This is a genomic window from Thalassolituus sp. UBA675, assembly GCF_002297765.1.
GTDB lineage: Bacteria > Pseudomonadota > Gammaproteobacteria > Pseudomonadales > Oceanobacteraceae > Thalassolituus.
In genome coordinates, this window is sequence record NZ_DBNJ01000028.1 from 1 (window position 1) to 57,097 (window position 57,097).

At 51.7% G+C, this 57,097-nt stretch carries 57 protein-coding genes, 4 tRNA genes and 1 riboswitch (1 of these 62 cut by a window edge); of the genes, 26 read left to right on the plus strand and 35 right to left on the minus strand.

What is annotated here, in order from left to right; all coding sequences use genetic code 11:
• Nucleotides 1–109: 109 nt before the first annotated feature.
• The 6 genes from B3007_RS12525 to birA form a co-directional block, all read right to left on the minus strand.
• Nucleotides 110–185: transfer RNA gene (locus tag B3007_RS12525), tRNA-Thr, on the minus strand.
• Nucleotides 186–192: 7 nt separating this feature from the next.
• Nucleotides 193–266: transfer RNA gene (locus tag B3007_RS12530), tRNA-Gly, on the minus strand.
• Between the two features lie 64 nt (nucleotides 267–330).
• Nucleotides 331–414: transfer RNA gene (locus B3007_RS12535), tRNA-Tyr, on the minus strand.
• Between the two features lie 75 nt (nucleotides 415–489).
• Nucleotides 490–1,170 carry a hypothetical protein gene (locus tag B3007_RS12540; protein WP_273092271.1) on the minus strand — a complete coding sequence of 227 codons (681 nt, stop codon included), beginning with the start codon at nucleotides 1,168–1,170 and terminating at the stop codon, nucleotides 490–492.
• The gene (locus tag B3007_RS12545; RefSeq protein WP_301377921.1) at nucleotides 1,158–1,859 is read right to left on the minus strand and encodes a type III pantothenate kinase; all 702 of its coding nucleotides are present in this window, start codon (nucleotides 1,857–1,859) and stop codon (nucleotides 1,158–1,160) included. Before B3007_RS12545 ends, B3007_RS12540 begins: the two co-directional genes overlap by 13 nt.
• Entirely contained in the window at nucleotides 1,840–2,796 is a 957-nt protein-coding gene (gene birA / locus B3007_RS12550) for a bifunctional biotin--[acetyl-CoA-carboxylase] ligase/biotin operon repressor BirA (protein WP_068444558.1), read from the minus strand. Before birA ends, B3007_RS12545 begins: the two co-directional genes overlap by 20 nt.
• A gap of 141 nt (nucleotides 2,797–2,937) precedes the next feature.
• Here birA and B3007_RS12555 point away from each other — a divergent pair, with 141 nt between their 5' ends.
• Nucleotides 2,938–3,834, plus strand: a complete 897-nt coding sequence (locus tag B3007_RS12555; RefSeq protein ID WP_301377920.1) for a hypothetical protein — start codon at nucleotides 2,938–2,940, stop codon at nucleotides 3,832–3,834.
• A gap of 3 nt (nucleotides 3,835–3,837) precedes the next feature.
• On the opposite strand, the gene B3007_RS12560 is transcribed toward B3007_RS12555, so the two are convergent.
• On the minus strand, nucleotides 3,838–4,968 hold the full coding sequence (locus B3007_RS12560) for a potassium channel family protein (RefSeq protein ID WP_301377919.1): 1,131 nt from the start codon (nucleotides 4,966–4,968) through the stop codon (nucleotides 3,838–3,840).
• 102 nt (nucleotides 4,969–5,070) lie between these two features.
• Here B3007_RS12560 and B3007_RS12565 point away from each other — a divergent pair, with 102 nt between their 5' ends.
• The 3 genes from B3007_RS12565 to B3007_RS12575 all read left to right on the plus strand — a co-directional run bounded on the left by B3007_RS12565 (nucleotide 5,071) and on the right by B3007_RS12575 (nucleotide 7,787).
• Nucleotides 5,071–6,060, plus strand: a complete 990-nt coding sequence (locus B3007_RS12565; protein ID WP_301377918.1) for an adenosine kinase — start codon at nucleotides 5,071–5,073, stop codon at nucleotides 6,058–6,060.
• 177 nt (nucleotides 6,061–6,237) lie between these two features.
• Entirely contained in the window at nucleotides 6,238–7,017 is a 780-nt protein-coding gene (locus B3007_RS12570) for a phenylacetate--CoA ligase family protein (protein WP_301377917.1), read from the plus strand.
• A 2-nt stretch (nucleotides 7,018–7,019) separates the two neighbouring features.
• Nucleotides 7,020–7,787 carry a class I SAM-dependent methyltransferase gene (locus B3007_RS12575; RefSeq protein ID WP_301377916.1) on the plus strand — a complete coding sequence of 256 codons (768 nt, stop codon included), beginning with the start codon at nucleotides 7,020–7,022 and terminating at the stop codon, nucleotides 7,785–7,787.
• A 227-nt stretch (nucleotides 7,788–8,014) separates the two neighbouring features.
• On the opposite strand, the gene B3007_RS12580 is transcribed toward B3007_RS12575, so the two are convergent.
• Nucleotides 8,015–8,590 (minus strand): methylated-DNA--[protein]-cysteine S-methyltransferase, encoded by a 576-nt coding sequence (locus B3007_RS12580; protein WP_297533380.1) that lies wholly within the window; start codon nucleotides 8,588–8,590, stop codon nucleotides 8,015–8,017.
• A 219-nt stretch (nucleotides 8,591–8,809) separates the two neighbouring features.
• Entirely contained in the window at nucleotides 8,810–9,256 is a 447-nt protein-coding gene (locus B3007_RS12585) for a YtoQ family protein (RefSeq protein WP_068444538.1), read from the minus strand.
• Between the two features lie 75 nt (nucleotides 9,257–9,331).
• On the opposite strand from B3007_RS12585, the gene modA reads away from it, so the two are divergent.
• From modA to B3007_RS12605, 4 genes are all read left to right on the plus strand, one after another.
• Complete coding sequence (modA, locus tag B3007_RS12590) at nucleotides 9,332–10,108, plus strand: molybdate ABC transporter substrate-binding protein (protein ID WP_068444535.1); 777 nt, start codon at nucleotides 9,332–9,334, stop codon at nucleotides 10,106–10,108.
• On the plus strand, nucleotides 10,101–10,820 hold the full coding sequence (gene modB / locus B3007_RS12595; RefSeq protein ID WP_068444534.1) for a molybdate ABC transporter permease subunit: 720 nt from the start codon (nucleotides 10,101–10,103) through the stop codon (nucleotides 10,818–10,820). The genes modA and modB overlap by 8 nt, the downstream gene beginning before the upstream one ends.
• Nucleotides 10,811–11,887, plus strand: a complete 1,077-nt coding sequence (gene modC, locus B3007_RS12600) for a molybdenum ABC transporter ATP-binding protein (RefSeq protein WP_068444531.1) — start codon at nucleotides 10,811–10,813, stop codon at nucleotides 11,885–11,887. The genes modB and modC overlap by 10 nt, the downstream gene beginning before the upstream one ends.
• A gap of 88 nt (nucleotides 11,888–11,975) precedes the next feature.
• Nucleotides 11,976–12,052, plus strand: a tRNA-Arg gene (locus B3007_RS12605).
• 745 nt (nucleotides 12,053–12,797) lie between these two features.
• Here B3007_RS12605 and B3007_RS12610 read toward each other — a convergent pair.
• The 4 genes from B3007_RS12610 to B3007_RS12625 all read right to left on the minus strand — a co-directional run bounded on the left by B3007_RS12610 (nucleotide 12,798) and on the right by B3007_RS12625 (nucleotide 17,424).
• Nucleotides 12,798–13,721, minus strand: a complete 924-nt coding sequence (locus tag B3007_RS12610) for a sugar kinase (protein ID WP_297533376.1) — start codon at nucleotides 13,719–13,721, stop codon at nucleotides 12,798–12,800.
• A gap of 34 nt (nucleotides 13,722–13,755) precedes the next feature.
• Nucleotides 13,756–14,775, minus strand: coding sequence for an SPFH domain-containing protein (locus B3007_RS12615; RefSeq protein ID WP_301377915.1), 1,020 nt, complete (start codon nucleotides 14,773–14,775; stop codon nucleotides 13,756–13,758).
• A 20-nt stretch (nucleotides 14,776–14,795) separates the two neighbouring features.
• The gene (locus tag B3007_RS12620; RefSeq protein ID WP_301377914.1) at nucleotides 14,796–16,172 is read right to left on the minus strand and encodes a nicotinate phosphoribosyltransferase; all 1,377 of its coding nucleotides are present in this window, start codon (nucleotides 16,170–16,172) and stop codon (nucleotides 14,796–14,798) included.
• A 187-nt stretch (nucleotides 16,173–16,359) separates the two neighbouring features.
• Complete coding sequence (locus B3007_RS12625) at nucleotides 16,360–17,424, minus strand: bifunctional nicotinamide-nucleotide adenylyltransferase/Nudix hydroxylase (protein WP_301377913.1); 1,065 nt, start codon at nucleotides 17,422–17,424, stop codon at nucleotides 16,360–16,362.
• Nucleotides 17,425–17,553: 129 nt separating this feature from the next.
• Here B3007_RS12625 and B3007_RS12630 point away from each other — a divergent pair, with 129 nt between their 5' ends.
• Nucleotides 17,554–18,282, plus strand: a complete 729-nt coding sequence (locus B3007_RS12630; protein WP_301377912.1) for an NUDIX hydrolase — start codon at nucleotides 17,554–17,556, stop codon at nucleotides 18,280–18,282.
• Between the two features lie 6 nt (nucleotides 18,283–18,288).
• Here B3007_RS12630 and ureG read toward each other — a convergent pair whose 3' ends face one another.
• From ureG to B3007_RS12685, 11 genes are all read right to left on the minus strand, one after another.
• Nucleotides 18,289–18,930 carry an urease accessory protein UreG gene (gene ureG / locus B3007_RS12635; protein WP_068437049.1) on the minus strand — a complete coding sequence of 214 codons (642 nt, stop codon included), beginning with the start codon at nucleotides 18,928–18,930 and terminating at the stop codon, nucleotides 18,289–18,291.
• 50 nt (nucleotides 18,931–18,980) lie between these two features.
• Nucleotides 18,981–19,667, minus strand: coding sequence for an urease accessory protein UreF (locus tag B3007_RS12640; protein WP_068437051.1), 687 nt, complete (start codon nucleotides 19,665–19,667; stop codon nucleotides 18,981–18,983).
• A gap of 6 nt (nucleotides 19,668–19,673) precedes the next feature.
• Entirely contained in the window at nucleotides 19,674–19,901 is a 228-nt protein-coding gene (locus B3007_RS12645; RefSeq protein ID WP_068437053.1) for a hypothetical protein, read from the minus strand.
• A gap of 35 nt (nucleotides 19,902–19,936) precedes the next feature.
• A complete protein-coding gene (ureE, locus tag B3007_RS12650; RefSeq protein ID WP_068437055.1) occupies nucleotides 19,937–20,458 on the minus strand; it encodes an urease accessory protein UreE in 522 nt (173 codons plus the stop codon).
• Between the two features lie 37 nt (nucleotides 20,459–20,495).
• Nucleotides 20,496–22,211, minus strand: a complete 1,716-nt coding sequence (gene ureC, locus B3007_RS12655; RefSeq protein ID WP_297533371.1) for an urease subunit alpha — start codon at nucleotides 22,209–22,211, stop codon at nucleotides 20,496–20,498.
• Complete coding sequence (locus tag B3007_RS12660) at nucleotides 22,211–22,516, minus strand: urease subunit beta (protein ID WP_068437061.1); 306 nt, start codon at nucleotides 22,514–22,516, stop codon at nucleotides 22,211–22,213. The genes ureC and B3007_RS12660 overlap by 1 nt, the downstream gene beginning before the upstream one ends.
• A gap of 32 nt (nucleotides 22,517–22,548) precedes the next feature.
• Nucleotides 22,549–22,851, minus strand: coding sequence for an urease subunit gamma (ureA, locus tag B3007_RS12665; RefSeq protein ID WP_068437063.1), 303 nt, complete (start codon nucleotides 22,849–22,851; stop codon nucleotides 22,549–22,551).
• Between the two features lie 11 nt (nucleotides 22,852–22,862).
• A complete protein-coding gene (locus B3007_RS12670; protein WP_301388708.1) occupies nucleotides 22,863–23,669 on the minus strand; it encodes an urease accessory protein UreD in 807 nt (268 codons plus the stop codon).
• A 166-nt stretch (nucleotides 23,670–23,835) separates the two neighbouring features.
• Complete coding sequence (locus B3007_RS12675) at nucleotides 23,836–24,669, minus strand: TlpA family protein disulfide reductase (RefSeq protein ID WP_301377910.1); 834 nt, start codon at nucleotides 24,667–24,669, stop codon at nucleotides 23,836–23,838.
• A gap of 27 nt (nucleotides 24,670–24,696) precedes the next feature.
• Nucleotides 24,697–24,963 carry a TIGR03643 family protein gene (locus B3007_RS12680; RefSeq protein WP_301377909.1) on the minus strand — a complete coding sequence of 89 codons (267 nt, stop codon included), beginning with the start codon at nucleotides 24,961–24,963 and terminating at the stop codon, nucleotides 24,697–24,699.
• A 12-nt stretch (nucleotides 24,964–24,975) separates the two neighbouring features.
• Entirely contained in the window at nucleotides 24,976–25,392 is a 417-nt protein-coding gene (locus B3007_RS12685) for a response regulator (protein WP_301377908.1), read from the minus strand.
• Between the two features lie 135 nt (nucleotides 25,393–25,527).
• Between B3007_RS12685 and B3007_RS12690 the strand changes: the two genes are divergently transcribed.
• Nucleotides 25,528–27,084, plus strand: coding sequence for a PAS domain-containing sensor histidine kinase (locus B3007_RS12690; protein WP_301377907.1), 1,557 nt, complete (start codon nucleotides 25,528–25,530; stop codon nucleotides 27,082–27,084).
• Between the two features lie 8 nt (nucleotides 27,085–27,092).
• On the opposite strand, the gene B3007_RS12695 is transcribed toward B3007_RS12690, so the two are convergent.
• Together B3007_RS12695 and B3007_RS12700 are read right to left on the minus strand one after the other, a co-directional pair.
• Complete coding sequence (locus tag B3007_RS12695; RefSeq protein WP_301377906.1) at nucleotides 27,093–30,146, minus strand: chemotaxis protein CheB; 3,054 nt, start codon at nucleotides 30,144–30,146, stop codon at nucleotides 27,093–27,095.
• 32 nt (nucleotides 30,147–30,178) lie between these two features.
• On the minus strand, nucleotides 30,179–32,773 hold the full coding sequence (locus B3007_RS12700) for a bifunctional diguanylate cyclase/phosphodiesterase (protein ID WP_301377905.1): 2,595 nt from the start codon (nucleotides 32,771–32,773) through the stop codon (nucleotides 30,179–30,181).
• Between the two features lie 193 nt (nucleotides 32,774–32,966).
• Between B3007_RS12700 and B3007_RS12705 the strand changes: the two genes are divergently transcribed.
• Nucleotides 32,967–33,740 (plus strand): CLCA_X family protein, encoded by a 774-nt coding sequence (locus B3007_RS12705; RefSeq protein WP_301377904.1) that lies wholly within the window; start codon nucleotides 32,967–32,969, stop codon nucleotides 33,738–33,740.
• A 2-nt stretch (nucleotides 33,741–33,742) separates the two neighbouring features.
• Here B3007_RS12705 and B3007_RS12710 read toward each other — a convergent pair whose 3' ends face one another.
• The 6 genes from B3007_RS12710 to B3007_RS12735 all read right to left on the minus strand — a co-directional run bounded on the left by B3007_RS12710 (nucleotide 33,743) and on the right by B3007_RS12735 (nucleotide 44,575).
• Nucleotides 33,743–40,402 carry an Ig-like domain-containing protein gene (locus B3007_RS12710; protein WP_301377903.1) on the minus strand — a complete coding sequence of 2,220 codons (6,660 nt, stop codon included), beginning with the start codon at nucleotides 40,400–40,402 and terminating at the stop codon, nucleotides 33,743–33,745.
• Between the two features lie 10 nt (nucleotides 40,403–40,412).
• The gene (locus B3007_RS12715) at nucleotides 40,413–41,645 is read right to left on the minus strand and encodes a TIGR03032 family protein (RefSeq protein ID WP_301377902.1); all 1,233 of its coding nucleotides are present in this window, start codon (nucleotides 41,643–41,645) and stop codon (nucleotides 40,413–40,415) included.
• Nucleotides 41,642–42,853 carry a S8 family peptidase gene (locus B3007_RS12720; protein ID WP_301377901.1) on the minus strand — a complete coding sequence of 404 codons (1,212 nt, stop codon included), beginning with the start codon at nucleotides 42,851–42,853 and terminating at the stop codon, nucleotides 41,642–41,644. Before B3007_RS12720 ends, B3007_RS12715 begins: the two co-directional genes overlap by 4 nt.
• 111 nt (nucleotides 42,854–42,964) lie before the next feature.
• Nucleotides 42,965–43,504: a phage tail protein gene (locus B3007_RS12725; protein ID WP_301377900.1), complete on the minus strand. Its 540-nt coding sequence runs from the start codon at nucleotides 43,502–43,504 to the stop codon at nucleotides 42,965–42,967.
• Nucleotides 43,505–43,518: 14 nt separating this feature from the next.
• Nucleotides 43,519–44,049 (minus strand): phage tail protein, encoded by a 531-nt coding sequence (locus tag B3007_RS12730; RefSeq protein WP_068436346.1) that lies wholly within the window; start codon nucleotides 44,047–44,049, stop codon nucleotides 43,519–43,521.
• A 10-nt stretch (nucleotides 44,050–44,059) separates the two neighbouring features.
• The gene (locus tag B3007_RS12735; protein ID WP_301377899.1) at nucleotides 44,060–44,575 is read right to left on the minus strand and encodes a phage tail protein; all 516 of its coding nucleotides are present in this window, start codon (nucleotides 44,573–44,575) and stop codon (nucleotides 44,060–44,062) included.
• Nucleotides 44,576–44,658: 83 nt separating this feature from the next.
• Here B3007_RS12735 and B3007_RS12740 point away from each other — a divergent pair, with 83 nt between their 5' ends.
• Nucleotides 44,659–45,162, plus strand: coding sequence for a GNAT family N-acetyltransferase (locus B3007_RS12740; protein WP_301377898.1), 504 nt, complete (start codon nucleotides 44,659–44,661; stop codon nucleotides 45,160–45,162).
• A 24-nt stretch (nucleotides 45,163–45,186) separates the two neighbouring features.
• Here the strand turns inward: B3007_RS12740 and B3007_RS12745 are convergent, their stop codons facing one another.
• Nucleotides 45,187–45,471, minus strand: coding sequence for a DUF6916 family protein (locus tag B3007_RS12745; protein ID WP_301377897.1), 285 nt, complete (start codon nucleotides 45,469–45,471; stop codon nucleotides 45,187–45,189).
• A 251-nt stretch (nucleotides 45,472–45,722) separates the two neighbouring features.
• Nucleotides 45,723–45,885: riboswitch (molybdenum cofactor riboswitch) on the plus strand.
• On the opposite strand from B3007_RS12745, the gene moaA reads away from it, so the two are divergent.
• The 6 genes from moaA to moaE all read left to right on the plus strand — a co-directional run bounded on the left by moaA (nucleotide 45,875) and on the right by moaE (nucleotide 49,241).
• Nucleotides 45,875–46,852 (plus strand): GTP 3',8-cyclase MoaA, encoded by a 978-nt coding sequence (gene moaA / locus B3007_RS12750; RefSeq protein WP_301377896.1) that lies wholly within the window; start codon nucleotides 45,875–45,877, stop codon nucleotides 46,850–46,852. Its footprint overlaps the riboswitch before it by 11 nt.
• Nucleotides 46,853–46,915: 63 nt before the next feature.
• Nucleotides 46,916–47,503: a molybdenum cofactor guanylyltransferase gene (gene mobA / locus B3007_RS12755; RefSeq protein WP_068436336.1), complete on the plus strand. Its 588-nt coding sequence runs from the start codon at nucleotides 46,916–46,918 to the stop codon at nucleotides 47,501–47,503.
• Nucleotides 47,504–47,506: 3 nt separating this feature from the next.
• Nucleotides 47,507–48,037, plus strand: a complete 531-nt coding sequence (gene moaB / locus B3007_RS12760) for a molybdenum cofactor biosynthesis protein B (protein ID WP_301377924.1) — start codon at nucleotides 47,507–47,509, stop codon at nucleotides 48,035–48,037.
• Nucleotides 48,030–48,506, plus strand: a complete 477-nt coding sequence (moaC, locus tag B3007_RS12765) for a cyclic pyranopterin monophosphate synthase MoaC (RefSeq protein ID WP_297533357.1) — start codon at nucleotides 48,030–48,032, stop codon at nucleotides 48,504–48,506. Before moaB ends, moaC begins: the two co-directional genes overlap by 8 nt.
• Nucleotides 48,506–48,754 (plus strand): MoaD/ThiS family protein, encoded by a 249-nt coding sequence (locus B3007_RS12770; protein ID WP_297533356.1) that lies wholly within the window; start codon nucleotides 48,506–48,508, stop codon nucleotides 48,752–48,754. Before moaC ends, B3007_RS12770 begins: the two co-directional genes overlap by 1 nt.
• Nucleotide 48,755: 1 nt before the next feature.
• A complete protein-coding gene (gene moaE, locus B3007_RS12775; protein ID WP_301377895.1) occupies nucleotides 48,756–49,241 on the plus strand; it encodes a molybdopterin synthase catalytic subunit MoaE in 486 nt (161 codons plus the stop codon).
• A gap of 14 nt (nucleotides 49,242–49,255) precedes the next feature.
• Here moaE and B3007_RS12780 read toward each other — a convergent pair whose 3' ends face one another.
• Both B3007_RS12780 and B3007_RS12785 read right to left on the minus strand, forming a co-directional pair.
• Complete coding sequence (locus tag B3007_RS12780) at nucleotides 49,256–50,371, minus strand: PilT/PilU family type 4a pilus ATPase (RefSeq protein ID WP_139325744.1); 1,116 nt, start codon at nucleotides 50,369–50,371, stop codon at nucleotides 49,256–49,258.
• A gap of 11 nt (nucleotides 50,372–50,382) precedes the next feature.
• Complete coding sequence (locus B3007_RS12785; protein ID WP_068436327.1) at nucleotides 50,383–51,417, minus strand: type IV pilus twitching motility protein PilT; 1,035 nt, start codon at nucleotides 51,415–51,417, stop codon at nucleotides 50,383–50,385.
• 204 nt (nucleotides 51,418–51,621) lie between these two features.
• On the opposite strand from B3007_RS12785, the gene B3007_RS12790 reads away from it, so the two are divergent.
• The 8 genes from B3007_RS12790 to B3007_RS12825 form a co-directional block, all read left to right on the plus strand.
• Nucleotides 51,622–52,323 carry a YggS family pyridoxal phosphate-dependent enzyme gene (locus B3007_RS12790; protein WP_068436325.1) on the plus strand — a complete coding sequence of 234 codons (702 nt, stop codon included), beginning with the start codon at nucleotides 51,622–51,624 and terminating at the stop codon, nucleotides 52,321–52,323.
• Between the two features lie 25 nt (nucleotides 52,324–52,348).
• Nucleotides 52,349–53,170 (plus strand): pyrroline-5-carboxylate reductase, encoded by an 822-nt coding sequence (proC, locus tag B3007_RS12795; protein ID WP_301377894.1) that lies wholly within the window; start codon nucleotides 52,349–52,351, stop codon nucleotides 53,168–53,170.
• Between the two features lie 148 nt (nucleotides 53,171–53,318).
• Nucleotides 53,319–53,915, plus strand: a complete 597-nt coding sequence (locus B3007_RS12800) for a YggT family protein (RefSeq protein ID WP_076514503.1) — start codon at nucleotides 53,319–53,321, stop codon at nucleotides 53,913–53,915.
• A gap of 199 nt (nucleotides 53,916–54,114) precedes the next feature.
• On the plus strand, nucleotides 54,115–55,272 hold the full coding sequence (metX, locus tag B3007_RS12805; RefSeq protein ID WP_273086889.1) for a homoserine O-succinyltransferase MetX: 1,158 nt from the start codon (nucleotides 54,115–54,117) through the stop codon (nucleotides 55,270–55,272).
• A gap of 5 nt (nucleotides 55,273–55,277) precedes the next feature.
• Nucleotides 55,278–55,871: a methionine biosynthesis protein MetW gene (gene metW / locus B3007_RS12810; RefSeq protein WP_076514567.1), complete on the plus strand. Its 594-nt coding sequence runs from the start codon at nucleotides 55,278–55,280 to the stop codon at nucleotides 55,869–55,871.
• Nucleotides 55,872–55,873: 2 nt separating this feature from the next.
• Complete coding sequence (locus tag B3007_RS12815; protein WP_301377893.1) at nucleotides 55,874–56,332, plus strand: DUF4426 domain-containing protein; 459 nt, start codon at nucleotides 55,874–55,876, stop codon at nucleotides 56,330–56,332.
• Between the two features lie 2 nt (nucleotides 56,333–56,334).
• Complete coding sequence (rdgB, locus tag B3007_RS12820) at nucleotides 56,335–56,931, plus strand: RdgB/HAM1 family non-canonical purine NTP pyrophosphatase (RefSeq protein WP_301377892.1); 597 nt, start codon at nucleotides 56,335–56,337, stop codon at nucleotides 56,929–56,931.
• A 46-nt stretch (nucleotides 56,932–56,977) separates the two neighbouring features.
• A protein-coding gene (locus B3007_RS12825) for a hypothetical protein (RefSeq protein WP_301377891.1) crosses the window boundary here: on the plus strand, nucleotides 56,978–57,097 show its start. The gene runs 225 nt beyond the window's last position; 120 of the gene's 345 nt are visible here — the first part of the coding sequence; the start codon lies at nucleotides 56,978–56,980; its stop codon lies beyond the right edge, outside the window.

Consider the following 57,097-nt stretch of genomic DNA (forward strand, 5'->3'; position numbering starts at 1 on the left):
ACGTTCAAACGTTTCCTTAGCCATAACCTTGTCTCTCTCGTTTCTGTGGGTACAGGTTTTTTTCGTCGTATACACAAAAAGGCAGACCTAGGGTCTACCTTTTTGATTATGGTGCTGATAGGCAGATTCGAACTGCCGACCTCATCCTTACCAAGGATGCGCTCTACCGACTGAGCTATATCAGCGAATTATTGGAGCGGGTAGCGGGAATCGAACCCGCATCATCAGCTTGGAAGGCTGAGGTTCTACCATTGAACTATACCCGCGTCGCAATCAGCCCAGGCAGTTCAGCGTTCCAGGCTGTTTCGACAGTGATTCACTGTCTGAAAATGGTGGTGGGGGCTGGATTCGAACCAGCGAAGCTTTCGCGTCAGATTTACAGTCTGATCCCTTTGGCCGCTCGGGAACCCCACCAAAGTGGCGCGTATTATCAGTACGTGGCCGGGGTCTGTCAACAACTTTTTTGCTTATTTATTATTAACTTATGGATTATCCGTCAGCGGGCTGATGACGACAGCTCACCATTTGCCATTGAACATCTTGGTCTTCCGCTTTAACACGACGGCGCATCGTTTCATCCAGTTTAGAAATTTCCCGGATCTCAACCCAGAACTCTGTCGTGGTACTTCCGACTTCTCTGATCGCGACGTCCTCAAAACCCAAGCCTGTCACTTTCTTTTGCAGAGCATCGGCCGAGCTTTTCTGCCGGAACAACCCGAGCGAGATCCCGTCAGCCAGGTCTCCCTGGGTAATGATGTAGCTATCGACCGACCGCGCCTGAAGCTTACGCAGTAGCGTCATGGCCTCACCGCGACTCGGCAGCGGCCGAACATGCACCCAGAACTCGGCGTCTTTGAGGTTCGGCACTTTATGCTGACTGATTAAGCCTGTAAGACCCAGCTCAAGTGAGCGTGCCTGAGCAACACGAGCACTGAGATCATCAAGATAGGGGCCGAGTGCATAGCACAGCTTTTTGCCGGGGTCCGGGCGGACAGGTTGCTGACTCACTGGCAGATTGCCGGATTGTTTTTCAGACAGTAAGACGAGCGTTTTGCCTTGTCCGAGGTTACCGTCCTGAGTGCGGGCAATGCTGTCTTCTGTAGGGCGCGTAATAAAATACCCGGCGATTCCCAGATTAATTACGATCAGGCTGTAAACTATCCAGCGCATAACAATTCCATGCCATCAAATATAAGGTTTGGATAATATCCACTATCCAGCCAATCAGCCAGCTGAGCGCCATCTCCCCCCGTAACCACCAGCCTGAAGTCTTTATGATTCTCAGCGACTGACTTCACCAGAGCAGCCTGCTGATGCAGGACACCAGCTTTAACGCAGGCAACTGTACTTTTACCAGGGGCCAGATTCGTATCGTGCTGTTCGTCACTGAATGGCCGGACCCGATCAGTACCGCCAAATAAAGCACGCTGAGCCATCTGGATTCCGGGCACTATATAGCCGCCCAGATGCTGATTATTTTCGTCGAGTAAGTCGAGCGTAAGTGCTGTCCCTGCATCGACCACCAGCAGATCATCATTGAATATGGCTCTGGCTCCCAGCATCGCCAGCCAGCGGTCAACACCGAGACGCTTTGGATCAGCATAGCAATGATGAAATCCGGTATGCCCTTCTACCGGATGTGCAATCCAGCGCAAACGGTTGCCATAGCGCGCACTGAAGAGTTCGCGCAGTTCTTCATTGGTGCTAACACTGGACACCGCGACTTCGTCGATGCTGTCTGGCCAGGCGTAGTGTGGCGCCTTGTTTTTATCGACATGCCCTTCCGCGAGGATCTCCCCCCGCTGACGGGTTTGCCACTTTATCCGGGTATTCCCGATATCAATCAGCAGGACGGACACTGAGTTCTCCTGCGCTGATAATTTCCATACCCCGTTCAGTTCTCAGCATCAATTCGCCTTTGCGGTTTACGCCTTTTACGGTGCCACTGATCTGCTGTGTTGGTGAACTGATAACAACGTCTTTATCATGGTAAATGTCTTTCTGGGACCAGTATTCCTGCAAGGGAGCAAATCCTTCTCGTTGAAACGTATCAATACTGGACAGCAATTCGTCCAGTAATACTCCCGCGACCTGATTTCTCGACAAGTCGGGTTTCAGGCTTTTCAGATCGACCCAGGGCTGGTCTATGTCCCGTGCTTCGGCTTCCGACATCGATAAGTTAAGGCCAATACCAATTACCACCTGACAGTGACTGTTGTACTCGCCTGTGACCTCCAGAAGTATCCCGGCAAGCTTGCGACCGTCGGCATACACATCGTTGGGCCATTTGAGACCTACACCATCAATCCCCAGCCGCGAGAGCGCCTTTTCTACGGCCACTCCAACCGTCAGACTCAAACCTTCCAGCGCCGACATTCCTCCGGAAAACGACACCAGCAACGACAAATATATATTGCGACCAAACGGGCTGATCCATTGCCTTCCACGGCGACCACGGCCATTACTCTGCTTTTCAGCGAGAACTGCGTATCGCTTACCCATATGATCCGATGCGCGCTCAAACAGGTAGGTATTAGTGGAGTTCACCTCGAGCAGCAACTCCAGGCAATCCAATCGCTGGCTAACTACGCTGCGTATCGCGTCTTCATCCAGCAGCTCTATCGGATCGTGCAAACGATACCCCTTACCCTTAACAGATGAGAAAGGCACCTCCAGCTCTTCTAGCTTTTTCAGCTGCTTCCAGACGGCCGCCCTGCTGACGCCCATAGCCTCACCGAGGGCCTCGCCTGAATGGAAGTGTCCATCAGAGAGATGGCGAAGTAATTTCTTGAGCATAGAGGAGTACCTTTGTTAACCGCATCACTATATCAGAGGGCTATTCGCTGTCAGAGTGTAAATCCAGATGACATCCCACCCGTCACTAAGTGATATTTATCCAACTGGGCTAAACTATAAGAGAGCACAACCGAGGTTCCCATGGCCGGCTGGCACCGTATTTCATCACTGCTCATCGTTATTTACGCAAGCATCCAATCGTATTGGTCCTATGCAGAGACCCTCTATATTCAGCCACCTCGAGCCCTGGAGGATGCTTCTCATAGTTATTACCGTGACTTATTAAGCGCCCAGCTCACCTCCAGCGATCAGCTTTCGACTATTGAACGCCCGGTCACGCAGGAACGCAGTATGCTATTACTGAACAGCGGGGATCTCACAGTGACCTGGAGCGGCACCAGTTATCGACGGGAAAACCTATATCGACCAGTAAGGGTTCCTCTGTTTCTCGGACTGCTTGGAGTAAGAGTGCCTGTAATCCGCCGGTCTGACATCGATCTCTTTGATAAGATCACCGAAGAAAAACAATTGCAGAAACTGGTGGCGTGTCAGGGAGATCAATGGCCGGATTCGGACATCCTTGAGCGCAATCATTACACCGTCGAGCGTGTTGCTAAATTTGAAAGCATGTATCGCATGCTCAAAGGGGGGCGCTGTCATTATTTTCCAAGGTCAATCATTGAAGTATACGGCGAACTTGAGGCTCCCGACCGCACTGACCTTATCGTTTACGAGCGCCTGCTGCTTTCGTATACATTCCCGATGTATTACTTCATGTCGTACGAGAGAGAAGCGCTGGCGAAGTCACTGGAATCAAGTCTTTATAATTTCGCAACTTCCGGACAATTACTTGAGTTTATGAAAACACACCCGGCAACCCGCCACGCATTTCCTTTATCACGGTTCCGCGAGTCGACGATTTTCTATCTGCATAACCCCGATCTGCCAACAGAAACTCCCCTTAGTGATACCGCACTCTGGCTGATGCCTGGACAAAATTCTGATGCAGACTTACAAGCCATCCACTTGTTCGAATAAAGGTCAGCGCTCGATATCTTTCAGTCGAAAGTTAAAGTGATTTTCAATGGCCCGATGAACTTCCTTGATTTCAGGCACGTGTTCCGTATGAACCAGAATCAACAATGATTGCGCATGCACATGATGGTCACCATCGGGGTGTGTGATAACTTCGCCATCACGCGTAATGTACGCCAGTGGCGTACCGACATTCGCCTGCACAATCGAATTAACCAAATCCGCCCAACGCTCACCCTCCAGCCATACCGGGTAACGCACCGTATGATCATTTGCGTGTGTGAACATATCTTCGATCACGACTTCGGAGCCTGGCGCCGTCATCGAGCGTACCACCAGCTCTGGGTACGAGCGAATTGGTCGTAAAAGCGAACGGATATCTAAGTCGTGGATACGTGCGCGGTTGTTATCGTCCACCACCTCAACAATCGCTTTACTGGCCAGTGACATTTCCCACAACCGATGGGCAACATCAAAGGTGTAACTGTCACTGTCCGAAGAGTACTCATCCCGGGCCAGCACCACGATATGCCTGGCGCGCTCTGCATTTGCCCGCTGCAGATCTTCCGGACGACTCGCAAGGCCCGTGACATGCACCACACCAAGCTCACGAAGACTGTCAGGTAAACCGTCACGAAAGTCTTCGCTCAGCAACATAATTGGCGTTTCTGCATAGTCGCGACTTTCGCGGACCTGAGTGACGAGTCGAACGAAATATTCCTCACGGTTATATTTCGGCGTATTAATAATGAGAATGTGCTCAGCCATATTCCAGTTCCAATGTCCGCTTCTGATGCGCTCACGGCGCGCGATTCGATAGTCCACGTAATCACTGACAAGCAACGTCATCAGCCTAATACCGACACCAAATATAAGTAATATGGTCGAGAACTGGCCAGGCACCGTCTGTGCCGAAAGGTCGCCATATCCCACGGTGGTCAGCGTCGTCAACGTTAACCAGAACGCCTGCCACGCAGACAGTCCTTCAAACACCACCATGGCGAGCATGTGCAGTGCGATAAAACTGAGAAGAATCAGAGCGATTTTCCGCACACCACGCATGATATGCCGATCAGTCATGTAAATAGCATGACGAACCCGATTCTGGTGCCGGACGAAGCGAGTGAGTTTATTCATCGTTGCATCATAGCCCGTCCGCCCCTTCTCTGCGATCCCTCACCTGATACCAGGCCCGCTTTCGGTTACACTCACCGCAAATATACGAACAATGGAACCGCTATGAGCTACCACATTTACGGCATCGGCAACGCCCTGGTTGATAAAGAATTCGAAGTTGATGACGCCTTCTTTAAAGATGCAGGTATAGAAAAAGGCATGATGACCCTGATCGAAGCCGATCAACTGGCGTCCATGCTGGACACTCTGACCTCCCGCTATGGGCTTAAAAAGCGTGCCTGTGGTGGCAGCGCAGCCAACACCATTATTGGCGCGAGCTACTTCGGTGCGAAAACCTTCTACACCTGCAACGTCGCCAACGACGAAGCCGGCGACTTTTACATTGCCGATATGAAAGCAGCCGGAGTCGATACCAACCTCGGCGACGACCGTGACGAAGGCGTCACTGGCAAATGCCTGGTGATGGTAACGCCTGATGCAGAGCGCACCATGAATACTTATCTGGGTATTACCAGTGAACTACATTCAGACCATATCGATGAAGGGGCCCTGGCCAAGTCTGAATACGCCTACATTGAAGGTTACCTGGTGACCTCCGAACCAAGTCGGGCCGCAGCTATTCAGGTGCGCGAGTTAGCCCGTAAGCACGGCGTGAAAGTCGCCATGACCTTCTCTGACCCTGCGATGGTTCAGTTCTTCAAAGAGGGGGTTCAGGAAATGGTCGGCGACGGTGTCGATCTGCTGTTCTGTAATGAGCAGGAAGCAAAGCTGTTCGCAGACACCGACGATCTGGAAACAGCGATCGAAGCCATTAAAAAAGTAGCCAATACGTTCGCTATCACACTGGGGCCGAAAGGCGCACTGGCATGGGATGGCAACACTCTGCACGAGATTGCGCCCAACTCAGTGAGTGCGGTCGACAGCAACGGGGCCGGTGACATGTTCGCAGGTGCCTTCCTGTACGCCATCACCCATGGTCACGATTTCGCAGCTGCTGGCCGACTCGCCAGCGCGGCCTCGGCGCAGGTTGTCAGTCAATTTGGGCCACGCCTGGAAGCTGAGCAGCATGCCCCTTTGAAAGACGTTTTATAACCCGCCAAAGGGTAAACCTGTGCTCGCGCCCAGGATCATTTATGGGCGAGGCGTGATTGCTCGAAGAAAATTGCGATCATCAAGTTCTTACCCACCGGCCAGTCCATGTATCCGGGCGTCGCCTCGAAAACATGGGGGCCTTCAGCAGCAGCACTAGGGTATCAGGGCCCGTCAGTCATGCTGAACAGTTCCGAATCGACGGCCACACAATACCGCTGGTTAACAGAGCAGCAGCCGGACTACCTCCTGACCTACCCTAGCGCATTACTTGAGCTCGCCCAGATTCAACGGCGAGAAAAGAAGATCAATCGCCTCAAGAGTATCTCTACTCTTGGCGAAAACCTGTCAGATGAAACCCGGAAAATCGTAGAAAAAGCGTTCGGTTGCCGCATTCATGATATGTACAGCTCTCAAGAGATCGGTTACATCGCGCTTCAGTGCCCAAAGCACGATCACTATCACATCCAACAAGAGAGCTGCATGGTCGAGATTCTGGATGAGAATAACCAGCCATGCCCACCCGGTGTAATGGGGCGCGTGGTCGTGACCAGCCTACAAAACTACATCATGCCGCTTATCCGCTATGAAATCGGTGACTACGCCGTTCCGGGGGAGGGCTGCGACTGCGGTATTACTTTGCCTGTTATTAAGCATATCGCTGGTCGAACCCGAAATCTGCTGACCTATCCTGACGGCCGCAAAACCTGGCCTTCGTACAACCCGATGGCATTGATGGAAATTTTTCCATTAGCGCGATTTCAGCTCGAACAAACTGCGGTCAATGACATTACTTTCCGGGTGATGACTGAAACGGAAATTTCGCCAGAAAATAAGCAGCAAGCTATCAAAATTATTCAGGATGCTATGCAGCACCCATTTAATATCACGGTTGAAAAAGTAGACGACCTCCCGCGCTCAGCCGGTGGTAAATACGAAGAGTTCAAATCGGTACTGTAGTTATGTTTTCACCGGAAGATTACGCCTCCATTTTTAATGCTCGTGCTGACGCGTATCACGAGGCTATGAGGCGCTGGCCTGACGCGAGAGATGCTGAGTTCACCACCTTGTTTAAAGGTATGTCTCTGAAAGCGGGCATGCACATCATTGATGTACCCTCCGGAGGCGGATATCTCGCTCGATACCTGCCCGACGACGTCAGCCTCCACCACCTCGAGACCAGCGAGCTATTTGCTCGTCTGTTTGAAGAAGAAGCGCATTCCGGGAGCAAGCACCCACTTACCCTTTGTGAGCTTGAAAACCTGCCCGAGCAGGATAACTCTACCGACCTCGCCTGCAGCCTCGCAGGATTGCATCACATAGAAGATAAAACCCCGCTGTTCAGAGAGCTATTCAGGGTACTGAAACCCGGAGGCTGGGCCAGAATTGCGGATGCGCACTCAGAGTCTGCCACCGCGAAGTTCCTGGACGGCTGGATGGGGAATCACAACAGCATGGGGCATCATGGCTGGTACCTGAACGAGGGCACGCTGAGCACCCTGCAGGAGATAGGTTTCACCGACGTCACCGCCATCAATGAAGAGTACCACTGGGTATTTAGCTCAGAACACGAGGCCGCTACCTACTGCAAACGCTTGTTCGGCATTGACCTGGCGAACGTCAATGAAGTGAGAGAAGGCATACGCGAGCACCTTGGTTTTGAAACGAACGCAAATGGCGCAATTGGCTTGCGCTGGTCTCTGTTCTACATCTCCGCCAGAAAGCCCTGATCGAAGCACTGAGTCGACACTGCTCATAATCCAGCCAGATTGAAAGCGCCCCTGTGACCATGCGGGTCAGAGCACCTTTCCCGCAAACTTCCCACAAAGTTATCCACAGATACTGTGGAATACCCACAGGCCAAAAGAGATCAATTCTTAAACAGATTTTTACGAAAAACCTATATATTTCATAATCTTATCTCCGTTTTCGGAGAGAACGACAGAATTACAACACGTCAACACAAAATATTCTGAAATCTTGGGCTTGACTTATCCACATCGTGCAAAGAATCACCAGAAGTGAGTTCCTGCTCACGCGCTAGCAAGCGTTCCTTCAGTTCTGTTCCCCAGCGATACCCCCCTAGAGAACCGTCTGAGCGAACGACCCGATGGCACGGAATCAATATTCCCAGCTTGTTGGTGCCACAGGCGTTCGCCACAGCCCGAACCGCACCCGGCTGACCGATACCCTCAGCCACCTCGGCATATGTCCGGGTCTCGCCGACAGGAATCGTTTGCAGATATCGCCACACCCGACACTGAAATTCCGTTCCCAGCATATGCAGTGGTGTTTTCAGAGTTCTGCGTGGAGACTCCACCGACTGAAGTACATCACTGAGTACATGCGCGGCGCGTTTTTCAGATGTCAGAGTTATATTGGGAAACAGATGCAGCAGCTCATCCAGGAGTTCGGTACGACACTCTCCGGGAAGCACAGCGAAGAGCTCTCCATCACACACGGCCGCAGCAATAACGCCGTACGAGGAAAGCCCAAAGGCAACATCTAATGAAGGAATATATTTACCGGGCATAAATCATTTTACGTTAACGTTTCTTTAACCTTATCAGGTGCTGAAGAAGCTGTACTGAGAAACGCACGAAAGCACAGGAATGTCCGGTTTGAAGGCGCCTCAGAGCACGCCTTCAGGTCAGAAAGTTAGCCAGCAAGTAGCAAAACCGGACATGTGTTCACAATGCGGAATTACCAAGCCAAGGACTCAGCCATTACCGGGCTTTGCTTCAGTCTGACTTCAGCCCTTCCCCTTAATGGTATAGCGAATGACTTCCACCACCTGCTCAGGCGTCGTGGCCCAGCCCATCGCTGAACCATCGACTTCTTTCAGGGGGTGAATAATGTCTTCACTGTGGAGCGTCACATAGGGCTTACCCAGTGCCGCGCAGAAGCCAGCGTCAAACGCAGCATTCCACTGTTTGTACTTATCACCGAAACGGATGACCGCCATATCGCAGTTTTCGATCAAGGTCTTAATGCGAATAGCGTTAATCTTTGCTGATTTATGATCTCGCCAGAAGCCTTCGCACTGAGGGCCGAGTACATCACCGGCAGCATCGCTGGAATCGTGATCCGTATTGGCCGACGAAAAGCTCACAGGCAGTTCCAGAGCCTCACAGCCCTTGATGATCTGCTCGCGCCAATCAGTATGAATCTCGCCGGACAGGTAAATATTCCAGTGCATAATCTCTCTCGCTATCGGTTATAAAACGGGCTGTAACATTGGATACAGAAGCCGCTATTATGCCTGACTGACTCTATGATTCGAGGCCTGGCTTCTGTGATCCGCTTTGCACTGACGTTTCTTTGCCTGCTCCTGCCTGTTCTGGGCCATGCAGACTCCTTGCGTATCGCCGTGGCATCGAACTTCGCGTACACCTTACAAACACTGCTTCCTGCGTTTGAAAAAGCAACTGGACACAGCGTTGAAGTCAGCAGCGCCTCTTCCGGCAAGCTGTACGCTCAGATACTCCATGGTGCTCCATTTGATGTCTTTCTTTCGGCCGATACCGATAAGCCGCAGCGACTCGCACAGAAGCTCTCAAAGCAGCTTTCAAAGCAACTACCAGAGACTGAACCTGCGCTGTTTACCTACGCTATTGGCAGGCTCGTTTTCTGGTGCCCTGTAAAATGTGAGTACCCACTCTCCGGGATAACAGCGAATAACCAGACCATAGCCATCGCTAACCCACGGCTTGCGCCTTACGGTCTCGCGGCGCAACAGACGATGGATGCCTTCGGGTTTACCGCCGCAAAAGTCGTCACAGGCGAGAACATAGGCCAGGCCTATCGCTTTATCGAAAGTGGCAACGCAGCAGCGGGCTTTGTCGCGCAGTCACAGGTCATAACAGCAAAGACATCCTCGGATCAGTACTGGCTTATCCCGGATGAGCATCACCAGCCTCTGGAACAAGCAGGCATACTCACGGCTCAAGGACTAAACAAACCGGCAGCACAGGCATTCGTAACCTACCTTCTCAGTACCGCGGTGCAGGCACGGATAGCCGAACACGGGTATGATCCCCTGTATGACTGATTCCTTACTGGCACCGGCTGATATAGAAGCACTCTGGCTTACCTTAAAACTAGCCAGCGTGGTCACCGTTCTGCTCCTGATCATCAGCACGCCTCTGGCACTTTGGTTGAGCGACGACGACACATCGCAGACCAGAAACCGCTCAAAGGTTAAAGGCATCGTTCAGGCTGTTATTGCACTCCCATTAGTACTGCCGCCGACTGTGCTGGGCTTCTATCTCTTGATCGCTTTCAGCCCAAACTCCCTGCTTGGACAATTCAGTCACGCCATCGGGCTCGGATCTCTCGCATTCAGTTTCAGCGGGCTGGTGATCGCCTCCATGATTTACTCCCTGCCTTTTGTTGTTCAACCACTCGTTAATGCGTTCAATGCCATCGGGCCACGTCATGCGGAAGCCGCAGCAACGCTCGGCGCCGGGCGCTGGGATACCTTCCGCTATATCACCCTGCCACTGGCACGACCCGGCTTTATAACTGCTGGCGTGCTCGGCTTTGCCCATACGGTTGGCGAGTTCGGAGTGGTACTCATGATCGGGGGCAATATCGCTGGCGAAACCCGCGTTGCCTCGGTACAGATATACGACCATGTGGAAGCGCTCGCTTACCCTCAAGCGCATACGCTGTCTGCGATTCTGCTGTTGTTCTCGTTCGCAGTATTGCTCTGGGTCTATGCGCGGCAGCCTGGTAATAAAGAGGCCAAAGCATGGCTGTAAGCGGACTCACCACGCGCCTGCGGGTGCGCCTTGAACCATTTGAGCTGAGTACAGACATCACACTGCCTGCCAAAGGTGTGAGCGTGATATTCGGGCCATCGGGCTCCGGCAAAACCACCCTATTGAGAGCCATCGCAGGGCTTCAGCCCTGCGACGGTGACATCTGGTTTAACGGTGATTACTGGCAGGGTAACGGGCGTTACCGGAAAACAGCAGAACGCCCGCTTGCTTATGTTTTTCAGGAAGCCAGCCTGTTCCCGCATATGACAGTATCTGAAAACCTCGACTTTGCTGAACGCTATACCTTACGCCCGGGTAATGCCTCAAAGCGCGATGATCTGATTGAACTGTTTGATATTGCCGACCTGATGTCCCGCAGGCCCGATCGCTTATCGGGTGGCGAACGCCAGCGTGCCGCCATCGCCCGAGCGCTTCTACGCCAGCCCGACATACTTCTGATGGATGAACCTCTGGCATCACTCGATGACGCTCGCAAGCACGAGATTCTTCCTTATTTAGAGCGCCTGAAAAACGAATTCGAGCTGCCCATCATCTATGTAACCCACTCCGCCTACGAAGCCGCACGCCTGGGCGATTACATAGTTGCACTTGATAAAGGCGAGGTCGTCAGCCAGGGGGAACTGTACGATGTCATCAGCGACCCAAAATTTCCGGGGGATATCAGCCGCGAAGCCGGTACCGTCGTCACAGGAACCGTCCACTGCATCGACGCGAAATGGCACCTCGCTCAGATCAGAACCGGCAGCTCGGCGCTTATCACCGTTCCTGCAAACAACCTGAACCCCGGTGATGCCGTGCGCCTGTGGATACGCGCCAGTGACATCAGCCTCAGCCATGAGCCGTTAAAAGAAAACAGCATCAGCAACAGCCTGCCCTGCCAGATTGAAGACATCCGCCATGACCCAAACCCGGCATTGATGATCATCAGGCTTCGTACAGAAAGAATAGAACTCATCACCCGGATAACGCGTCAGTCTGCCAGTCAGCTAGGGCTTGAGCCCCAGATGCAGATGTACGCACACATCAAAACGGCGGCTCTGATCTGAGTAGCATCCTCTCTCCTTTGCAGGGAGTAGAGGCTCAGAAGAAAACCATATACAATGCAGCCACTTACGGCGAGAAGCTCACCGTAAACCGCCCGTAGCTCAGCTGGATAGAGCGCTGCCCTCCGGAGGCAGAGGTCAGAGGTTCGAATCCTCTCGGGCGGGCCATTAAATAAAAAAGGCTCCTGAATTCGCATGCAACGCGTGCTGATTCAGGAGCCTTTTTTATTTAACCGCAAGTCTGAGAAGGACGAGAACCTCTGATAGGTTCGACTCGGAAGGAGCTTGCGACTGGAGAGAACGGAGGAGCCTGCGACGACGGTCATCCTCCGGGCCATTATTCCCTTTTGTTCGAAGCGACGCACTTCAACTTCACCACACCGTATTCATAGACGCCGATGCCCGAGTCGGACGAGACAAATCTGTATGGAACAGATTTGCGCGTAGCCTGCAGGGTGAGTATCAGGACGATACGAACAACCTCTGATAGGTTCGACTCGGAAGGAGCTGCGACTGGAGAGAACCCTCTTTTCAAAACCAGGAGCCTGCGACGACGGTCATCCTCCGGGCCATTACCCCCCTCTGCCCGAAGCGACCTATTTCAATTTTCCGCTAGCGTAATCGAAGACACCGATGCCCGAGTCGGACGAGACAAATCTGTATGGAACAGATTTGCGCGTAGCCCGCAGGGTGAGTATCAGGACGATACGAACAACCTCTGATAGGTTCGACAAATTGCCAGGAGCAATTTGGTCCGCGGCTGCGCCCGAAGGGGCGAGGGCAGGACGCCCGAGAGACAATCGCAGTGAGCCTGCGAACGGAAAGAACCCTCTTTTCAAAACCAGGAGCCTGCGACGACTGTCATCCTCCGGGCCATTGCTCCCCACTGACTGAACCAACCTATTTCAATTTCTCAACGCGAAACTAAATAACCCTGCTGTTCTGAAAGTCGAATACTTACGTGGGTTCCTGCATTAAAGTCTATGGCATCTGACACTATGCCATCGGAAAACACCACCCCACCCTCCGGGACGTATGAAGACAGCACGAGCTTTTTACCCGGCTGAATACGCCCATATACGATGTCTGTTGATGTTGTGTTCGACCGGAAAGGCTCTCGTACACCAAACATCAGATCCTGTGCAGCCCAATCACCAGCAAAAGGAGCAATCTCTTTGCCACTGATACCTTCAGCGCCAGCGATCAGGCTCGACATCCAACCGGTTGCTCCCAGACCTGTCGATACAATCACTCCTGATGATGACTGGTTTTCTTTCTGGCCGTCCAGTTCAATACAATAACGCACCGATACTGGCAGTTTAGGGCCAATATAAAAGTCGTTAACCGCCAACATCGACTGGCCGTCGTTAAAGTCTGCACGGGCCAGGCTGACGCTTTTAATCGTCATTTCATCAGAAGCAATCAGGCTTCGTACTACAGCACTGACGTCGCTGGGTGAGAACGGCAGAAGTATTCCATCAAACACTTCTGGCAATGGATTTACAGCAACTAATGGCTGCCCCTGAAGATATTTCAGTACATTCGCCACCAGCCCGTCCTGACCAACAACCAAAGGAATATCATCTGGGCCGAAAAGAAAATTCGGTAAGAAGCTACGCTCTAACGGCTGAACCCGCCCAAGCGAGGCAAGCTCTCTGGATATATCCCGTATTACCGATTTCATTTCGCGATCTTCTTCGTCGTAGTCAGCAAATGATTGACTACGACTTTCGAGATAAAAGCGCACCTGTTCCCGCGTGTTATAACGTCTGATCAACTCATCTAATCGCGTATCGCGATAGATAAGAATGATCTTACGCTCACTGATACGGTTCATGGCTTCCTCCTTTACCAGCGGTCAATGGCCGGCCTTACGACCGGCTCCGTTGCATCAGACCTTCCAGTAAATCTGGCGTGATATTCAGCTGACCAATTTTGCTGGCGTTACCCGCGAGTCCTTTGAATGCCTGAGCGATAATACGGTCTGGCTCCATGCCGGAATTCGAGATCGCTTCAACAAGCGCAGGGTCGAGCTTCGACAATGCCAGCATCATCTGCTCGATACCGTAGGCTTTAGCCTCTCCCTGTTTCTTCTCGTTTTCAGTCGCCATATCGACCAGTTCTTTTCGTTTCACTTCAAGGGCCACATCCGCATTCATCTGTTCTTGCTGAATCTGGCGTCTTTTTTCCTGCAATGCGCGCTCTGCTTCAATCTTACTTTCACTGATCTCGCGACGCTTTTCTTCCACCGCTAACTCGGTACGTAACTCGCTTTCTTTGATCGTCCGTTCCTGCTCGATTGCGGATTTGCGTCGCGCATAGATCGCTTCATCCGCTTCTCGCAGCAGCTCTTCCCTCGCCGCAGTTTCCAGAGCTCTGGCCGTCTCTGGCGCTGGGCGAATCGCCTGAATCGACAAGTCCACCAGCTCAATACCGAGTGTTTCAAGGGTATTGGAGGCTGCCATCTCGGTACGAATCAGATCAACCAACTGGCGTGAGGCCCCAAGTGCATCCTGCAATTTCAGAGTCTGTATTTCAGACCGTGCAATAACCTGAGCAATATTCAGCACACGATTACTGAGTTTCTCCGGGTCTTCGCTGACATAGCCATTCGCGCTTTTATTCAACGAATAGTTCATCATCCCAGATATCTTTTCCGGATCACTGATACGGAAAACCAATTGCCCCTGTACCGAAACTTCCTGATAGTCTGCGGTGGTTTCTTTCATAATGAACGGGGTTTCCTGCGTTGCCATTGGTACGGCAACCAGTGTTGTACCGGGTTCAAAATATACGAAGGATAACCCCCGACCTTCTTGTTTTATTGCGCCTTTTCGATAGCGAAAAACATACGTCGTTGGTTCTGCTTTGTAATATCGGATATTCAACATAGTCAGTACTCCTTTACTGTTTATTGTTGCGCTGCACGCGCACGGATTTCATCAAACGTGATCTGATTGAGCATGTCGCCATTGCGATACACTGTGATCAATTCGTTCTGTCGATTGCCAAGTTCAGATTCACGAACCGTTTGATAACCTTCATCGTCACGAACCAATGCAAGGCGACCACGTTTCGAGCGCTTGCCCGGATCAGTAATCGGATCTTTATATACATCTCGCCATTGACCATTGATACTGATCGCTGATGCCTTCATGGCAAACTTCTGGGTGTCACGATTTACTTTCTGAAGCAACTCGCCTCCCATACCAAAAGCGATGTTTTCGGCGCTGATTTTCCGTACTTTGAGCGCATCGAGAATCGCCGCGATAGATGCTGCATTAACACCATCGCCCTGAATCAAGCGAACGCAGTCTGGCAATACCCGATAACCCATTGCATTTACGCGATAGCCGAACTTCGCCATTAAACGCTCAATGGCTTCAGGAACGATCTCCACCGGCTCGCCAGAGTCAGGGCGTACTACCAGGGTACCGCCCATGGTTTCAACCTGTTCTTTCAACTCGCCGCCCCAGATATTGTCGATGGCATTCCAGATATCATAGGAATCACTAACGACGGCAACTAAGCGCCCTTCGCCGCCGAACTGCGCGATCATGTTGGCGTAAGCGTCGGATTCGCCGTCTTTGCCCCAGCTCGTGATAGTGCTGTGTTCCGCCGCTGGTATCGAAAAACCCGCCATGTCCACTCCGTACGCACGACGTGCTGCGATAATGCCGGAAAGTGTATCGGTACCCGAAAAGTTAACTAAGTGTGCAGCGCCACCCAAAGCGGCTGTCTCTTCAGAACTCGCACCGCGGGCGCCAAAGTCGTGCAGTTTGAATTCAATACCGTCAGTGCTGCCGGCAGTGTCTTCCATGTAACGGGCAATAATGTTTCGGCATTCTTTCGATACCGTAGCAACCGTTGTTGGGTACCAGACAGCGCGGAGCAGTGCAGTTTCAATGTAGCTGGTCAACCAGGCACATTTAGGGTCGGTGTTAATGACCTGAACCATGACGTTACCGGTCGGCAACATAGTGCCTTCTTTCACCGCCTGAATTTCGAGCGGTAAGTAACCGTTATAAGTCTCGAGAATGTATTCCCAACCAGCGCGGTTAAACGGAACACCGTGTGCGGTGAAAACTGCATCAGCTTCATCAATATCAGCCGCGGTTATTGGCGTGGTCAGATATTCTTTAATAAACGCCTGCAGGCCGAAGAAGAGAGTCTCGCTGTATACGCCACCACGGGACTCGATGTAGCTGGATACAAACTCGGCACCCTGTGGGTACTGAGCAAAGTGAGAGGCTTTGTAAGAATCGGTATTCAGAATCAGGTTTTTCATGACGGAGCTCCTCCAGTCGTTTTATGAAACAACGCCGGTCTATCCAGTGTTGTTGTTCGTTGTCAGGTAGCGGTTCCCGCTGCCGATGAACACATAGTGGCGTACAGCCACTATATTGTCAACAAAAAAATCCGGAGAAGCTTCCGGATCTTTTCACAACCCCGCTCTGGCAGTGCCGAAGCAGTGCTCAGCCGGTACCCAGCATGTCCTGAATCACAAAATAGTGATCTTCGAACATATCCTGAGGTTTCAGGTCTCCCAGCGGCACCCAGCACGCCTGGCGAGCATCATCACTGCCCTTCACTTTCGGTAGCGATGCATTGGGTTCCAACTCAATATAGAAAGCGTGAGTGATAGTACGCCCACGGGCAGAACGATAAGGATCATCAAACACCGCCTGCTTACGGATAGAGCCTTTTAACACTGGCGCAGGGACTTTAAGGCGCGTCTCTTCACGTAACTCCCGCAGGCAGGCATCCAACAAACGCTCATGCGGATCAACAAACCCGCCTGGCAGAGCCCACAAACCTTTGCCCGGATTCGCGCGCCGCTCAACCAGAAGAATATGCCCAGACTGCACCAATACTGCGTCCACGGTTACAAAGGTCGGAGCATAAGGAGCTGCCTCCCAGGCCGTTTTATACTTGTGAACGAAGGCGATTTCCTCACAGATCTGTGCGTAGCCTGGGGAGGACCGGCTGAACTCATCCAGCCAGCTAACCACAGGGGCTGGCAGCAGTCCGTCATTGATCATTGCGCCCAACTCCTGCTCTTTCCCCTGAGAGAAGAATGCTTCACGGATAGGCGTTGCGCTGATGCTTCGATAGTTATCCACACCAATGCTCTGCCACTGCGGAAATAAACTGAGATAAAAGCCCGTCTGATCTTTCTTATGGCCGATCAGCGCGATCTTTGCAGGTTTATGAGGCGTCGAATAGTGAGCGGTTACCAACCCTGAAACTGTGGTCTGCACGTTACGCACCCAGACTTCATCGTTGTACGGCACATCCATCAAGGGAACGCAGATCAGACGCTGGTTTTCATCTTCTGACAAGCAGGTACGAATCATATGTTCACGCTCACTGTGCAACCAGGGGTTACGCGGATTCCGAGCCTGCCAGGACGAACCAATCAGCACGATCAGTTTGTCAGCCTGCTTTAATCCGGACTGGATGACCTGTAAATGCCCCTGATGAAAGGGCTGAAAACGGCCAATAAAGACCGCAAAATCGAATTTCTTGTCTATCGGCATACAGCAAGCTCCTTGCCGTTAATAATCTTACTGCCGGTCTATCCGGCATGTGAGTCCACCATCTAAATTGATCTTATCGTGGATAGCGCTGTATTATTGGCTAATCGCCACTATTGTCAAGTAACTCTCATGCCCGAATCACCTGAGCAGTCGTCCCTCGATAGCTATAACCCGAAAGAGTTCGATACCCCAATTTACTCAGTAGATATAGCTATTTTCACCCTCCATGAGGGCCAACTAAAAGTGCTTATGGTGGAGCGCAACGAATACCCTTATAAAGACTACTGGGCACTGCCGGGTGGTTTCGTTGACTTGAAGAAAGATAGCAACATTAACGCAACAGCCCGCCGGAAGCTGGTATCCAAAACCGGCGTCGATGCCCCATTACTGGAACAGGTGTCGACGATCGGCAATGCCCACCGCGATCCCAGACACTGGAGTATTACCACACTCTACATGGCGTTAATCCCATACGCACCGACCGCTGAGTTTATTGAGGCAGTGAATGAAGCGCGCTGGTTTCCAATAGAAGAAATCGAACAGTTACAACTCGCCTTCGATCACTCTGAACTACTTCAACTCGCTAGGGAGCGCCTGAAAAATAAGACGGCTTACACCGTATTACCGATACACGTTCTGAAACGCCCGTTCTCATTGTCGCAGTTACAGAAAGCGTTCGAGCTACTTATGGATACGGAATTAGAAAAGAAATCGTTCCGGCGAAGACTGTTGAACGCCGACGTATTAAAAGAAGTCGGAGAAGGTATACCAGACGGGGGCAAAGGTCGCCCCGCTGCACTTTACGAACCCGCAGATGGCTCAGAGAACCATCTGTTTGTTCGTGTATTTGGAGACTGAAGACAATCAGCCCGCCATTTTCTCCGCATGACTCTTCAGCATTCCTTCACGGGTGATAAAGCTGATGATGTCGTTCAGGCCTTCGATGTCTGTGCGCAGATTCGAGAACACATAAGGCTTCTCGCCACGCATACGCTTGGTATCGGAGTCCATAATGCTCAGGTTCGCACCCACCAGCTCAGCCAGGTCGATTTTATTAATCACCAGCAGGTCTGACTTGGTAATACCCGGGCCGCCCTTGCGTGGAATCTTCTCGCCCGAAGCTACGTCGATCACGTAGATAGTGAGATCCGCCAGTTCAGGGCTGAAGGTTGCCGAAAGGTTGTCACCGCCACTTTCAACGAACACCACATCCAGATTACCGAATTTCTTTGCCAGCGTTTCTACCGCCGCAAGGTTCATCGATGCGTCTTCACGAATCGCCGTATGCGGGCAGCCACCTGTTTCAACCCCCACGATACGCTCTGGCTCCAAAGCTTCCGCCTGAGTCAGGATACGCTGGTCTTCTTTGGTGTAAATATCGTTGGTTACCACAGCAATATGATAGTCGTCGCGCATGGCTTTACACAGCTGCTCTAACAGTGCAGTTTTTCCTGAGCCCACCGGGCCGCCAATACCAACACGGAGTGGAGATTTGTAATCAGCCATTTTTATTTCCTGTTTTATCAATTCTTTAATTCTGGTTTTTCCCGCTATTTTTATGAGCGGAACAAACGACAATATTGTGTTTCATGCAGACTGCTGGCAATCGCTTGCGCTGGTGAAGAAGCCCCGATGTCATCATCTTCAACATCGAACGCCTCCTCACAGGCCGTACTCAGATAATCCGTAAAGCGGAACAGTACCCGCTGCCCATCACTCTGCCCTAGGGGAATAAGCTTAACGGCACCAATAACCATATTCTCAAGCCAACTCCATAGGTACCCTCTCAGCATATCTTCGCGGGATATATTCCACTTGTAGCAAGCGAGTGCGAAGCCTGTGAGCTGGCTGATATCCATAGCACCGCGCCAGACCGGGTCACTTAACTCTGGCCAGGCAGCGGCTTCAGGCAGCTTATCCAGCAGAGCAGAAAACGCCTGACCCCGCTGCTGTTCTTCTGCGCGCAATTCACTGGTTTCCCGGCAGGAAAGAAGATAGGCCGACCAGTCATGGCAACCCTGCGCATCTTTATTTTCAATGCAGTCTGCGATACGTAGAAGCAGGGGTAGCTCCATCGTCACCATGGTGCCGCTGAGTACAGAATCCAGCCATGCATACAGGCTTTCTGCATCTTTAATCCAGCCACTTTCTACGGCCCATTCCATCCCCTGTGAATAAGTGAATGCGCCAATAGGCAATGACGGGCTGATCAGTTGCTGCAAGCGAAAGTAGGCTGCGGACATAGCGTATTACTTGTCTGCGTTCTCAGAATTCGCACGCGCTTTCTGGCTACGCACAAACATCGCCACACCACTACCGATGACCAGTACAGCGCCAAGCAACATCAACAAGTGGTCGGCATCAAATAGAGAGTGATGCACCAGACCACCCAAAGATTCGCCGGAGTGATCACCTTCGTGCGCGAATGCAACAGTAGACATTGCAGAAGCCGCGAGGCCAGCCAGTAATTTTTTCATTTCAAATCTCCAATCGATATTTCAACCACTCGCATTCAGTGCGAGTGGCTATGTGTATGTGAATGGTCATCATGGTCGTGCCCATGGTGGTGATGCCCACCGCCCTGCTGATAGGCGCCCGACTCAGGCTCAAAAGGAGCCTGCTCACAGATCACCTCTGCAGCTTCGGAGGCACCCGGCAGCTGACGCACCATATCTTCAAGGACATGATCATGCTGGAAGCGCAACCAGCCAGACTCGATCTGCAACGGAACGTGACGATTACCCAGGTGATAGGCGATTTTTGCCAGTAACAGAGGATCTGCACAGCGAACAGTAGATACCGTTTCATCAGCAGCCACTACTCGTACCAATATTCCCTGCCCATCAGTAATGATGTCACCACCACGCAGCAGAGTACCGCGTTCTAAAAATAAGCCGGCTTCAGCGCCGTCTTCCAGCGTTACTCGCTGACGACTCTTAATGCGCAGATCAATCGGGAGGCTCAGTGTTTTCGCTGCAGATAAATCTGCGTGCGACACTTCGTGAGCGGTTAATTTTTTAATCAGTTCAATCATGTTTTTCTTCAATTTAAAAAAGCGGCTTTGCCTTTAATTAGAATAAAAAGTATCTCTGCGCCATAGGCAATACTTCCGCAGGTTCACAGGTCAGCAACTCACCGTTCGCACGCACTTCGTACGTCTGAGGGTCGACCGAAATATCCGGCTGCCAATCGTTAAGCACCATGCTCGCTTTGGTTGCAGTACGGCAGCCTTTCACCACACCAATCAGGTTTTTAAGGCCTAATTTCTCTGGCACACCGGCATCCAGCGCCGCCTGAGAAATAAAGGTCATGCTGGTTGCGTTACGGGTTTTACCATAACTACCAAACATCGGACGGTAGTGGACAGGCTGTGGCGTCGGAATAGACGCATTCGGGTCACCCATTTTGGCCATCGCAATAAAGCCGCCTTTCAGAATCAGGTCGGGTTTAACACCAAAGAATGCCGGGCTCCAGACCACCAGGTCAGCAAGTTTTCCGACTTCGACGGAACCGATTTCGTGCGACATACCGTGGGCAATGGCAGGGTTAATGGTGTATTTCGCGATATAACGTTTTACCCGGAAGTTATCATGAGTTTCCGGGTCTTCAGGGAGATTGCCACGCTGTACTTTCATTTTGTGCGCAGTCTGCCAGGTACGGGTCACCACTTCGCCAACACGCCCCATCGCCTGAGAGTCTGACGAAATCATCGAGAATGCGCCCAGGTCGTGAAGAATATCTTCCGCAGCAATGGTTTCAACACGAATACGTGACTCAGCAAAGGCAACGTCTTCTGGAATGCTTGGATCAAGGTGGTGACACACCATCAGCATATCGAGGTGTTCGTCTGCTGTATTTACAGTATACGGGCGCGTTGGGTTGGTTGACGACGGCAACACATTAGACAGCCCGGCGGCTTTAATAATGTCCGGCGCGTGACCACCACCCGCACCCTCAGTGTGGTACGTGTGAATGGTACGACCTTTAAATGCAGCAATGGTGTCTTCAACAAAACCCGACTCGTTCAGAGTATCGGTGTGAATCGCGATCTGGGTGTCGGTTTCTTCTGCCACCGTGAGTGCGCAGTCAATCGACGCTGGCGTTGTTCCCCAATCTTCGTGCAATTTAAGACCAATCGCTCCCGCTGCAATCTGCTCACGCAGACCTTCAGGTTGACTGGCATTGCCCTTACCCAGAAAACCAAGGTTCATCGGAAATTCGTCAGCAGCTTCAAGCATGCGCGCCATATTCCAGGGGCCCGGCGTTACCGTTGTTGCGTTGGTGCCTGTTGTCGGGCCTGTGCCACCTCCCAGCATGGTCGTGACACCGGATGCCAGTGCTTCTTCGATCTGCTGTGGGCAAATAAAGTGAATATGAGAGTCGATACCACCCGCCGTGACGATCTTACCTTCTGCGGCAATCACGTCGGTACCCGGACCAACTTCAATGGTGACGTCCGGCTGAACATCTGGATTACCGGCTTTACCAATGGCGGCAATACGCCCACCTTTAATACCGATGTCTGCCTTATAAATTCCGGTGTAATCGATGACCAGAGCATTCGTCATGACACAATCCATGACTTTTTCTGAGGTGCTTTGTGATTGCCCCATGCCGTCACGAATTACTTTACCACCGCCGAATTTTACTTCATCGCCGTACGTCGTATAGTCGTTCTCAACTTCAATCCAGAGTTCAGTATCCGCAAGGCGCACTTTATCGCCCTTTGTGGGCCCGAACATATCGGCATAGGCCTGACGCGAAATCGTTTTATTGCTGTCCGTCATTACAGGTCTCCCATCACTTTGCCCTGGAATCCATACACTTTCCGTGCACCGGTATACTCAACTAATTCCACCGTTCGCGTTTGCCCCGGTTCAATGCGGACTGCGGTTCCCGCAGGAATATTGAGTCGGTAGCCGCGGGTCTTTTCACGATCAAATGTCAGTGAATTATTCACTTCGTAAAAGTGATAGTGAGATCCAACCTGAATAGGACGATCGCCCGTATTCGCCACTTCTATTTCTAACGTCTGACGACCTTCATTGAGTGTGATACTGCCTTCCGCAGCCTTAACTTCACCAGGTATCATTGCGTGCTCCTCAATCCGTTAAACTGCCGTGATCAGACAATAGGGTTATGAACAGTGACTAACTTAGTACCATCGGGGAAAGTCGCTTCGACCTGCACTTCGTGAATCATTTCGGGTACACCTTCCATCACGTCATCGCGGGTAAGGAGAGTCCGGCCATGCCCCATTAATTCAGAGACAGTCCGACCATCACGAGCGCCTTCCATAATCGCCGCGGTAATAAAGGCGACGGCTTCCGGATAATTCAGTTTTACTCCCCGAGCCATACGACGCTCGGCTAACAGAGCAGCGGTAAAAATAAGTAACTTGTCTTTCTCTCTTGGTGTCAGTTCCATAAGTCTGCCTGTCAGGTATTCCAGATTCGCGGAATTTCCGCCCCTTTATTTAATACTTTCTGGCGCAGCAGTTGCCACACCGGAATCATTAACGACTGCATTTTTTCAGTGCTGATGCCCAGCACTCTCAGAACAATCAGATCATCCAGCAGGGTCAGCCCAGCAGGAAGTGGGCTTTCCAGCTTCGTCTGCGCCTCAGCGAGAACATCGCGGCAGGCCTCCAGTAGTGCTTCAGTACCGCCAGTCGCCACAAACAGCCCCTGCATCGGATAGTCCCGCAATCCTGCAGCCGCACTGAGATGCTTAGGATCAGAGACCAACAGGTGATCGCTCAACAAGGGCCGTCCGTTGCGTCGGACAAAAAACTTCGAGTGCACCTTGCCATGCAGAAAGCGTTCTTCATTAACCGGCCGCCCGAAGCAGCTGATTTCCCAGCCCATGAAATGAGCATCATCCTCAAGATCGATCTGAGTTTTTGCTTTCACTTTGGCGCCGGTAAAGAAAATGCTCTCCTGAGGGAACCATTCCAGTGCACAGCCTGCACCAATATGAAGCACCTGTGTTACATCCGCGGTCGCGCCTGCACTCAGATAGAACTTGGTAGCTCCCGGCGTAGTAAACAAACCATGAGCGTTCTGACAGCATTCAATATCAATCGATAAGCCATCTCCGCCCACAACGCCGCCCGGTGGATGCAGAAGATAAATGTGACTGGTTTCGCCCTCAGGGTAGAAGGGGCGCTGCACGCGGAGGGGGCCATGGTGCGTCAGACCAGCCATCACGGTTCGCTCGCCTCGCTTTTCAAGGCGCATATTCATCTTGGCTTGCCAGCCGGGTCGAACGTTTTTTACAGCCTGCAACATGGTCTGAATCAGGTATCCACGATTGTATTCACTTTATTGTGCACTAACAGAGCAAAATGCAGGCCAGATGCACCAAAAAGAGAAGCCTTTGAGTACCAGGGCTTAATAACTCGGCAAGAAGTCAGAAATGGGTGGGAAGTGAAAGGCCAGAACCCTGGGTAAGGAGCTGTTCAAGAGTAGCAGCCGACATCGCTCCCATACGGCCATTCAGCAGCTTACCCTCCTTGTTAAATACGAGAGTCACAGGCAAAGCGCTCTGGCCAAACCAGTGCCCCATACGTCCTTCCATATCGAGCCATAGGTTATCAAACTGATACCCCTCCGCTTCGATAAAGGCTGCGACCTCAGCCTTGCTCTCCCCCTGGTTGAGCATAACAAAACGTACATGTGGGTAGGCTTGCTGGGCTTGTTCAAACACTTCCATTTCAGCCCTGCACGTCGGACACCAGGTCGCCCACAGATTCACAACCGTGACATTCGCAACATCAGACCTGAGCGGAAAAGACTTACCCGTCAGGTCGTTAAAGCTGTATTCCGGCCACAGATCTGGCGTGCTATGAGTGAATTTAAACAAGCTGAATCCTGCGCCAATCCATAGCAGAGCAATCGTTACCATGACGATTAGTGGCCTACGCCATGCTACTTCCCTTAGCAGCATGTGCCCGATACCCAGTGCGATAACCACCAGGAATGCGATGGGCTCGAATCCTCGGTCACGGATATCTACAATAGCGAATGCGGGTGTTTCCGCGGCAAAGTACTGATCGCGGTATTGGACGACGAATACCATGCGCGAGATCACCAATGCGACAAACACTCTCGAGATAATGCGATCAACCAGGCCGGGGATTCCGTCGGGTAAAACACGATTCGCAACGGCCATCAGCAATAGCGCGCTGAGGCCTAGAAAAGGAACCAGAGGGAAACTGACACCAAAGATCGAAAGACTGTTCAAAGTGCTACTCTGCGGCGCTTGTATAGATCAGCGATGCTTGTATTGAGTCGGGCAGTAGGCACGGTCGATACCTGCAGGCCGCAAAGCAAGATGCTTAGTGGCCCGGCCACTGACTCGTTTGCGCCACATGCGGAAAGATGAAGGCTTCATCTCTCTGCGCATAAGAACGATGACCTCTTTTTCTGGCAGCCCGAAAAGAGTTTCGATCGCCTCAAAGGGCGTTCGGTCCTCCCAGGCCATCTCAATGATTCGTGATATATCTTCTGCGGAAAAATGGCGATCGGAGCCTGTCACACTTGTTACCTCTCAACCTGCGTCCGCTGATCCATCACCCAATATCCGACGCAGAATCCTATTCACATCCGCACTCTGAAACGTCTTGCGGATATACCCTGCTACATCATACTCATCGGCGCGTTCCAGATCGCGATCAGCCTCAGATGTCGTCATAACCCAGACGGGGAGGTCGCGATAGGCTTGCAGCTCAACATTACAACGAAGCTTCTTCAAAAGCTCAAAACCGGATATGCGTGGCATATTTATGTCCAGCACAATGACAGATGACTTACTCAACCGGCCTTCGATAAGAAGGTTGAGTGCTTCTTCACCATCGTTCGCAACGATGAGCTTCGGCGGATTACTGACGCGTTGCAGCGCACGGCGTATCGCCATCACATCAACGTCGTCATCATCGACCAGAAATATTTCATCTATCTCAGACATCCGGTTGTCACCTTCAAAGTACTGCACCACAATAGCTTACCACTGCGTAAAACTACAAGAAGTCAGTGTTCGACTCACATGAGATAAGAGTCACCTGATAAAAGAGTTCACCGGAAGAAGTCACAGGGAGTCATCATGTCAAAGGAAACTCATTACCTCTACACTGAGCTCTCCAATAAACTGAGAGAAGATGCCGATCTGTTCGACTGGTTCGAGCTGGGCGCCACGGACGGTCTCTGGTATTGGGACCTCACAGACCCCGAGCAAGAGTGGCTGAGCCCCCAGTTCAAAAGAGTCTTCGGTTATAAAAACGACGAAATTCCACATACCTCAGCCTGGTGGCAGGAAAATATCTTCCCCGAAGATCTACCCGGCGTACTGGACAATTTTGAAAAGCATAAAGCTGACCCAAACCACCCCTACGACCAGGTCGTCAGATACCGGCACAAGGATGGCCACACTGTCTGGATACGCTGTCGCGGGCTGATCATCCGGGATGAGAATAACCAACCAACGCGCATGCTTGGCGCCCACACAGATCTGACTGAGCTGATGCGTGCCCGGGAGCAACTGGTTGCTATCGGTAAAGAACTCGAGGCCAGCCTTGAAGACGTCAGCGAAACCAACAAGGTTGTACTGGAAACTGCCGGCATCGGTATCTGGCTCTGGGATCTGACAACCGATCAGATTATCTGGGACGATACCATGCTTGAGCTCTATCAGCTCGATACTGACGGACAGGCCTTGCAGTACGAACATTGGCGCGGCGCGGTTCACCCCGATGATATCGAAGACATCGAACAGCGTATGCAAGCCGCGATCAAGGGTGAGCGCTTCTTCAGAACAGAAATTCGTGTGCCACTCCGTGATGGCAGCATTCGCTACATCAAGTCTGCTGCTGAGATTTTTTATAACGAAGCTGGCGAGCCACTACGAATGCGAGGTGCAAACTGGGACATCACAGAAGAAAAACTGAGGGAACAGGAGCTTGAGCGTTCCAATCGTGATCTCGAACGATTCGCTTATGTCGCTTCTCACGACCTTAAAGCACCTCTGCGTGGCATTCGCCAGCTAGCGTCCTGGATAGAGGAAGACCTTCCGGATCCACCTGAATCCGTCAAAAGTCATATAAGCATGATGAATAAACGGGTCGCCCGCCTTGAGCACCTACTCGAAGATATACTCACCTACTCCAGGTCTGGATCTGAGACTAACAACCCAACTGAAGAAGTGAATTTTGATTCACTCATTCGCGAAATATTCGAATCTCTTTGCCCTGATCGTACTCTTACACTGAACATAACAAGCATCCCCCCTCAAAGGGTACCGTCGCCCACCAAGCTGTCTCAGGTGCTACAGAACCTGCTGAGTAACGCAATAAAGCATAAAGGCGACAGCTCAGAACATCTGCTTGTCACGACAGCCGTAGATAAAGGTCGTGTCGTTATTGAGGTAATGGATCAGAACCCGCAGATACCCGAGGAGTATCGCCAGCGCATTTTTGAGATGTTTCAAACCTTACGCCCCCGGGATCAGGTCGAGGGCAGCGGCATGGGACTGGCCATAGCCGAGAGGCTCGTCAATAGCATGGGTGGCTCGCTGTCATACTACCCCGCCCCTGTAGATCAAGAAATTACGAATGTAAGATACAGCAATGTATTTTCGTTTACCTGGCCTCTGGAAAATACCTGAGCATAAAATCAGGTATCACTGGAAACGCTTAACTCTTCAATCGAAGCCTGAACTCTTCTGCGCTCGATAGCGTAGTCTATGCTTCTCACAATCAGCTGCGTAGTCAATTCGTCCTTATTAAGAAAATCGAATACTCCAGATTCCACGAAAGATGGATCAACATCGTCTTCAGAATAACCCGACATCAATACACACGGTGTGTTCAGCACATATTCACTGGCCTGATCAAGGAAGTCCTTCGCTGTCCCTCCAGGTAATCGATAATCCAGCAGGCAAACATCGAACTCTGAACTGCTCGCAGCTTTTACGGCCTCATCTATCTGACCAAACGTCTGAATGTTATAGGTACGATCACCTATATCGGTGAGCATCCGCTGAATACGCAACTGATCGACTTCGTCGTCTTCCAGCAATAGTACTGACAGCTCTGATCGGTCATGATCAATCAGTAACTGTGCACTGCCTTCCAGCACCACATCACGAAGCTGGCTCTGGGCTCGCTCGAGTGCAGCCTCAACAAAACGCTGACGCGATATATTCGTCAATGTAATAACAATACCGCGACTGATGCGGCCACCCGAATTGCGATAAGGAAGAATACGAACGAGAACAGCACTCTCAGTACGGGTATAAACCGCCCGTTCGATAGTTTCACCGTTAGTACTTACAGAGACAACATCGCTTATCAAGTCATGATACTTCAAATCATGCGAAATATGGTGAAAAGGACGACCGACATCATTCTCCATCAGGTGGATATACTGTTTCGCAACCGATGTAAACTTACGGATAGATAATGACTCATCAAGGAAAACAATACCGATATTCGTCGCATTGATGACACTATCAAGATCATCATTCAACTCGGTAAGCTGAGTGATTTTCTCCTGATATTCACTGTTAACGGTATACAATTCTTCATTGACTGACTGCAGTTCCTCATTAGTGCTCTGCAGCTCTTCATTAGCGGACATCAATTCTTCGTTCGCAGACTGCAGCTCCTCATTCGTGGTTTCCAGCTCTTCGATGGTCACCTGCAGGTGCTCCTGCTTTTTCACCAGTTCAGCCTCAAGATCCATGATGCGATGACGCGAACTTTCCTGTGCATCGAAAGAAACACCTGGCTTAGCAATGACCCGTTCTGCATTTTCATTAATCTGAAACTGAATCACATAGTTTGTTGAAGTCATGGGTGATTCACGGTCACCCGAACGTACAATCAACACAGACAGATTAAGATTAAGATCCTCGCCATCGTCGTCATGCAAAATAACGTCAGTGTAAAAGATGTCTTCCCGGCACTTTTCACAGCGATACAGAGCAGTCGAAACCGCGACAGATAAGTCCTCGTGAATAATATCGTTGATATTATTACTGACTTTTCCTGCTCCCATAGGGCGCACAAAGCGGCTGACATCACCATAGACATGAACAGCTTCAAAGGTATCGTTTAATACAATACATGCAGGCACAAACTCTTTTAACAGGCGGTCCTGCACCAGCGAGAGCGGGCCAGAAACAGCTTTAGATGCGCGAGTAACACTATTGAAAGGTTGCATTGATACCGGACTGGCCAACTTTCCGGTGAACGTAATACCTGGCGGTGTGCTACCAACAGGTACACGCTGATTCGATATCTTCTGGAATAGCTTATTACGGTCACTAACCTGATCGAAGTGCGACTTCAGGTCCCCCATACTTTCAGAGGGGCCAAGCCATAGATAACCCTTGTACCGAAGTGCAAAGAACAGCGACGACAGCACGCGCTTCTGAGCACCTTGCTGGAAATAGATCAATACATTCCGGCAAGTCACTAAATCAATATTAGAGAACGGAGGATCTTCAAGCATGTTATGCGTTGCGAAGATTACCGACTCCCTGATGCTACGGACAATCTGAAAGCCGCCGGGACGACCTTCAAAATATTTTTCGAGGCGCTCTTCAGAGACATCAAACTGAATGTCCTCGGAGTACAACCCCGTACTCGCTTCTGCAATGGCGTTTGAATCTACATCTGTTGCGAAAATACTGACTTTGCAATCAAGCTCTTCTTTTTCAATATATTCTCTGAACAGGATTGCCAGACTGTAAGCTTCTTCACCGGTAGAGCAACCCGCAACCCAGATACGTAGAGATTTGTCGCGCTCCATAACACTGGCGACCAAATCAGGGATCACCCGCCCATAGATGTAATCAAACACCTCTTCATCACGGAAAAATCGGGTGACACCAATCAGCAGTTCTTTACTGAGAATCTGCAGTTCTTTGGGTGACTCGAGCAATAGACGATGATAAGAATTCAGGCCATTAAGCTGATTAATCCCAAGGCGGCGCTCAATACGCCTGGCAACAGTAGAAGCTTTATACTGAGAGAAGTTAATTGATGACTGTCGCTTCAGAAGTTTGAAAATATCATCGTAAGCCTGATTATCTTCCTCATTTTCACTTCGTACAGGCTGTGCACCTGAGATATAGGGGTGTTGGAAGAAGCGAACTAAATTTTCGCCTATGTCAGTAGCCGGTAAGATCAGATCAGCCAGCCCTGTATTCAATGCACTGCGCGGCATGCCATCGAATTTAGCAGAATCTGGCTCCTGAACAATAACCAGTCCGCCCTCCTCTTTCAGCGACTTAATACCACGCGTGCCATCGCTTCCCGTACCAGACAAAACGATACCGACCGCTCGATGGCCATAATTCTGAGCGAGTGATTTAAAAAAGAAATTAATGGGCATTTGAGGTGGTGATTCTGGCATCGCATCCGTCAACAGAAGCTTGCCATCGGCGATCATCATGTTTTTTCGCGGAGGCATCAGATAGATGTGATCGGGGTATATCTCGGTAGAATCAGATATCTGCTGAATCGGCATATCGGAGTAGCGACTCAGTAATTCCGGGACCATGCTCTTGTAGTCAGGCGACAGATGTTGCACAACAATAAAGGCCACCCCTGTGTCTGAGGGTGTATTGGCAAACAAATCCTGAAGTGCCTCAAGCCCCCCAGCCGATGCGCCGATGCCAATGTAGTGAGTAGGGGATACAGCGTCGGGGGCATTGCTCATCTGGGTCCATCCGGGAGGTTCAGTTATCAGGGTTATTTCACTGGCAGCTCATCTAGAATACCTGAGATTTCGACTGGCTCAACAGGTGGTGAGAACAAAAAGCCCTGCTGTAGTACACAGCCTTGATCCAGCAACCAGTCACTGGTGTCTTTATCTTCAACACCTTCAGCAATAATCCCAAGTTCAAGCGACTCTGCCAGACTCAGGACAGCGCGCATAATTCGTTGCTTACTTTCGAGAGACATCAGGTCAGCGACGCACGACTGATCAATTTTGATACAACATATCGGCATCTTCTGCAGGTGCATCAGTGCCGAATACCCTGTACCAAAGTCGTCAAGATGAATACTGAAGCCCTGACGAGCCAGGCTATCTAATGCGACAGCTGCTTTGTCAGGATCAGCCAATAGGGCTTTCTCTTTCACTTCAAGGACAAACCAGGAGGCATTCAGATTGTATTTACGTACGAGGCGTATGATTTCATCGGTCAATTCATCATTCAGGAACTGTCTTTCTGACAGGTTTATTGATACTTTCAGGCCGTTCTCAAGCTGCTCTCGCCACTGTTGACTCTGCCTGAACACTTCGCCAAACAGCCAACGTGAAAAATCAATAATCAAACCGGATTCTTCAATCTGTTTGATAAATACCGAAGGGCTGACGTTATTACCGGCATCAGTATTCCAGCGGGTCAAAGCTTCAATGCCAATTATCGTACCGCTACGGGCGCTGAACCAGGGCTGAAAAACGATATTAAAGTCTTCTTCGACACTCGCCTTAACACTTTGCCTTAAACTCATCATCATATGAGCATCGCGATTAAGTTCTGACGTATAGAAGCGATACTGATTGCGACCCGACTCTTTGGCCTTGTACAACGCGATGTCGGCCTGTTTCAGAAATTGCTTCCGGTCAGTCATTTCCTCAACAACCGCAATGCCAATACTGCAGGTCACGTATACATTTTTCTCACCCAGACTAAAGGGCTCAGCCAAGGCTTTAAGCAATTTCTCTGCGACCATTTTTACCGCAGCCTGATTACTCAGGTGAGTAAGAATCACAGTAAATTCGTCGCCACCCACACGTGAAATGGAGTCCACTTTACGAATTTGATCCCGCAGGCGCTGGGCAACCTGTATAAGAAGGTCATCACCCGCATCATGCCCAAGGGTGTCATTGATATGCTTAAAATTGTCGAGGTCGATAAACATCAGGGCGACAGGGCCATAGCGCTCCGACTCTTTAAGCGCCGAAGTCAGGCGAGCGTGAAAACTGGTGCGGTTTGTAAGACCCGTTAACTGATCATGCTCTGCAATTTCGCGCAGTCGCTGCTCTTTTCTCAGGTAGTCGGTAATATCACTCTGCGTCATCAACAGACCATCGATGCCACCTGTTTCGTCATACAACATGCATGCACTGACCGACGCCCAGCGAACATCGCCCAAGGGCGTCTGAAACCTTACATCCCCGGTGTACCGCCCGTGACCGGCAGCTTCTTTTCTTACGCTGTCCAGAAACCGGTCACAGTCGAGCTGGTGTACCGCATTCACCCAGCCAACGCCCATCATTTCATCCGCTGTCATACCGACAAAATCACACCAGGTATCGTTAACATAGGTACACTCCCAGGCCCGATTCAGCTGCAGGATTCCGACCGGCGCAAGTGTGGTCAATGCGCGTAAACGCTGCTGAGTCTCTCGAAATTCAGACGCGGATCGCATTTGCTCTGAAATATCATCGATCACTATACCCCGGCAGTCATTTCCGAAAAGTCCGCATGGAAACACCCGCAGGTCAGCCAGTTTCTTCGCTCCGTTAGTCGAGCGCACTGTGACGCCACGAATAACTGACAGAGCTGCCTTGCTATCGGCATTAGCTTTTAAAAGACCTGTGCCGTTAACCAAACTGACAATGGAGTAATCAAAAAACTGCTCTATCTGTTGTCCGATAATCTTATTTCGGGGAACCTGAAGCATCTCTGACGCTGCGCGGTTACAGCGAATAATGCCGCCACTTTCGTCGACAAGAATCACGCCGTCAAACAGCGAGTTGAACAACTTCTCCATCGACACTTCTGACGCCTTAGCCACGGGCTCCGGCCTGCCATGCTTCAATGCCTTCGACCAAGTCATTCTCAACAAACAGCAGGCAGCCGTGACGAACGGTCTTAGTCGCTCAGCGACCAGATTTTCTGGGTTTTCGGGCAGATTGCAGAGGTAAATCACCCCGTATAAGTTACGTACGTCCGCCAGTGGGATACATAGAACGTTTTCAATGGGATGATCACCATTTAATACCGGGTGGCCATCGGGCAGACCGTCTGCAGATGCGATAAAGCGTCCACTGCGAAACTGAAATAACAGGGCATGGGGAATGGTACGACTTGTTGCAATGGCCGGTTCAAGCTCAAAATCGCGGGCGAGACTGCCGTAGCCGGCGAGGTCCCAGTGAACGTTTCCGCCTTCCATGGGCTGAACTTCATAGACGTAACCAAACTCAGCCTTGAGTAAGTGTCCCAGCTCCTGTAAGCACCGGGACAAAATCGTATCCGCCCCCTGAGTGCTTAACAAAAGCCTCTCAAGATTCGAGATGGATTGTCTCAACTGATGATCGGTTCTACGGTTCACATTAGTCATCCCTTATAGCACTATCCCTGCTGGCCACCCTTCAATCGGTGGGGTCAACTTCCTCTGAGGCGTCACATCCCTGGCCACTGAACTATAGCCCGCGAATACGACATGTCCAGAAAGGCCAATAAAATAACGTACAATTACCGTATAACTTACATTACATTTCGGTCAACGCTACTCTGACACAGCCATGATCTACCCCATTACACGTAACGGGCCGCAGCATCGTTCTGCGGACGAATACATCTCGTTCCGTGAGGTACGTGAACGCTTCGGCTTCTACGCCGTCAAAACCGGGCGCTGGGTAACCGCCAGTGAACAACAGCAAGCTGCAGTGCATTTCTACGATGCACTCTGTGATCTTATGCACATCCTCGGGGTTCCCGAGACTGTGATTTCATTGAGGGGGTCTATCGCCCTGCACTTCGGCACCGGAGGCCGCCGAGGTGTAGCAGCGCACTACAGCCCTCAGGAACGTGCGTTTGCTCTGGCCAAGAATGCCGGGCCGGGGAGTATCGCCCATGAATGGTTTCATGCCTTCGACCATTACATTGCACAACAGGCTTTTGCCGACCTGCCTGCAAGCCGCTTTGCCTCACCAGAGTGGCTCAATCAAAAAGCCACACCAGTAGCTCACCCTCTCAACGATCTCCTTTTTGCTTGCTTCCGGGCAGTCATCCTCGACCCTACCGGCGACGCCCCTAGCGATCTTTTCAGCGCCTCAGCCAAGGCTGACCGTGCATCAGGTATTCTTTACTATTCTCGCCCGGAGGAGATGACTGCCAGAGCGTTTGAAGCCTTCGTTCAGGACGCGCCTATCAAGAATAACTTTCTGGTCAAAGGCACAAAAAAGTCACGTGAGGCCGAGCTGGGGTTATACCCTTCTGGCTCCCTGCGGCAGAGAATTAACCAAGCCTTCGCTCGCTATTTCTCTGCCCTTGGACAAGCGCTTTCTCCGCGTTGATATCAAAAGCGCTGACGGAAGCCCACACTGTAAAAGTTCACCTCTTCCGAGAATGCTGTAAACATTAACTCCACGTATCCTTCGCGCCCCAGAGGGTAATCAACCCCAAGACTCCATGCCGGCATCGTGGCTGATTCTTTATCAATATTCAGGCCTTTGTGACCTTCATATTCCATACGATTCACTCCCACCTTAACCTGCGGCCGGAAGCCAGAATATTGAATCGCCTCTGGACGGTAACCGAGGAATATTGCCTGACTCTGATAACTGACCCAGCCAGTACCAACACCCGCATCACCCAGCTCGGTAAGAGCAACTTCCGCGCTCAACTCGCTGTTCAGGTGATAACCGGCGTTGAGCTGAAACCCGAGGCCTTCGCGGTCAGTTAACTCAAGGCCAGGGCCAACGATATTCGTATCGTATTTACTCAGACCAACCGCAGTGCCGATACTCCAGTGGTTGTTATCATTCTCTGCTTTCACCGCCTGAGCCGCTAACAGTAAAGGCAGCGTTGCCGCCAGTATTGGCTTGCGACGCACCGCCACCAGCACTAACCCCAGGGCAAACAGGGTGGCCAGACCAGCACTACCAACGCCTGTCGATACTTCAACGTCGTTATCAGAATTCACCGATGCATCAACATCATCGTCCACGCCATCACCATCGGCATCGTTGTTACCCGGCGCCTGACCATTACCCGGTCCCGGATCTACCGGCAGAGAGATATCGTCATCAACACTGTCGTGAATGCCATCGTTATCTGCATCGTCATCCAGATAGTCGACCAGCCCATCGCCATCGAGGTCAGGTAGTTCACGATCATCGCGCACGCCATTGTTGTTGGTGTCGGTACCATAGGTCACGCCATTGATTTCGGCATCGAAGCCGTCATCAATGCCGTCACCGTCGGCATCTTCGCCAGTGAAGAATTGCGCCAGCTCAGCGTTTTCTTCGATGTCTGAGATGTTGTCGTTGTCATCATCCGGATCAAGGTGATTCGGGATACCATCGCCATCGAAGTCTTTGGCAGAGCCAAAGGCGCCGATCGCGTTATCAACAACATCCATTAATCCATCGAGATCAACATCCGTAGTGCTATCGAGCTGACCATCACCGTCCTGATCCAGCGCCGCAACCATGGTTGCAGTGAAGACGGCAGACTGGCTGATATCAGGGTCTGTACCGTTACTCAGTAGTTGCAGGAAGTCTGCACGGCTATCGCTGTCTGTGTCAGGCAGGTCATTGGCATCCTCAATAAGGGCAGTGCCATCATCGACCAGGGCATCATCATTGCTATCGGAAAGACCAGCCTCAATAACATCCGGCACACTGTCGTTGTCGGAATCGATATCAAGAGAATTGATCAGGCCATCGCCGTCGGTATCCACTTCGGCATTTCTGGCTGCGAGAACCGAGGCCGCTCCGGAAACCGCACCCGGAGCTACTGGTGTACCTGTCGCATCAGCCGCAAAGTAATCCACCAGCTCTTCCAGCGTATCGAATTCATCAATCACACCATCCAGGTTGGCATCGCTGAAGTCTCTTGAATCTGGGTAGCCATCGCCGTCCTGATCAAAGTCGAAGAGATTTACAATGCCGTCGGCATCATCGTCGTCCATGGCGCCAAGGGCATCGACTTCGAGATTGTCGCGGATCCCGTCATTATCGGCGTCGACATCGTCACGATCATCAATGCCGTCGCGGTCGGTGTCTTTAAGACCATCGTCTTCAACCAGATTCGGCAGACCGTCTTTGTCGTCGTCCTGACCTTCCATAATGGTATCGACCAGTGCTTCAAGTTCGCTGAGTTCATCGATGTCGGTCACCGCTGCCTGCTGACTGACGGCACGATTCAGAATCGACATAATGCGGTTCAGTTCATCATCACTCGGGCCACTCAGACCGACATTACCGTAGTCATCAAACGACGCTGGCGTCGATGGTGAGCCCACACTGTCGCCGATGTTGTTCCAGGCGTTCTGCTCGATGCTGATAATCACACCGGTCAGTGCAGAGGTGACATTTTCGGCATAACCTGCGTCATCGGTATATACAGCGTTAACGCTCAACTGGTTCCCCACATCACTGGCTTGCAGCGTGTAGGTTTCGGCATTGCCAACGCTGTTTCCGTCAGACACCCAATCGTAGGTAACGGCTCCACTGACGCCATCGCTGTCAGACAACTGAGCGGCCAGAGTCTGGCCTTCAATCTCATCACCGCTAATCGCAATCGTCGGTACGTTATTGGTATCTACCGACACGGATGCGGAAGCTTCGTTGCCGTTGGTCGCAGCATCTTCAGCGACATCCGCAGCGATACTCAGGTTTACCGGAGAGCCGACGACGTTCGGGGTAACCTTCGCGGTATAAGTCGTGCCAGAGCCGGCAAACTCACTCAGGCTGCCGCCCGCTATCGTGATGTCCCCCACAACAAAATCAGACACTGACTCGCTGAAGGTCACTGTAATATCGAACGGATCAGGCGATGCGGTCGGTGCGGTAATGCTGACCGTAGGTCGCGTAGTATCAACGGTAAAGGCATCTGACGTGGCCGGTGCGGCACTGGCGTTACCTGCTCCGTCCTCTGCCGTACCCGCAGCAATATCGATGGCCAGAGTACCGTCGCCACTGAAGTCACTCAGAGTCACGGTTCTCGACATTGGCCCGCTTCCCGTCACGGTAATCGTGCCCGCAGCGGCATCTCCCGTCGATGTCACGGCGATGTCGTCAGCACTCAGGCTGATGCTATCAGCGTCTGTGTACTGGACCACATAAGTAATCGCGGTACTGGACGTTAACGTTGCTGATGGCGCCTGAATGTTCACCGCAGGTGCCGTGTTATCGACGGTGTAGGTTTCATCCGTCGCGGGCTCAGTCGCTGGCAGTGCATTGCCCGCCAGGTCAGTGATCCCCGACGTTGCGGCGAGGTTAAGCCCAACCGTGCCATCCAGAGCAGATAAATCGCCCCCGGTAACCGTGACGTCATATGTCGTGTCAGTAATTTTTGCCGTGACAACAGTCGCGGTTGTTCCGGACACGGAGAAACTTGTCGGCATGACACCGCTAACGGCCTCATTAAATTCCACGCGCCAGGTCAGTGAGTCACTGGAGGTGACTTCATCAACCGGGTTGTGGCGACGGAATGACTGCAACGCTGGCGCTGTGGTATCAACCTTATAGGCCGATGTATCAGGCAGAGAAGGCAATGTGGTATCCAGCGCATTACCCGCACTGTCTTCAATCACTGCAGCATTCATGGCCAGACTGTTAATAGCAAAGCCATCACCGTCGTTGTCCCCGTCGACCACCGTATAGGTGAAATCAAATCGCTGAGTGCCCGACCCCGTACGATACAGAGCATCCACTTCACGACTACCTACCTGTAATTTGATCGCTGGAATACCACCATTCCCCAGCGTGATCACTTTATCTGCTACCAGTGTGACAGTAATTTCATCACCTGCTTTCGCATGGTTCGGAGCAGTGACCTCAAGACCAGAAATTGACGGTGGAATCGCATCCACTTTCAGATTGCTGGTATCCGGGGTCACATAGCTTGTCAGGTCAACACGGTTGCCCGCAGCGTCTGCAAAATATCCACCGTTCGGTTCAATCGCCGTCATGCTGATGCCGTCGGTATCAACATCGCCAGCCAGAGCGGTATAGGTAAAGGTCGCGAACACACCAGAGAAAGAAGTGGGCGCCGTTGCATAACGGATTTCGCCACCCACATCGAGAGCAATTCGAGGGCTGCCACCCGTGGTATTCAGAGTGACATCTTCGGAGAAGCGCAGAATAAAGTCGTGCGTCCCGCCGGCTGGGATTGTTGCTGTGGCGCTGGTGTTGATCACACTGATTACAGGCACTACCGCGTCGACCGTGATACCTGTTGTTGTCGCGACGTTATTCAACGCCGTATTCAGACCGTTACCGGCAGCATCGACTGCCGTTGAGCCTTTCAGATCCATGGTCAGCACTTCGATGCCGTCAGAATCTTCATCGCCCGGTTGTACGGCGTAGCGGAATACATGTGCTGCAGTTCCATTACCATCCAACAATGCGGCTTCGCGTAACTGCCCACCAATATTCAGATTCAATACAGGGCGAGCGCCAGTGGTCGTAACCGGCTCTGACAGGTTTACGGTAAAGTCGAACGTGCCACCTTCGCTGTATAAGCCATCAGCCGGCACCGCAACAGAGGTCACTACGGGCACAACAGCATCAACAAGCACGCCACTACTATCAACCGCACCCACTCCCAGAGCCAGATCATTTCCAGCAGCGTCCTGCAGGGTCGCACCGTTAGCCACTAGGTTGTTTACGGAAATGCCGTCACTATCCAGGTCACCAGCAGTCACGGTATAGGTAAAGGTCATATCTGTGCCGGAAGCACTTACCATGGATGCCTGACGGACTGTAGAGCCAACGACCAGTTCAAGCGAAGGCGTGCCTCCAGAAATGGTCAGTGCTTCGGATGCAGTAACCGTAAAGGCAAGCACATCCCCCACGGCATAGGTACCGGCAGCAGGTACAGTGACACTGCTGACAACGGGGGCCACACCGTCAACCAGAATGCCCGCGGTCGGGCCACGGCCATTCAGTGTCAGGTCCATCGCATTGCCCGCGGCGTCGGTCAGTGTTCCACCGTCCAGGGTCAGAGACAGTACTTCGATACCATCGGTGTCCAGATCGCCAACAGCGACCGTCGTACTGAACACCAGTGACTGGCTGCCGGAACCACTGCTGTAAGTAACTTTGCGCGGAGTGCCGCCAATCATCATATTGATTGCCGGACTGCCGCTGACGTTAACGGCTTCGTCAGTGTTCACCGTGAAACTCAGTACATCGCCAACACCGTAGGTCCCGTTGGTGGGAACGTCGACTGAAGTGACGGTTGGCGGCGTCAGGTCAGACGTTACAACGAAGGTACCCAGCGGCAATGTAGTGGCATTGCCGTTCGTGTCTTCCACGATCAGTGTACAGTCACTGTAGGTGCCATCAGCCAGCGGCGTAGTATTGTCGGTCTGCGTCAGGCGAACGGTGTACGTTCCGGGAGTTTTCAGTCCTGCATCTGCCACACCACACGAACCGCCGCCTGACAGGTAACCGGCTTCGTTCGAGGAGTAGGTGACTTCCGGACGGTGATCCGTGGTCGGTGAGGCAACCGGCGTGTTCAGAGTGAGTTCCGGAGCCAGAGTGTCGATGCTCAACGTCACCACAATAGGTGCCGAGGTATCTACCCCACCGTTGGCGGTACCACCGCTGTCGGTCACCGTGACGGAGTAGTAAGCGTAGCCTTCCGCATCCACCGCCGGGGTGAAGCGCAGTTCTCCTGTTGACGTAATGGACACGCCGGAAACAACATTATTTTCATCAAGGGTTTCTACCACCGAATAGGTAAATGTCTGGCCAGCTTCATCAGAACCACCTCCCGGCTGCGCTGTCGCATACCCCGGAATGGACCGCTGCGAGCCCCCTGTGCCACTGACGCGCTGCGTCGACGGAACAATCAGCGTTGGTGCATCGTTCACTGGAGTAATAGTGACATTCACAGCACGACTGTCGGTCGCCGAGCCATCATTGACGGTAACGGTAAAGGTATCACTGCCTGTGGCATTGGCGTTCGGTGCGTATGTGACCGACGTAGGTGAGGCACCGGTCGTTGGCGCTGACACTGAACCCGTTGCGCTGGCGGTGCCTTTTGTTGCCCCGCTCGCTGACCAGCTCAGCGTACCCGTCGCACCGGTTGCCGCAGCGAAATCCGCAGCGCTGAGTGCGGTCAGCCCGGCATCCTCAAGAATCATCAGAGACACTGCGCTGTCACCTCCGGTCATTTCCAGAGGATCTGGCGCTACACCCGTGTCGATAAAGAAAGTGTCACTCCGGGAATTACCATTACCATCGGTAGCCGTTACGGTAATGGTCGCGCCACCACCGCCCACTACATTGTTGATCGCTATGGTGTAAGTATCGATCGCGACCGCGTCACGAGTAATCGTAATATCGGCATCGCGTACCGCGGCCTGGTTACTGGACGCGGCGGTCAATGAAATCGAGCTGAGGTTCTTGTCGGCCATTTCAAACAACTGAGAATCTGAGTTGCCGGGAAGAATCGTCATATCGACCAGAGTTTCCTGGCCAATACCGTCTTTGAAATGCGGGGGTTGCTCGTCCTGGCCAGGAATCCAGTTTGCGCTATAGAGACTGGTACAGAAAAACGAAGTGGTAATCGGAAAAGTTCCGCCCGGGAAGTAATACGGTGCACCACTTTTCGTGCAGCTAAGAAAATTCTTTCTGCCGGTCAGATCATCCAGGTCGCCACTTTCATATCCGACCCTTTCATCGCCAACCGATAACAAATCATTGCTGGCCAGAAAAGCGAGCGCGTCCTGATCAACCGTTCGAGAAACAGCCCGTGCATTTGCAACGCCCCCAAACGCGGAGAATGCTCCTGCCGCCTCTGGACGACGGTATTGCTCAACCTGAGAAACAACAGCGCGCTTATTCAGGCCATTGCGGCTGACACTGGCTAAGCGCGAAGATGCATTGGCCATTGATGCAGAAAAAGGCGCAGAGAAAGGCACAGCCATGGCGATCACAGGCGCGATAGCTTTCAATGGCGCCGACGTTCCTGGTCGTTTCTTATTGGGATTGTTATCCATAATAAATCCTTCAGGTTGGGAGGCCTGGGTGAGAAAAGTGGTTCCGCATTCTCGGGTGATCAGGTTCGATCACTTCCGGAAAGCTGGTGTTATATAAGATGGCGATGTCGTATATCTGATCAACATTGCCCTGAAATTTAATGGTGCCGATCACTTCGTGCGTATCGAGGTTAAACAGCCAGATACCTGAGCAGGTTTTCTCGGAGTCTTCGGTCACCAGGCCGGGGCTTGTCACATCACTCTGACGCTTACGCGATAAGCCGACAAACATAATGCTGCCGTAAATATCGATTCCCCGGGTAAAGCCCGGCAATTCTGCAATCACTTCCATTTCACCCGTGTCAGGGTGATAGCAATTGAGATGACCCAGCCCCGAATGACAGAAATAAACCCGACCATTGTGCCAACGCGGTGAATGAGGCATTGCCAGTCCACTGACCACCACTTCATTGCGCTTTACGTCAATCAGCGTGCCCGTATGCTTGTCGCTGTCACGCCACTGTTTGCGGTCTTCGTATTGGGAAAAGGTGGTGACATACGCAGGCTCACCATCGCGGAGCGTCATGCCATTTAAGTGGCAGCGGTCTTCAGGCGTCAGTGTTTCAATAAATGGGGGCTTCCACTGAGGCACAAAACTGTAGGAAGGATCGATAGTACAAAGGCATGAAAAACTTGAATTAACCGCCCATAAACCAGTGTTTCCCCATTCGATGTCATGGATGTTAATCATGCCGGTGTAGTGAGTTGAACGGGTAATAAAACAAGCATCGACGCGTGCGTCGACCGGTTTCAGTTTTTCAACATAGGTCTTATTCGCCAGCCGCTTTTCGGCGTCGGCCTGTTTCTCTTCGTCGTTTTTATGGGCTCGGGGCGCAGTGATGTCCTGAGCAATATCCGGCAGGGGTTTCTTAATCTGCTCAAGCAGACCGTCTTCTCGCTGGAATTGAATAATCTGAGTAAAGGTACCGAGTATCAGCCCCTGATCGGTTGCCGTCAGGCCCATTGGTCGGGGAAATTCTTTAAAGTTGATTTCCAGGTCTTCTCCGTCCGTACGAACCAGCATCAGACGACCGGCCTGATAGGAAGTAAACGCCAAAGAGATATTCAGATGCTTAAGGATCGCGGGGATATTTCCCGAATACGTAAACGAGAAATCAGTCGCGCTCTCCAAAGCGTCATTCTTCACAGTGTCATTCTGTGCAGAATCTTCCTGCGGCTCCTGAGTTTGGGGCGTATCAGTCATGATTCTGGCCCCTGCAGACTGGACTGATATAGAGACAAGCGTTGTTGCAGTCGCGCAACCAACTGATGAAGGGTAAGCGACGGGTCTTGTGAGAGAAGAAGAGCAAAATAGCCACTGACCACAGCCGCAGACAAGGAAGTGCCACTGAAACGTCCATAGCCGCCCGGCACCACTGCGGGCGCGGCCTTACCATAAACGTATGCATCCACTGACTGTCCATAGTTGCTGAACCTCGTCCTTTGTCCCTGTCCGTTATCTGCTCCGATCACCACAGCGGCTTGCAGCTGGGATTCCGAGTCACCCCCAGTCAACTCCATACCACTGTTTCCGGCGGAAAATACCACAGCAGAGCCTTTTCCTCTGCGGCCATTTTGCGCCAAGTCTTCAACAATATCAGCGACGGGTTCCAATAACCATTGGGAGCGCCAACTAGCGTTAACAATGTCAGCTTGAGACAGTTTAGAGAGGTAGAAACTGAGGATCGTATGACTCGTCCAGGTATCCGGCTGACGGATAGCTATCAGGTTCGCCTGCGGCGCGATTCCGTCAATGCCGACGCCATTATGAGCAGCGAATATCGTGCCCGCGACTCTGGTTCCATGCGAGTCATCCCCTCCCCCTGGGCTTACATCCTGTGAACGGCTGGTCGTGTCGTAACTGAAAATCACCTGAGTGTGCGTGAGCTCCTCATGCTCCAGATCAAAACCATCATCAATAACGGCAACGCGCACCCCTCGCCCTTGAGGAGTCGCCGGCCACAACTCAGGTATACCGAGCTGGGTGAGATAGGCGGGAGGAGTCAGCGCCGGGACGTCTGTTACATGCTTCTCCCGCAGTTGCAGGATATCTGGCTGCACCAGACTGATGCCCTGAACCTTAGACAACGAACGGATCACTCCGGGAAGGCGGTCTTTTATGCCGACATTAACGGAGTAATAGACGGCGTCGTCCATGAGGTAAAGCTCACTGACAGCCTCAATACGCGAATCAAGCGCCTGCAGGGATTCGCGAGTAAAGCCATTTGCCCGAACAATCAGGCGATCAGACAAACTTACCTGCAAATCTTTGCCACTGACCCGGTACACGCCTGTCTGGGAGTCATTGGCGGAAGGCACTAAGCACCAGACTTTACCGAGATTCGGGAATGGCAGTTCACAACCCATTACAGGGGACGAAAATATAACGAGCAACAGCAATAAAATACGCATTATTTCTCAAACCAATCAAACTGAAAGAGGGGCCTCCCTGCCCCTCACTCGTACACACATCACTTATCGCGATTAAGCCTCGCCGTTAATCCTTACCGTTAACTCTGGCGATTAACTGCGACTTGGGTAGAGCCCCACCAGCGCGATACAAAAATTCATGCCCATCAAAGGCTGACGGTTTTCGTGCGCCTGGCTCCCCCCCATCGAACCGATGGTCTCGGTTGCCATCACTGTATTTTTCGTCGATGCGGTGTTCAGGTACACGATATTGTCGCCAGTCGACGGTCTGTCTATCGCCATCATTCTGGTATTCGATGGTGACGCCTCTGTACCCACTGTCTGAGCCCCGTAGACGACGTGCTTATGGTTGGGAAGTTCGGCCTCTGTGAGCGTGACTTCATTAACGCCGGTTGTTTCTCCCAGACGACGCGCTGTCAGACCAGGACCTCGCCCCGGATGCATCGGCGCACGGCCCTGCAGGTCCGGCAAGGCAAGTGTCGTACGACCGTCACCACCATAGGTTGTACCCAGAATTGAGAACAATGCCGTATTCTGAGCAATCGGTAGTAACTGCCCCTGGCAGAAGGCCCAGCCACGAGGGGCAAAGTTGCAGCCAAAAATACGGATTTCTCCGATAAATGGTTCAGACATAATAAAACTCCTTTTCAGTGCCGCGAGGGATAAATACCGACCAGGGCCATAATGTAATTAATGCACAGTGACGGCATCATATTCTCATGCGCTTGTGAGCCACCCGTCGCACTGACTGCATCGCTACTGAGGCTTTTGATTTTGTCGACTGACGGCACCTCAACGTAAGGAAGGTCACCATCATTATGAGACGCTACAACATCACTTGCCGGGTTGTTGCTATCAGCGATATTGGCCGACCCCAGATATTCGTGACTGTGACTGGGAATCTGATTGATGGTCAGGTTCACCTTCTCACTGCCGTAACGCGCACCCAGGCGGCGCGGGCTTAACCCCGGTCCTTGCCCCTGATGCACAGGCAAGCGACCGCGCATATCCGGTAAAGCGAATGTAGTGCGGCCATCACCGCCATAAATCGTCCCGATCAATGAAAACAGCGCATCATTCTGGCTGACAGCCAGCAGCTGACCATCACAGAAAGCCCAGCCACGCGGAGCGAAATTTCCGGCGAACATACGAATCTCGCCAACAAATGGTTCTGACATAACTGGCTCCTTAATTACGCGATGGGAAAAGGCCCTGCATCGCGATGCAGAAATTAACGACGAGGGATGGCTGTTCGTTATTGTGCGACATAGAACCACCAATATAAGACACCGATTGCGATGCGAACGAGACCAGGTTCTGAGGCTCTGCATAGTAATCCGTTGGTGAACCATCATCGACTGCGGACGCTAATATATTGCCATCAAAGGACTTGGTCGTTCCGCCTTCTGTCGTCGCATTCAATGGATGTCGGTGCGCTGGCATATTGGCACCCGTGAGGGTCACGGTTTCTATCCCCTCACCTTGACCCTGGCGCAAACTTGCATCCATCCCCACTGGTGTCCGGCTACGGAGGTCAGGCAGTGCAAATGACGTGCGCCCATCGCCCCCGTAAGTCGTACCCAGCAATGAATACAAAGACTGATTTTGATTAATAGGTAAAATCTGGCCATCGCATTCGGCCCAGCCACGCGGCGGCCAGCCGAATCCGAACATGCGGATTTCACTCAAAAAAGGTTCTGCCATTCTGATCTCCCTCTGTTTACTTTATTCGTGGTTTTACCCACACTTTCTTCCTAAGAATGATCCTGGTAATCAAGGAACTACCAATGACCAACCGAGCCTGGGAAAGCCGCATCACACTGCGCTCTGTACGCGACAATGATTATTCGTTTATGGAGTCGTTATACCGCACCACCCGCGAAGCGGAGCTGGCGATGACGCCCTTTAACGAACAACAAAAAACACTTTTTATTCAGCAGCAGTTTTCGGCACAGACACAGCACTACCACAGCCATTACTGCAGCGATCATTTCTGCATTATTGAAATTGATGGCCGACCTTCCGGTCGTTTCTTTATTGATTACTGGAGCGATGAAATCCGCATTGTTGATATTGCCATCCTTCCAGAACACCAGGACTCTGGCGCAGGCAGCTACCTGCTGCAGAACATAATCGAAGAAGGTAATGAGAAAGGCCTGCCGGTGAGAATTCACGTTGAGCAGAATAATCCGGCGAAAAAACTCTATGAGCGCCTGGGCTTCAAGGAGGTCAGCCGCTTTAATGAGGTCTATGTTCTGATGGAGACAACGCCCGCATTGATGTCTGTCTGATCTGCATCCATGCATAGATGATTCCTAACGCTTCCTGCTGATCACGGCCTGATACTCGGTCGGGCCGTGCGCAGTAATAAAGAGTTCGCCACTGCCAATCGCCTCGTGCGTGAGCCGATACATCCCCTGCGGTACCCGAAAATCATCCTGCCCCTCAAGCGAGACTGCAAACGCCTCCCACTCATCACCATCCAGCGCCGTACGCTCAACCTCTGAGATGGTCAGCCGCACGGAATTTTCAGCATGGTCCGATAAAGTCACTTGCTGACCGAGCAGGGAGTCCATTGAGTCGTATGTGATTGCTTCCATAAATACGTCCTGTAAAACACAACACAGGTATCAGACGCACTACGACTGAGAGTGTCAATGGACGACAGATGACGATTGTCCACTGCGATGCGATATCCACCACGATGCAAAGCTTTATCATGCCACAAGCATACATCTGTCTCATACGAACTAAGCATATCCACTTGTATATCACCCTGGCCGGATCACTCGGTGAAACGAACATGTGCACCGGCCAACAATTGTCCGTAGTGCATGGAAGGCGTACACTGATCCCAGATTTACGCCGAAGCCCGGCAACCTTCATCCCACATGGATATGGTTGACGGGCCGCGACCCGGACTGAGGAATCCGCCTCAGCTCTGCAGGTTCGCCGGGTTCGTTGGGAAACTGACGGGCCTCCCGCGCTTGGAAAGGTGTACCCATGACATTGCAGGACCATCACGGTCGGCGCTTTAACTATCTGCGCCTGTCGGTGACGGACGTGTGCAATTTCAGCTGCAATTACTGTTTGCCAGACGGCTACCAGTGCAGCGATAGCACGCCCCCGTTGTCGGTGGATGAGATACGTCGCGTCGTGACCGCATTCGCCCGCCAGGGCACCCGAAAGATCCGCATTACCGGCGGAGAACCCTCCGTGCGCCGCGATCTCCCTGAGATTATCCGCACAGTTGCAGCCGTATCCGGCATTGACGACATCGCACTGACCACCAATGGCTGGAAGCTACCGACCTTCCTGCCTGACTGGATTGATGCCGGCCTGACACGCCTTAATGTCAGTATCGATAGTCTCGACCCACGACAGTTCAAAGCCATTACGGGTCACGACCGCCTTCAGGATCTGCTCGATGGACTGGCGATGGCTCATGAGATGGGGTTCAACGACATCAAAGTAAACGCCGTGCTGATGCGCGGCCACAATGCCGACCAGCTACCGCACTTTCTGAACTGGATCCGGACAACGCCGGTGTCACTGCGCTTTATCGAATTGATGCAGACCAGCGACAATCAGGAGTTCTTCGAAGAGAACCATATCAGCGGTGACAGCATCAAAGCTCAATTGCTCGATTCTGGCTGGCAGTCCGTACTGAGAAAACTCACCGATGGCCCCGCGCAGGAGTTCTGGCACCCGGACTACGCCGGGCGCATCGGCCTGATCATGCCCTACAGTAAAGACTTCTGCTCAAGCTGCAACCGACTCAGGGTGTCAGCGAACGGACAGCTTCATCTATGTCTCTTTGGTGACAAGGGCTACGACTTCCGTCACCTGCTCGGCAGGGACGAGCAAATCACCGACGTCATCGCATTCCTTCAGGAGAGCCTGAACGAGAAAAAAGCGACACATGCCTTGCACGATGGTGATACCGGAGTGCGAACGCATTTCGCGGGCATTGGCGGCTAAGTTGATGGCTAAGTTGGCGGTTAAATTGGTGGCTGAATTGCCAGTTAAGCTGAGGGCCCACAAATGAAACAAATAGCAACTGCAGCCAGCGAGCAGATTACCGCCGTTATCCTTGCAGGTGGAAAGTCAGAGCGGATGGGACGCGACAAAGCGCAGCTGATTCGGCCTGACGGCCGCTCGCAGCTGTCATTTACCGCCGATTGCCTGAGAGAAGCTGGCATCGAAGATATTTTGGTCAGTGGTGCCGGTTTGAGCGGACTGAAAAGTGTCGAGGATGTCTACCCTGAAAAAGGGCCTCTTGCAGGCATTCACTCAGCCTTTGCTCATTGCAAGCCAGACACAGACTCCCTGATCGTTGTTCCGTGCGACATGCCTCTGCTGAAGTGCGGTGTATTCTCCCGCCTGCTTAAAAGTAGTCAATCAACTGCATTTGACCAGAGCTTTTTCCCAATGATCATTCGCAATCTGGAACAAGCAAAAAAAGTCGCCGAAAATATATTATCGAGTGACCAAAACCCCTCAATTAGGTTTTTTCTGAAAAATATAAAATGCGATTTTATATCTTCAGAAAATACAATCGAACTCAAGAGCTGCAACACACCAGAATCCTGGGATGATGCATGCGATATACTAAATAATTATAGGAATTAAATGATGGTAAAAATGTTCAACGATGATTTTATACGTCTTAATATTTCTGTACTCACAGTGTCTGATTCAAGAACAGAAGAAAATGATAAAAGCGGTGATTTTTTAGTCGATTCAATCAAGAGTTCAGGACACAACTCTATTGAGAAAAAAATCGTTGTCGACAACATTTATAAAATTCGCGAATCGCTTTCCAAATGGATCGCCGACGACTGTACACAAGTCATTATCGTCACGGGAGGTACAGGCTTCACCGAGCGGGATTCGACACCCGAAGCCGCAGAACCTCTCTTCGATAAAAAGATCGACGGATTTGGAGAACTGTTCCGCCAGCTTTCCTACGAAACCATCGGCACCTCGACCATTCAGAGCCGGGCAACGGCCGGTTTAGCCAATGACACTCTGATCTTCTGCGTGCCAGGCTCAACGAACGCCTGCCGTCAGGCCTGGGAGCAAATCATTTGCCAGCAACTTGATAGCCGCCACAAGCCGTGCAACTTCGCCATGCGTCTGAAAAAGGTAACCAATGATGACTGAGTTCTCCCACGTCAACGCCCGCGGAGAGGCTTCTATGGTCGATGTATCGGGCAAAGAACCCACCGTTCGCGAAGCCAGAGCAGAGGGCTATGTCACCATGCAGCCGTCCACGTTGCAGGCTATCGTCGAGGGTAATCATCACAAAGGCGACGTGTTTGGCGTAGCGCGTATCGCAGGCATTCAAGCAGCAAAGCAGACCAGTCAGCTTATCCCGTTATGCCACCCATTGATGCTCAGCAAAGTGGCTGTGGAGTTTGACGTAGAGCCAGATAACTCGCGAATACGGGTCCATAGTCTTTGCCGGCTAACAGGGCAGACCGGCGTTGAAATGGAAGCACTCACTGCGGTTTCAGTTGCAACATTGACCCTATTTGATATGTGTAAAGCCGTCGACCCCGGGATGATCATCGAAGGCATAAAAGTACTTGAAAAATCAGGCGGAAAGACCGGTCGCTGGGAGAGATTCTGATGGTGCGCATATACTTTTTTGCAAAAATTAAAGAAGAACTTTCTCTTAATTTTTTTGATCTGGATATAGAAACACCCTGCAGCGTTTCTGAAATCAGAAATTCATTGATTTCTGAATTTAACAGTCACAAATATTTGTTCAACATCGACTATTCGATATGCGCAGTAAATCAGGAATTATCTGATGATAAAAAATGTGTAGAGAGTAATGATGAAGTTGCTTTTTTCCCTCCAGTCACAGGAGGCTAGAATGAGCAACAAGACACCTACTGAAAACATTAAAATATCCATTCAGGAAAGTGATTTTTCGATAGAAAAAGAAAATCATTTTTTGAGCAATCAAGCCCCAGAAATCGGGGCTGTCGTCACCTTTACCGGACGTGTCCGCGAGTTCAGTGAGCAACCTGATGTCACCGGGCTCTTTTTAGAGCACTACCCCGGCATGACAGAGAAATCATTAAAACGCATCATAGAACAAGCCCAGCAGCGCTGGGACATTCAACGTATCAGTGTCATCCACCGAATCGGCTCACTGGCCGTTGAAGATCAGATTGTGTTTGTTGGTGTCAGCAGCGCGCACAGAGAAGCTGCTTTCGAAGCTGCCCGCTACATCATGGATTACCTGAAGACTGAAGCGCCTTTCTGGAAAAAAGAAATCACCCGATCTGGTGAGCACTGGGTTGAGGCAAGAGAAAAGGATCAGGCAGCCCGGGCGCGCTGGAGCAACCCGGACTGAAATCACATATTGGATCAGTCCTGCAGACGCAGATTGCGCGTCGCACCTTCTAATCGGTCGGCGTTGGTTTCATTACCCAGTTTAATCATCAGGCGCAGATCGTTCGGCGAATCAGCATGGGCGATCGCGTCTTCATAGGTAATCTCACTCTGCTCGTAGAGTGCGTACAGCGCCTGGTCAAAGGTCTGCATACCCAATTCTGTCGAGCGTGCCATCAGGCTCTTCAGCTCGTGCACATCGCCTTTACGGATCAGGTCCGACACCAGAGGTGTATTCAGTAAGACCTCGACAACAGCACGACGACCACGACCATCAGGCGTCGGGATTAACTGCTGCGCCACGATCGCTTTCAGGTTCAGAGAGAGGTCCATCCAGATCTGCGAATGTCTCTCCGGTGGGAAAAAGTGAATGATGCGATCAAGCGCTTGGTTCGCGTTATTACTGTGCAGAGTGGCAAGACACAGGTGGCCTGTTTCAGCAAAGGTAATCGCGTGTTCCATCGTTTCAGCAGAACGTACCTCACCGATCATGATCACGTCCGGTGCCTGACGCAGGCAGTTCTTCAGCGCAATTTCATAGCTGTCGGTATCCAAGCCGACTTCACGCTGAGTAACGATGCAGGTTTCATGCTGATGGATAAATTCGATCGGGTCCTCGATGCTGAGAATATGACCCTTACTGTTGCGGTTACGGTAGCCAATCATCGACGCCAGCGAGGTCGATTTACCCGCCCCCGTTGCCCCCACAAACAGCACCAGGCCGCGTTTAGCGAGCGATAATTCTTTAATAACTTCAGGTAAGCCGAGCTGATCAATGTTCGGAATTCGCGTTTCAATCCGACGTAGCACCATCCCAGCGACATTGCGCTGGAAGAAGGCACTGGCACGGAAACGACCAATCCCCGTCGCATTGATCGCGAAGTTCAGTTCTTTCCGTTCTTCAAACTCAGCCTGCTGTCTGTCATTCATGAGGCCGTAGACGATTTCTTTCGCCTGCTCAGCACTGAGGACAGTTTTATTGAGAGGAACCAGCTTGCCATGGACCTTCATGGACGGTGGAACACCGGCCGTAATGAAGAGATCTGACGCGGTCTTTTCAACCATTAACCGCAGAAACTTATCCATTGACACAATCAGCTACCTCAGAAGTTTTCTGGCATTTTTGCCTTTTCACGGGCGATTTCACGACTGATCAGGCCTTTGCTGACCAGGCTTTGCAAACATTGATCCATGGTCTGCATTCCATGCGCTGCCCCAGTCTGAATGGCAGAGTACATCTGCGCAACCTTGTCTTCACGAATCAGGTTACGAATCGCCGCCGTACCAACCATAATCTCATGGGCTGCAATCCGGCCGCCACCGTTCTTTTTCAGCAGCGCCTGAGATACAACGCCCTGCAGCGACTCAGACAACATCGAACGCACCATGGATTTTTCTTCCGCAGGGAATACATCGACAATACGGTCAATGGTTTTCGCCGCGGAGCTGGTGTGCAGAGTACCAAACACAACGTGGCCTGTTTCTGCAGCGGTCAACGCCAGACGAATGGTTTCGAGGTCACGCAGCTCGCCCACGAGAATCACGTCAGGGTCTTCACGCAGCGCTGAGCGTAGCGCTTCATTAAAGCCCAGCGTATCGCGATGCACTTCACGCTGGTTAATCAGACTCTTTTTCGATTCGTGAACAAATTCGATTGGGTCTTCAACGGTGAGGATATGGTCGAACTTGGTCTCATTGATGTAATCGACCATGGCCGCCAGTGTGGTTGATTTACCTGAACCGGTTGGGCCGGTCACAAGCACAATGCCACGACTGATCATGGCGAGATCTTTAAACACCTGCCCCATGCCCAGCTGATCCATAGTCACGACTTTTGACGGAATGGTACGGAACACGGCGCCCGCACCGCGGTTGTGGTTAAAGGCATTCACACGGAAGCGGGCAACACCAGGCACTTCGAATGAGAAGTCAGTTTCCAGAAATTCTTCGAAATCTTTTCGCTGCTTGTCGTTCATAATGTCGTACACAAGGGCGTGCACTTCTTTGTGACTCAGCGCTGGTAAATTAATACGGCGGACATCACCATCGACACGGATCATAGGAGGCATATCTGCCGACAGGTGGAGGTCAGAGGCCCCCTGCTTCGCGCTAAAGGCCAATAACTCGGTAATATCCATGTGATCCTCTCTATGATCTCGGGCCAGATGCGCCAGCTCAGCCAGACAGCCCTATAAATGCCAAAATATTAGTGATGCGACCAGTCGGATGAAGCGGTCAATCCCTCGACTGGTGTATGATGTAATGTAATCGCTGTTGAACAAATTTCTATGAACAGCGTCACTACAGCAACAATCAAGTTAATCCTAAACCAAGCAAGCGTAATGTCTACTGTCGAACAGAACTATCAACGGGTCCGTGAGCGTCTTAACGCGGCCTGTGCAAACGCTTCACGCGAGCCTGAAAGCATTCGCCTGCTGGCGGTGAGTAAAACTAAACCCGCGAGCATGGTGCGCACCTGTTATGAACTGGGTCAGCGAGCCTTCGGTGAGAATTACCTGCAGGATGGGCTCGACAAGATTGAAGCCTTGTCGGAGCTGACCGACATCGAGTGGCATTTTATCGGCCCGCTGCAATCAAACAAAACACGCCCGGTCGCCGAGTACTTTCATTGGCTGGAAACGCTGGATCGTGAAAAGATCGCCCGCCGCCTGAATGAACAGCGCCCTGACGATCTGCCGCCGCTGAACGTACTTATCCAGGTCAACATCAGTAACGAAGAGCAGAAGAGTGGCATCGCGACAGACAGCGTCGCGAGTTTTGCGCAGAATCTCCTATCCTTGCCTAGACTGAAAGTTCGGGGATTGATGTGTATCCCGGAAGCAACCAGCGATGAGGAGCGACTGCGAGATCAGTTCCTCAAAATGCATAGGCTGTGGCAGGAATTAAAGGAACTATGCCCGGACGCAGACACGCTGTCGATGGGCATGTCGTCCGATCTTGAACTCGCGATTGCATGTGGATCAACGGAAGTTCGTATCGGCACAGACATATTCGGAGCGCGGGACATCCCGGGCGCTCAGTGAAGGTATTCAGAAGCAGGAACCAACAATGACACAGATAGCATTCATCGGCGGTGGCAATATGGCCACCAGCATCATCGGCGGCCTGATCAGAGAGGGTGCAGTCAGCCCGGATCTGATTCACGTCAGTGACCCAGGCGCAGAGCAACGGGAACGCCTCACCCGCGATTTTGGCATTGTGACCCATGAGTCCAATCTCGACGCTATCAGCAGCGCGACCGTGGTTATCCTTGCAGTAAAGCCACAGATGATGAAAGCCGTACTGGAACCGCTGCAGGCCACGCTGAACACCCGCCAGCCGCTACTTATTTCTGTTGCAGCGGGTATCAGTCTTCCAACGCTTAAAGAATGGAGTGGATGTACAGCCGTCGTACGCGCAATGCCGAACACGCCTGCGCTGACAGGTTTCGGCGCTACCGGGTTGTTTGCCAGTGAAGAAGTGTCGCTGGACCAGCGTAATCTGACGGATACCTTGCTCGGCGCCACAGGCCTGGCTATGTGGGTACAGACCGAAGCTGAAATTGACGCGGTCACGGCGTTGTCTGGCAGTGGCCCGGCTTACTACTTCCTGCTGATGGAATCCATGATCGATGCCGGTATCAAACTCGGGCTGAGCGAAGAAACCGCACGTCGTCTGACCTTACAGACGGCGCTGGGCGCAGGAAAAATGGCGAGCAGTTCGGATGTTGCCCCGGATGAATTACGTCGCCGGGTAACGTCTCCGGGCGGTACCACTGAACAGGCAATCGCGACGTTCGAAGGCGCGCACCTGCGCGATCTCGTTAAAGCCGCCATGGACGCCGCCGCAAGAAGAGCCGCTGAGCTCAGCGACGAACTGGGCAATGGCTGAATCCTGACTCAGCAGGGGGGTGAAATTTTCTCAGGCGTCCCCATCTGAGGTAATACGTATTTGAGAATATAAGCACTTGAGATAACAAGTGGGTTAACAAGATCGTACCGTGCGGCCCAAAGGCCGCTCAATTTAAACTGGAGTATTCATGGGTTCACCACTCACACAGGCGGGTCTGCTGCTCGTCAACGCCATCGGAAGCCTTGTCTTGCTGATCGTTATGCTGCGCTTCCTGCTTCAACTTGTCCGCGCTGATTTCTATAACCCCCTGTCACAGATGATTGTGAAGTTCACCAATCCACTGCTTATTCCACTGCGCAGAGTGATTCCCGGCCTTGGAGGTCTCGACATGGCGTCACTGGTACTCGCACTGGCCATACAGTACGTCATCATGGCGCTGATTCTGATGCTCGCGGGTTACGGAACAGGCATGCCCTTTGTCGCCATGATCGGCTGGGCCGCGGTGGGCATTATCAAGCTTCTCATCAGTATCTATTTCTGGGGCATGCTGATCATGGTGATCGCCTCCTGGGTTGCTCCGGGGTCGTATAATCCGGCGCTGATCCTGATCAATCAGCTGCTTGAGCCGGTTATCCGCCCGGTACGCAAGATCATGCCGGACATGGGTGGCCTTGATCTGTCACCACTGGTAGTCATCCTTGGCATTCAGCTCGCTGAGATCCTGATTCTGTACCCACTGAAACAGGTTCTGCAGGTGCCTTCGGGCTTAATCATGGGTCTATAAGCTAAAATTTTCTGCGCGGCAACAGGCCTTCTGTTGTCGCGTATCTGATGCATAAATAACCAACCGTGAACCTCAGTGCGAATGGCCCTCCCACGCCAACGCACCATTACCTTTCCCGACAGGCACAGCCAGTGCCAAGCCAGCTCTAAGCCTGATAAACTTGCTGTATTACTAGCTTGCAAATGGATACCTGACTCCGATGCCGGACGTTATTCCAGAAAACTCGGTCGGACTGGTCACACCCAAGGTTCAGCACTTCGACACGCCCCTGACATTACGCAGCGGACGAGTGTTAGAACAATATGACCTGATCTACGAGACTTATGGCGAACTCAACGCCGACCGCTCCAATGCTGTCCTGATCTGCCATGCCCTGAGCGGTGATCATCACGCCGCGGGCTATCACAGCATGGACGACAAAAAGCCCGGCTGGTGGGATACCTGCATCGGCCCCGGTAAGCCTATTGATACGAATAAATTCTTTGTCGTTTCGCTGAACAACCTCGGTGGTTGCTCTGGCTCCACTGGCCCGGTCAGTATCAACCCTGAAACCGGCAAAGCGTACGGACCCGACTTCCCTATCATGGCAGTCCGTGACTGGGTGAACAGCCAGGCTCGCCTTGCCGATGTTCTTGGTATTGATGTCTGGGCAGCCGTTGTCGGCGGCTCTCTCGGTGGCATGCAGGTGCTTCGCTGGTCTATCCAGTTTCCAGAGCGCCTGAAACACGCCGTTGTTATTGCTTCTGCCCCCAAACTTTCAGCGCAGAATATCGCCTTTAACGAAGTCGCCCGACAGGCCATCGCCAAAGACCCCGACTTTCACGATGGCTGGTATCAGGAGAAAGGAACACTGCCTAAAGCAGGCCTGATGCAAGCGCGGATGCTTGGGCACCTGACGTACCTTTCAGACGATGCAATGCGGCAGAAATTTGGCCGGGAATTACGTGAGGGTAAGCTGAACTTCAGTTTTGCTCCTGAGTTTCAGGTAGAAAGCTACCTGCACTATCAGGGCGAGAAATTCAGTACACGCTTCGATGCCAACACTTACATGCTGATGACCAAAGCACTGGACTACTTTGACCCGGCACGCGACCACGATAATGATCTGCGTAAATGCCTGAGTCAGGCGAAATGTCGTTTTCTGGTCGTATCCTTCACAACCGACTGGCGTTTTGCCCCGGCGCGCTCGGAAGAAATCGTGAATGCACTGATCCACGCCGACAAAGACGTCAGCTATGCCTGTATTGAATCTGACAACGGCCACGATGCCTTTCTGCTTCCTATTCCGCGCTACCTGGATATCTTTCATGCGTATATGGAAGGTGTGGCAGCACGTAGTTTCGGAGGTAAGTCATGAGCGAACTGCGTCCTGATCTGAGTATTATTCAGCAGTGGATTCGACCAGAAAGTGAAATCCTTGACCTTGGATGTGGCGAGGGAGAATTACTCAGCTATTTGAAGAATGAGAAAAACGTTCACGGCTATGGTCTGGAGATCAATCCGGAGAAGCTGACAGCCTGCATCCGTAATGGCGTCAATGTCATCGAACAGAACCTGGATAATGGTCTCGGTAACTTTGAAGATCAAAGCATCGATACCGTTGTGATGACTCAGGCACTGCAGGCGGTGCAGCGACCGGATGAACTGCTCGACGAGATGCTGCGTATCGGCAAAGAAGCCATAGTGACGTTTCCGAACTTTGGTTACTGGAAAACACGTTTCTATCTTTTACTGAAAGGTCGCATGCCGATGTCGGATACGCTGCCGTACAACTGGTACGACACGCCGAACATTCATATGTGCACCTTCCGCGACTTTGAAATTCTGTGCCGTGAAAAAGGCATACGTATACTTAATAAAACCGTAGTCGACGATCAACACCGCGAACACTGGAGCATTCGCCTCTGGCCAGCCATGCTGGGTGAAATCGCGGTTTACCACATCACCAGGAGATAAGTATGAACGCACTGAGTAAGATCCAATGCATTTTAGTACTGGCGCTGGCCACCTTATCGCTGCATGCGGCAGCAGATCGCGGTGAGCAGAAGCAGGTCTTCGGCGACTATGAGGTTCACTACATTGGCCTCAATTCCAGTTTTTTGCCGGAGGATGTTGCCGAAGCCTATGATATTCCGCGCTCCCGTTCGCTGGCGTACCTGAGCATTTCGGTACTGAAGAAGGTCAAAAATGATGTGCCAGCTCCAGTCACCGCAGAACTGACGGGCACGATCAAAAATCTTATTGGTCAGAGCCGCAGTATCGAATTCCGGGAAATCAAAGAAACCAATGCGGTCTATTACGTATCGACCTTCCGCTTCGATAAAAATGAAGTATATCGCATTGATCTGGACGTCACCCCAGACGGTAGCAACCGTACTTTTGATGTGAGATTCAGCCAGAAATTTTATCAGGAATAACCATGACCCGAATCGTTCTTGCCAGTGGAAACAAAGGCAAACTGCGTGAATTTTCAGCCATGTTTTCTGAGCATTTTGCGAACGATAACGTTGAGCTGATTCCACAGACAGAACTGAATGTCTCTGACGCCGACGAGACAGGCCTGAGCTTCGTTGAAAATGCCATCATCAAAGCACGTCACGCCTGTCAGGTCACTGGACTGCCCGCTCTGGCCGATGATTCGGGCATTGAAATTGATGCACTTGACGGTGCCCCAGGAATCTACAGCGCTCGCTACTCAGGTGAAGGCGACCAGGCAAATAACGCGAAAGTCCTGGAAAATATGAAGGGTATTCCAGAAGCGCAACGTACCGCGCGCTTTCAATGCGTTCTGGTATATATGCGCCATGCCGAAGATCCGACCCCACAAGTATTTCAGGGGGCGTGGGAAGGCATTATTCTGACCGAACCATCGGGCACTGAAGGCTTTGGTTACGACCCGATATTCTATGTTCCGAGCGAGCAATGCAGCGCAGCTGAACTGAGTCGTGAGCGTAAGAACAATTTATCTCATCGCGGTCAGGCCATTCAGCAACTGCTGGCCCGCTGGCGCCCTTAAAGCGATCAATGACTGCTAAAACATCACAAAGAAGAACACCTTGAACATGCTTGAACAACTCGAACAGAAAATTCTGAATACAGTTTCTGCACTGCAGGAAACACGGAAAGAAAATAAAGCCTTACAGGCAACCACCGAAGAATTAAATAATACGATCGCTGAGCTT

Bases quoted from the DNA above. Each gene is read 5' to 3' on its own strand.
- B3007_RS12745 (WP_301377897.1), bottom strand. From the start codon at position 45,471: ATGGAAGCAATCACATACGACTCAATGGACTCCCTGCTCGGTCAGCAA.
- B3007_RS12740 (WP_301377898.1), top strand. From the start codon at position 44,659: ATGACCAACCGAGCCTGGGAAAGCCGCATCACACTGCGCTCTGTACGC.
- moaE (WP_301377895.1), top strand. From the start codon at position 48,756: ATGAGCAACAAGACACCTACTGAAAACATTAAAATATCCATTCAGGAA.
- B3007_RS12705 (WP_301377904.1), top strand. From the start codon at position 32,967: ATGATCTACCCCATTACACGTAACGGGCCGCAGCATCGTTCTGCGGAC.
- B3007_RS12685 (WP_301377908.1), bottom strand. From the start codon at position 25,392: ATGTCTGAGATAGATGAAATATTTCTGGTCGATGATGACGACGTTGAT.
- B3007_RS12815 (WP_301377893.1), top strand. From the start codon at position 55,874: ATGAACGCACTGAGTAAGATCCAATGCATTTTAGTACTGGCGCTGGCC.
- B3007_RS12785 (WP_068436327.1), bottom strand. From the start codon at position 51,417: ATGGATATTACCGAGTTATTGGCCTTTAGCGCGAAGCAGGGGGCCTCT.
- B3007_RS12620 (WP_301377914.1), bottom strand. From the start codon at position 16,172: ATGAAAAACCTGATTCTGAATACCGATTCTTACAAAGCCTCTCACTTT.
- B3007_RS12715 (WP_301377902.1), bottom strand. From the start codon at position 41,645: ATGACTGATACGCCCCAAACTCAGGAGCCGCAGGAAGATTCTGCACAG.
- B3007_RS12725 (WP_301377900.1), bottom strand. From the start codon at position 43,504: ATGTCTGAACCATTTATCGGAGAAATCCGTATTTTTGGCTGCAACTTT.
- B3007_RS12735 (WP_301377899.1), bottom strand. From the start codon at position 44,575: ATGGCAGAACCTTTTTTGAGTGAAATCCGCATGTTCGGATTCGGCTGG.
- B3007_RS12570 (WP_301377917.1), top strand. From the start codon at position 6,238: ATGCTGAACAGTTCCGAATCGACGGCCACACAATACCGCTGGTTAACA.
- metX (WP_273086889.1), top strand. From the start codon at position 54,115: ATGCCGGACGTTATTCCAGAAAACTCGGTCGGACTGGTCACACCCAAG.
- B3007_RS12580 (WP_297533380.1), bottom strand. From the start codon at position 8,590: ATGCCCGGTAAATATATTCCTTCATTAGATGTTGCCTTTGGGCTTTCC.
- B3007_RS12690 (WP_301377907.1), top strand. From the start codon at position 25,528: ATGTCAAAGGAAACTCATTACCTCTACACTGAGCTCTCCAATAAACTG.
- B3007_RS12625 (WP_301377913.1), bottom strand. From the start codon at position 17,424: ATGCCGATAGACAAGAAATTCGATTTTGCGGTCTTTATTGGCCGTTTT.
- B3007_RS12615 (WP_301377915.1), bottom strand. From the start codon at position 14,775: ATGTTGAATATCCGATATTACAAAGCAGAACCAACGACGTATGTTTTT.
- ureA (WP_068437063.1), bottom strand. From the start codon at position 22,851: ATGGAACTGACACCAAGAGAGAAAGACAAGTTACTTATTTTTACCGCT.
- proC (WP_301377894.1), top strand. From the start codon at position 52,349: ATGACACAGATAGCATTCATCGGCGGTGGCAATATGGCCACCAGCATC.
- ureE (WP_068437055.1), bottom strand. From the start codon at position 20,458: ATGATTGAACTGATTAAAAAATTAACCGCTCACGAAGTGTCGCACGCA.
- ureG (WP_068437049.1), bottom strand. From the start codon at position 18,930: ATGGCTGATTACAAATCTCCACTCCGTGTTGGTATTGGCGGCCCGGTG.
- modA (WP_068444535.1), top strand. From the start codon at position 9,332: ATGATTCGAGGCCTGGCTTCTGTGATCCGCTTTGCACTGACGTTTCTT.
- modC (WP_068444531.1), top strand. From the start codon at position 10,811: ATGGCTGTAAGCGGACTCACCACGCGCCTGCGGGTGCGCCTTGAACCA.
- birA (WP_068444558.1), bottom strand. From the start codon at position 2,796: ATGCTCAAGAAATTACTTCGCCATCTCTCTGATGGACACTTCCATTCA.
- B3007_RS12585 (WP_068444538.1), bottom strand. From the start codon at position 9,256: ATGCACTGGAATATTTACCTGTCCGGCGAGATTCATACTGATTGGCGC.
- moaC (WP_297533357.1), top strand. From the start codon at position 48,030: ATGACTGAGTTCTCCCACGTCAACGCCCGCGGAGAGGCTTCTATGGTC.
- B3007_RS12645 (WP_068437053.1), bottom strand. From the start codon at position 19,901: ATGAAAAAATTACTGGCTGGCCTCGCGGCTTCTGCAATGTCTACTGTT.
- B3007_RS12610 (WP_297533376.1), bottom strand. From the start codon at position 13,721: ATGAACCGTATCAGTGAGCGTAAGATCATTCTTATCTATCGCGATACG.
- B3007_RS12790 (WP_068436325.1), top strand. From the start codon at position 51,622: ATGTCTACTGTCGAACAGAACTATCAACGGGTCCGTGAGCGTCTTAAC.
- B3007_RS12555 (WP_301377920.1), top strand. From the start codon at position 2,938: ATGGCCGGCTGGCACCGTATTTCATCACTGCTCATCGTTATTTACGCA.
- B3007_RS12560 (WP_301377919.1), bottom strand. From the start codon at position 4,968: ATGAATAAACTCACTCGCTTCGTCCGGCACCAGAATCGGGTTCGTCAT.
- B3007_RS12565 (WP_301377918.1), top strand. From the start codon at position 5,071: ATGAGCTACCACATTTACGGCATCGGCAACGCCCTGGTTGATAAAGAA.
- B3007_RS12660 (WP_068437061.1), bottom strand. From the start codon at position 22,516: ATGATACCTGGTGAAGTTAAGGCTGCGGAAGGCAGTATCACACTCAAT.
- rdgB (WP_301377892.1), top strand. From the start codon at position 56,335: ATGACCCGAATCGTTCTTGCCAGTGGAAACAAAGGCAAACTGCGTGAA.
- B3007_RS12630 (WP_301377912.1), top strand. From the start codon at position 17,554: ATGCCCGAATCACCTGAGCAGTCGTCCCTCGATAGCTATAACCCGAAA.
- B3007_RS12710 (WP_301377903.1), bottom strand. From the start codon at position 40,402: ATGGATAACAATCCCAATAAGAAACGACCAGGAACGTCGGCGCCATTG.
- ureC (WP_297533371.1), bottom strand. From the start codon at position 22,211: ATGACGGACAGCAATAAAACGATTTCGCGTCAGGCCTATGCCGATATG.
- B3007_RS12575 (WP_301377916.1), top strand. From the start codon at position 7,020: ATGTTTTCACCGGAAGATTACGCCTCCATTTTTAATGCTCGTGCTGAC.
- moaA (WP_301377896.1), top strand. From the start codon at position 45,875: ATGACATTGCAGGACCATCACGGTCGGCGCTTTAACTATCTGCGCCTG.
- moaB (WP_301377924.1), top strand. From the start codon at position 47,507: ATGGTAAAAATGTTCAACGATGATTTTATACGTCTTAATATTTCTGTA.
- B3007_RS12720 (WP_301377901.1), bottom strand. From the start codon at position 42,853: ATGCGTATTTTATTGCTGTTGCTCGTTATATTTTCGTCCCCTGTAATG.
- B3007_RS12670 (WP_301388708.1), bottom strand. From the start codon at position 23,669: ATGAATATGCGCCTTGAAAAGCGAGGCGAGCGAACCGTGATGGCTGGT.
- B3007_RS12695 (WP_301377906.1), bottom strand. From the start codon at position 30,146: ATGAGCAATGCCCCCGACGCTGTATCCCCTACTCACTACATTGGCATC.
- mobA (WP_068436336.1), top strand. From the start codon at position 46,916: ATGAAACAAATAGCAACTGCAGCCAGCGAGCAGATTACCGCCGTTATC.
- modB (WP_068444534.1), top strand. From the start codon at position 10,101: ATGACTGATTCCTTACTGGCACCGGCTGATATAGAAGCACTCTGGCTT.
- B3007_RS12640 (WP_068437051.1), bottom strand. From the start codon at position 19,667: ATGTCCGCAGCCTACTTTCGCTTGCAGCAACTGATCAGCCCGTCATTG.
- B3007_RS12540 (WP_273092271.1), bottom strand. From the start codon at position 1,170: ATGCGCTGGATAGTTTACAGCCTGATCGTAATTAATCTGGGAATCGCC.
- B3007_RS12770 (WP_297533356.1), top strand. From the start codon at position 48,506: ATGGTGCGCATATACTTTTTTGCAAAAATTAAAGAAGAACTTTCTCTT.
- B3007_RS12730 (WP_068436346.1), bottom strand. From the start codon at position 44,049: ATGTCAGAACCATTTGTTGGCGAGATTCGTATGTTCGCCGGAAATTTC.
- B3007_RS12800 (WP_076514503.1), top strand. From the start codon at position 53,319: ATGGGTTCACCACTCACACAGGCGGGTCTGCTGCTCGTCAACGCCATC.